Annotated in this window: 51 protein-coding genes (1 of these 51 only partly in view); 25 read left to right on the top strand and 26 right to left on the bottom strand. The window is 37.4% G+C overall.

What is annotated here, in order from left to right; genetic code table 11:
• On the top strand, window positions 1-231 hold the 3' end of the coding sequence (locus tag DKG77_RS15835) for a M14 family metallopeptidase (protein ID WP_109665170.1). It extends 1,515 nt beyond the left edge of the window; only the last 231 of its 1,746 coding nucleotides appear in the window; its start codon lies beyond the left edge, outside the window; it ends in the stop codon at window positions 229-231.
• Here the strand turns inward: DKG77_RS15835 and DKG77_RS15840 are convergent.
• Window positions 212-820 (bottom strand): NUDIX hydrolase, encoded by a 609-nt coding sequence (locus tag DKG77_RS15840; protein WP_109665445.1) that lies wholly within the window; start codon window positions 818-820, stop codon window positions 212-214. The two genes, DKG77_RS15835 and DKG77_RS15840, sit on opposite strands and share 20 nt — an antisense overlap.
• Before the next feature lie 7 nt (window positions 821-827).
• Here DKG77_RS15840 and pyrE point away from each other — a divergent pair, with 7 nt between their 5' ends.
• Both pyrE and DKG77_RS15850 read left to right on the top strand, forming a co-directional pair.
• Entirely contained in the window at window positions 828-1,466 is a 639-nt protein-coding gene (gene pyrE, locus DKG77_RS15845; protein ID WP_109665173.1) for an orotate phosphoribosyltransferase, read from the top strand.
• A 9-nt stretch (window positions 1,467-1,475) separates the two neighbouring features.
• On the top strand, window positions 1,476-1,871 hold the full coding sequence (locus tag DKG77_RS15850) for an orotate phosphoribosyltransferase (protein ID WP_109665176.1): 396 nt from the start codon (window positions 1,476-1,478) through the stop codon (window positions 1,869-1,871).
• Here DKG77_RS15850 and DKG77_RS15855 read toward each other — a convergent pair.
• A complete protein-coding gene (locus tag DKG77_RS15855) occupies window positions 1,868-2,611 on the bottom strand; it encodes a biotin--[acetyl-CoA-carboxylase] ligase (protein WP_109665178.1) in 744 nt (247 codons plus the stop codon). The genes DKG77_RS15850 and DKG77_RS15855 overlap by 4 nt on opposite strands.
• 81 nt (window positions 2,612-2,692) lie before the next feature.
• On the opposite strand from DKG77_RS15855, the gene rsfS reads away from it, so the two are divergent.
• The 6 genes from rsfS to DKG77_RS15885 are packed head-to-tail and all read left to right on the top strand — an operon-like array spanning window position 2,693 to window position 7,401.
• Complete coding sequence (gene rsfS / locus DKG77_RS15860; protein ID WP_109665181.1) at window positions 2,693-3,070, top strand: ribosome silencing factor; 378 nt, start codon at window positions 2,693-2,695, stop codon at window positions 3,068-3,070.
• Between the two features lie 5 nt (window positions 3,071-3,075).
• Window positions 3,076-5,019, top strand: coding sequence for an ATP-dependent zinc metalloprotease FtsH (gene ftsH, locus DKG77_RS15865; RefSeq protein WP_109665184.1), 1,944 nt, complete (start codon window positions 3,076-3,078; stop codon window positions 5,017-5,019).
• Window positions 5,020-5,070: 51 nt separating this feature from the next.
• On the top strand, window positions 5,071-5,679 hold the full coding sequence (locus DKG77_RS15870; RefSeq protein WP_109665185.1) for an LUD domain-containing protein: 609 nt from the start codon (window positions 5,071-5,073) through the stop codon (window positions 5,677-5,679).
• Window positions 5,680-5,683: 4 nt separating this feature from the next.
• Window positions 5,684-6,487 (top strand): phosphatidate cytidylyltransferase, encoded by an 804-nt coding sequence (locus DKG77_RS15875; protein WP_109665188.1) that lies wholly within the window; start codon window positions 5,684-5,686, stop codon window positions 6,485-6,487.
• The gene (locus DKG77_RS15880) at window positions 6,477-7,142 is read left to right on the top strand and encodes a phosphatidylserine decarboxylase family protein (protein ID WP_109665190.1); all 666 of its coding nucleotides are present in this window, start codon (window positions 6,477-6,479) and stop codon (window positions 7,140-7,142) included. The genes DKG77_RS15875 and DKG77_RS15880 overlap by 11 nt, the downstream gene beginning before the upstream one ends.
• On the top strand, window positions 7,135-7,401 hold the full coding sequence (locus tag DKG77_RS15885) for an acyl-CoA-binding protein (RefSeq protein WP_109665193.1): 267 nt from the start codon (window positions 7,135-7,137) through the stop codon (window positions 7,399-7,401). The genes DKG77_RS15880 and DKG77_RS15885 overlap by 8 nt, the downstream gene beginning before the upstream one ends.
• On the opposite strand, the gene DKG77_RS15890 is transcribed toward DKG77_RS15885, so the two are convergent.
• The 8 genes from DKG77_RS15890 to DKG77_RS15925 form a co-directional block, all read right to left on the bottom strand.
• On the bottom strand, window positions 7,398-8,666 hold the full coding sequence (locus DKG77_RS15890) for a sterol desaturase family protein (RefSeq protein WP_109665195.1): 1,269 nt from the start codon (window positions 8,664-8,666) through the stop codon (window positions 7,398-7,400). The genes DKG77_RS15885 and DKG77_RS15890 overlap by 4 nt on opposite strands.
• A gap of 234 nt (window positions 8,667-8,900) precedes the next feature.
• Window positions 8,901-11,186, bottom strand: a complete 2,286-nt coding sequence (locus tag DKG77_RS15895) for an FdhF/YdeP family oxidoreductase (protein ID WP_109665198.1) — start codon at window positions 11,184-11,186, stop codon at window positions 8,901-8,903.
• A gap of 112 nt (window positions 11,187-11,298) precedes the next feature.
• Entirely contained in the window at window positions 11,299-12,165 is an 867-nt protein-coding gene (locus DKG77_RS15900; protein ID WP_109665201.1) for an RNA polymerase sigma factor, read from the bottom strand.
• 3 nt (window positions 12,166-12,168) lie between these two features.
• Window positions 12,169-12,579 (bottom strand): YybH family protein, encoded by a 411-nt coding sequence (locus DKG77_RS15905; protein ID WP_165819409.1) that lies wholly within the window; start codon window positions 12,577-12,579, stop codon window positions 12,169-12,171.
• A gap of 152 nt (window positions 12,580-12,731) precedes the next feature.
• Window positions 12,732-13,574: a sugar phosphate nucleotidyltransferase gene (locus DKG77_RS15910; protein WP_109665207.1), complete on the bottom strand. Its 843-nt coding sequence runs from the start codon at window positions 13,572-13,574 to the stop codon at window positions 12,732-12,734.
• Window positions 13,574-14,629, bottom strand: a complete 1,056-nt coding sequence (locus DKG77_RS15915; protein WP_109665209.1) for a GHMP family kinase ATP-binding protein — start codon at window positions 14,627-14,629, stop codon at window positions 13,574-13,576. The genes DKG77_RS15910 and DKG77_RS15915 overlap by 1 nt, the downstream gene beginning before the upstream one ends.
• A gap of 9 nt (window positions 14,630-14,638) precedes the next feature.
• A complete protein-coding gene (locus DKG77_RS15920) occupies window positions 14,639-16,030 on the bottom strand; it encodes a Gfo/Idh/MocA family protein (RefSeq protein ID WP_109665212.1) in 1,392 nt (463 codons plus the stop codon).
• A 152-nt stretch (window positions 16,031-16,182) separates the two neighbouring features.
• Window positions 16,183-18,825, bottom strand: a complete 2,643-nt coding sequence (locus DKG77_RS15925; RefSeq protein WP_109665216.1) for a valine--tRNA ligase — start codon at window positions 18,823-18,825, stop codon at window positions 16,183-16,185.
• A gap of 196 nt (window positions 18,826-19,021) precedes the next feature.
• Here DKG77_RS15925 and DKG77_RS15930 point away from each other — a divergent pair, with 196 nt between their 5' ends.
• Window positions 19,022-19,411, top strand: a complete 390-nt coding sequence (locus tag DKG77_RS15930; protein ID WP_109665447.1) for a DUF1573 domain-containing protein — start codon at window positions 19,022-19,024, stop codon at window positions 19,409-19,411.
• A gap of 58 nt (window positions 19,412-19,469) precedes the next feature.
• On the opposite strand, the gene DKG77_RS15935 is transcribed toward DKG77_RS15930, so the two are convergent.
• Window positions 19,470-20,765 carry an aspartyl protease family protein gene (locus tag DKG77_RS15935; RefSeq protein ID WP_243414946.1) on the bottom strand — a complete coding sequence of 432 codons (1,296 nt, stop codon included), beginning with the start codon at window positions 20,763-20,765 and terminating at the stop codon, window positions 19,470-19,472.
• 185 nt (window positions 20,766-20,950) lie between these two features.
• On the opposite strand from DKG77_RS15935, the gene DKG77_RS15940 reads away from it, so the two are divergent.
• The 9 genes from DKG77_RS15940 (at window position 20,951) to DKG77_RS15980 (ending at window position 29,757) form a co-directional block, all read left to right on the top strand.
• A complete protein-coding gene (locus DKG77_RS15940) occupies window positions 20,951-22,144 on the top strand; it encodes a pyridoxal phosphate-dependent aminotransferase (protein ID WP_109665218.1) in 1,194 nt (397 codons plus the stop codon).
• The gene (gene murB, locus DKG77_RS15945) at window positions 22,141-23,157 is read left to right on the top strand and encodes a UDP-N-acetylmuramate dehydrogenase (protein WP_109665220.1); all 1,017 of its coding nucleotides are present in this window, start codon (window positions 22,141-22,143) and stop codon (window positions 23,155-23,157) included. The genes DKG77_RS15940 and murB overlap by 4 nt, the downstream gene beginning before the upstream one ends.
• Window positions 23,158-23,355: 198 nt before the next feature.
• Window positions 23,356-23,922 carry an RNA polymerase sigma factor gene (locus tag DKG77_RS15950; RefSeq protein WP_109665223.1) on the top strand — a complete coding sequence of 189 codons (567 nt, stop codon included), beginning with the start codon at window positions 23,356-23,358 and terminating at the stop codon, window positions 23,920-23,922.
• Window positions 23,919-24,677 carry an anti-sigma factor domain-containing protein gene (locus DKG77_RS15955; RefSeq protein WP_109665224.1) on the top strand — a complete coding sequence of 253 codons (759 nt, stop codon included), beginning with the start codon at window positions 23,919-23,921 and terminating at the stop codon, window positions 24,675-24,677. Before DKG77_RS15950 ends, DKG77_RS15955 begins: the two co-directional genes overlap by 4 nt.
• 75 nt (window positions 24,678-24,752) lie before the next feature.
• Entirely contained in the window at window positions 24,753-24,962 is a 210-nt protein-coding gene (locus tag DKG77_RS15960) for a membrane or secreted protein (RefSeq protein WP_109665227.1), read from the top strand.
• A 35-nt stretch (window positions 24,963-24,997) separates the two neighbouring features.
• Window positions 24,998-25,558 carry an RNA polymerase sigma factor gene (locus tag DKG77_RS15965; RefSeq protein ID WP_109665228.1) on the top strand — a complete coding sequence of 187 codons (561 nt, stop codon included), beginning with the start codon at window positions 24,998-25,000 and terminating at the stop codon, window positions 25,556-25,558.
• A gap of 60 nt (window positions 25,559-25,618) precedes the next feature.
• Window positions 25,619-26,494 (top strand): lipoyl synthase, encoded by an 876-nt coding sequence (lipA, locus tag DKG77_RS15970; protein WP_109665231.1) that lies wholly within the window; start codon window positions 25,619-25,621, stop codon window positions 26,492-26,494.
• Window positions 26,495-26,527: 33 nt separating this feature from the next.
• Window positions 26,528-27,538: a type I glyceraldehyde-3-phosphate dehydrogenase gene (gene gap, locus DKG77_RS15975; RefSeq protein WP_109665233.1), complete on the top strand. Its 1,011-nt coding sequence runs from the start codon at window positions 26,528-26,530 to the stop codon at window positions 27,536-27,538.
• Window positions 27,539-27,582: 44 nt separating this feature from the next.
• Window positions 27,583-29,757: a response regulator gene (locus tag DKG77_RS15980; RefSeq protein ID WP_109665236.1), complete on the top strand. Its 2,175-nt coding sequence runs from the start codon at window positions 27,583-27,585 to the stop codon at window positions 29,755-29,757.
• Here the strand turns inward: DKG77_RS15980 and lpxK are convergent.
• Window positions 29,754-30,749 (bottom strand): tetraacyldisaccharide 4'-kinase, encoded by a 996-nt coding sequence (gene lpxK / locus DKG77_RS15985; RefSeq protein ID WP_109665454.1) that lies wholly within the window; start codon window positions 30,747-30,749, stop codon window positions 29,754-29,756. The two genes, DKG77_RS15980 and lpxK, sit on opposite strands and share 4 nt — an antisense overlap.
• A 48-nt stretch (window positions 30,750-30,797) precedes the next feature.
• Between lpxK and DKG77_RS15990 the strand changes: the two genes are divergently transcribed.
• Window positions 30,798-31,892 carry a Nif3-like dinuclear metal center hexameric protein gene (locus DKG77_RS15990; protein ID WP_109665238.1) on the top strand — a complete coding sequence of 365 codons (1,095 nt, stop codon included), beginning with the start codon at window positions 30,798-30,800 and terminating at the stop codon, window positions 31,890-31,892.
• A 3-nt stretch (window positions 31,893-31,895) separates the two neighbouring features.
• Complete coding sequence (locus tag DKG77_RS15995) at window positions 31,896-32,675, top strand: zinc ribbon domain-containing protein (protein ID WP_109665240.1); 780 nt, start codon at window positions 31,896-31,898, stop codon at window positions 32,673-32,675.
• 71 nt (window positions 32,676-32,746) lie between these two features.
• On the opposite strand, the gene DKG77_RS16000 is transcribed toward DKG77_RS15995, so the two are convergent.
• The 5 genes from DKG77_RS16000 to DKG77_RS16020 all read right to left on the bottom strand — a co-directional run bounded on the left by DKG77_RS16000 (window position 32,747) and on the right by DKG77_RS16020 (window position 36,690).
• Window positions 32,747-34,093, bottom strand: a complete 1,347-nt coding sequence (locus DKG77_RS16000) for an FAD-dependent oxidoreductase (protein WP_109665242.1) — start codon at window positions 34,091-34,093, stop codon at window positions 32,747-32,749.
• 294 nt (window positions 34,094-34,387) lie between these two features.
• Window positions 34,388-34,936, bottom strand: a complete 549-nt coding sequence (locus tag DKG77_RS16005; RefSeq protein WP_109665244.1) for a ClpP family protease — start codon at window positions 34,934-34,936, stop codon at window positions 34,388-34,390.
• A gap of 80 nt (window positions 34,937-35,016) precedes the next feature.
• A complete protein-coding gene (locus DKG77_RS16010) occupies window positions 35,017-35,847 on the bottom strand; it encodes a mechanosensitive ion channel family protein (protein ID WP_109665246.1) in 831 nt (276 codons plus the stop codon).
• Between the two features lie 24 nt (window positions 35,848-35,871).
• Complete coding sequence (locus tag DKG77_RS16015) at window positions 35,872-36,060, bottom strand: hypothetical protein (protein WP_109665249.1); 189 nt, start codon at window positions 36,058-36,060, stop codon at window positions 35,872-35,874.
• A 3-nt stretch (window positions 36,061-36,063) separates the two neighbouring features.
• The gene (locus DKG77_RS16020; RefSeq protein ID WP_109665251.1) at window positions 36,064-36,690 is read right to left on the bottom strand and encodes an RNA polymerase sigma factor; all 627 of its coding nucleotides are present in this window, start codon (window positions 36,688-36,690) and stop codon (window positions 36,064-36,066) included.
• 162 nt (window positions 36,691-36,852) lie between these two features.
• On the opposite strand from DKG77_RS16020, the gene DKG77_RS16025 reads away from it, so the two are divergent.
• A complete protein-coding gene (locus DKG77_RS16025) occupies window positions 36,853-37,458 on the top strand; it encodes a hypothetical protein (protein ID WP_243414947.1) in 606 nt (201 codons plus the stop codon).
• Between the two features lie 4 nt (window positions 37,459-37,462).
• Here DKG77_RS16025 and DKG77_RS16030 read toward each other — a convergent pair whose 3' ends face one another.
• Window positions 37,463-38,611, bottom strand: coding sequence for an MFS transporter (locus DKG77_RS16030; RefSeq protein WP_109665255.1), 1,149 nt, complete (start codon window positions 38,609-38,611; stop codon window positions 37,463-37,465).
• A 133-nt stretch (window positions 38,612-38,744) separates the two neighbouring features.
• On the opposite strand from DKG77_RS16030, the gene DKG77_RS16035 reads away from it, so the two are divergent.
• A complete protein-coding gene (locus DKG77_RS16035; protein ID WP_165819410.1) occupies window positions 38,745-39,617 on the top strand; it encodes an AraC family transcriptional regulator in 873 nt (290 codons plus the stop codon).
• On the opposite strand, the gene kynU is transcribed toward DKG77_RS16035, so the two are convergent.
• On the bottom strand, window positions 39,591-40,859 hold the full coding sequence (gene kynU / locus DKG77_RS16040; RefSeq protein WP_109665416.1) for a kynureninase: 1,269 nt from the start codon (window positions 40,857-40,859) through the stop codon (window positions 39,591-39,593). The two genes, DKG77_RS16035 and kynU, sit on opposite strands and share 27 nt — an antisense overlap.
• A 53-nt stretch (window positions 40,860-40,912) precedes the next feature.
• Window positions 40,913-41,377, bottom strand: a complete 465-nt coding sequence (locus tag DKG77_RS16045; protein WP_109665456.1) for a GNAT family N-acetyltransferase — start codon at window positions 41,375-41,377, stop codon at window positions 40,913-40,915.
• A gap of 69 nt (window positions 41,378-41,446) precedes the next feature.
• On the opposite strand from DKG77_RS16045, the gene DKG77_RS16050 reads away from it, so the two are divergent.
• A complete protein-coding gene (locus DKG77_RS16050; RefSeq protein ID WP_109665419.1) occupies window positions 41,447-42,088 on the top strand; it encodes an O-methyltransferase in 642 nt (213 codons plus the stop codon).
• On the opposite strand, the gene DKG77_RS16055 is transcribed toward DKG77_RS16050, so the two are convergent.
• From DKG77_RS16055 to DKG77_RS16080, 6 genes are all read right to left on the bottom strand, one after another.
• Entirely contained in the window at window positions 42,042-42,626 is a 585-nt protein-coding gene (locus DKG77_RS16055) for a phosphatase PAP2 family protein (RefSeq protein ID WP_109665421.1), read from the bottom strand. The genes DKG77_RS16050 and DKG77_RS16055 overlap by 47 nt on opposite strands.
• Before the next feature lie 5 nt (window positions 42,627-42,631).
• Entirely contained in the window at window positions 42,632-42,910 is a 279-nt protein-coding gene (locus DKG77_RS16060) for a Sec-independent protein translocase subunit TatA/TatB (RefSeq protein ID WP_109665424.1), read from the bottom strand.
• Between the two features lie 85 nt (window positions 42,911-42,995).
• Window positions 42,996-45,308: a M1 family metallopeptidase gene (locus DKG77_RS16065; RefSeq protein WP_109665427.1), complete on the bottom strand. Its 2,313-nt coding sequence runs from the start codon at window positions 45,306-45,308 to the stop codon at window positions 42,996-42,998.
• A gap of 61 nt (window positions 45,309-45,369) precedes the next feature.
• Complete coding sequence (locus DKG77_RS16070) at window positions 45,370-45,888, bottom strand: DUF6702 family protein (protein ID WP_109665429.1); 519 nt, start codon at window positions 45,886-45,888, stop codon at window positions 45,370-45,372.
• Window positions 45,889-45,988: 100 nt separating this feature from the next.
• Window positions 45,989-46,777, bottom strand: coding sequence for a carboxypeptidase-like regulatory domain-containing protein (locus DKG77_RS16075; protein ID WP_109665432.1), 789 nt, complete (start codon window positions 46,775-46,777; stop codon window positions 45,989-45,991).
• Complete coding sequence (locus tag DKG77_RS16080; protein ID WP_109665434.1) at window positions 46,767-47,507, bottom strand: carboxypeptidase-like regulatory domain-containing protein; 741 nt, start codon at window positions 47,505-47,507, stop codon at window positions 46,767-46,769. Before DKG77_RS16080 ends, DKG77_RS16075 begins: the two co-directional genes overlap by 11 nt.
• 216 nt (window positions 47,508-47,723) lie before the next feature.
• Here DKG77_RS16080 and DKG77_RS16085 point away from each other — a divergent pair.
• On the top strand, window positions 47,724-48,968 hold a 1,245-nt coding region (locus tag DKG77_RS16085; protein WP_207785473.1), incomplete at its 3' end, for a hypothetical protein.

Here is a 48,968-nt window from a genome sequence, read left to right on the forward strand (position 1 = left end):
TCTCCGTATGTTTTTGAAGACGTAGCTTTGGATATTCTTAAAAAAGATTCCGTACTACGTGGTAATTTTCTGCTCAAAAAAGAAGTTGACCCAGATTTTTCTCAAGACTGGTACGCTCAATTAGATTGGATTTATCAGCGCTCAAAGCATAAAGAAGAGCCCTATTTAAGATATCCTATCTATCGTATTGTAAAAGGTAGTGGTGCATCCTCTATTCTTGATCGGGAATAGACCAGCCCTCAAATAAAATTTTAATGTTAAAATAGGAGTTTTCCAATGCCTTTTTAACTTTCTTGGGGCCTTTCCATTTCACTTTCATGATTCCTTCATCTTTCTGACCAACCAATTTGCCATCGTATTTGGTATACATGGCAAACCAATGTACTTGCTTTAGGCGGTATTCTCCATTTCTCCTAAAAATATGGTAGGTGGTCCGCAAAAATTTATCAATAACCAAATCTCTTACTCCTGTTTCCTCCTCCACTTCTCTAATAGCAGCTTTTTCAATGGATTCCCCTTTATCGACCTTACCTTTAGGCAAATCCCATTTATCATTTCTATAAATGAATAAAATCTTGCCTTTCGGATTTGTTACAAACCCTCCCCCAGCTACCACGACTGGAATCTTATGCATAAAAACATCAAGGATCTTTTCTTCATCCGGATGATATATGTAAGCTTCCTTCAATCTACCCTTGGACAAAGATTCAATAGCCATTAATATAGAATCACCATCTAAAGAAAAGAGGTTTCCATTAGAATTCTCTTGACGCTCATTTGTTAAAATCAGTGGGGACTCATTAACAAAAACTTTATACATTTGCGCAATGGTTTTAAACAAGGACACTGCAAAAAAAACAGCCGAACTTCTATTACAAATTAATGCAATTAAGTTGGAACCAGAAAATCCATTTACATGGGCTTCTGGGTGGAAATCTCCCATTTATTGTGATAATAGAATAATGCTTTCATATCCCAAAATAAGAAATTATGTTGGCGAAGAGATGGCAAAACAGGTGGAAACATTATATGGAAAACCAGATGTTATTGCAGGAGTTGCAACTGGTGCCATTGGTATAGGAATTTTGGTTGCAGAAGCAATGGGACTTCCTTTTATCTATGTTCGTCCAGAACCAAAATCCCATGGAAGACAAAACCAAATAGAGGGGTATTTGGAACCAGGGCAAAATGTGGTAGTTATTGAGGACTTAATAAGTACGGGCAAAAGCAGTTTAAATGCCGTGAGAGCTTTAAAAGCAAAGCAAGCAAAGGTAAAGGGCATGGTTGCTATATTTACCTATGGCTTTGCTACCGCTACCGACAATTTTTCCAATGAAGATGTGGAGCTTCACACCTTATCTGATTATGACCATTTGATTGAACAAGCCTCAGAAACAAATTATATAAAAGAATCTCATCTACAAACCTTATTGCAGTGGAAAACAAATCCACAGCAATGGAAATAACCTTTAATTATGCATATTGAAGTCTCTAAAAAGAAAGTGGCAAAAAGTGATAAAGAAGTTTTTGATTTTTTAAGTGACATTAAAAACTTTAAGACCTTAATGCCCGATAACATTGATAAATTTGAGGTTTTAGATGAAAAAACCTTCAAATTTGCTTTAAAGGGCATGCCAGAAATAATTCTAAGGCTAAAAGAACAGTTCCCCAATGAAAAGGTTGTCCTTGGAGCTGCCAGTGATAAGCTGCCGTTTACACTAACTGGAAACATTAAGGCTTTAAGCGAAAATGAAAGTGAAGTAGGCCTTAGTTTTGAAGGAGAATTTAATGCCATGATGGCCATGATGATTAAAACTCCAATCACCAATTTCATGGAGACGCTTTCATCAAATTTGGATAAGATAGGTTAGTACAAAAGGGATACTTCCTTTAATCCGTATTCTTTAAATACCTTGTCCTCCAATTCTAAAATCAGTTTTCCTTCTGGTGATATATTACGGATAAATCCCATGAACAACTGCCCCTCGGTATTTCTAAATGTTGAAGGTTTATCCTTTCTAAAAAGTAGCTCTAGGTAATCCGGTAATAATTGTACAACTGATTTTTCCTCAATTTCGATAAAATAGAATTTTAACCGTTCTAAAATTTTATTTAGCAGTTCTTCAAGCTCAAAATGCATTCCAGTTAATGACTTTAGTGATGCAACTTTTTCTAAGTTTCCATAATTAGTTTGGTTCACATTTAGGCCTATACCAATAATAGAATTTTGAACCAACTGCCCTTTAAGAACATTTTCAATCAAAATGCCACAAATTTTAGAAGAACCTGACATAATGTCGTTGGGCCATTTTACCTTTAAATCTGGTATGGATAATTCCTTTAGAACATCACAAATTGCCAGTGAAATACAGATGTTCAAATTGAATTGGCGAACTACTTGAAAGGACATGAATTTTTTTAAAACACTAAATGTCAAGTTTTTACCTTTTTCAGACTGCCAAGTTGTTCCCATTTGACCTCTTCCTTTTAATTGGTTTTTGGCAACAATTACTGTAAAATCCCCTAAGGTATTGGATTGCATCAAATCTTTTAAATAGAGATTTGTAGAGTCCGTGGCATCAAGTTTGATTATCTGTGATAGTTCTCCCAAAGCGGTGCGTCCAATGTTATGTTAAAAACTAGGGCTAAGAAAACAAAAAAAATATAACTTTGTAGAAACTAAAATTTTTGAATGCAGAAAACGAAAGCTAGCGCAGATGAATTGATTGCCTTAATATTACATGGAATAGAAGAAGTTAAAGGAGTAGATATAAATCTACTTGATCTTAGGGAAATTGAAAATACAGTTTGTGACTACTTTATTATCTGCAATGGTACTTCCAACACGCATGTAAACGCAATTGTTTCATCCATCCAAAAAACTGTCAGCAAAGCAATACAAGATAAACCTTGGCACGTTGAAGGTTCTGAAAACGCAGAATGGATTTTGATGGACTATGTAAATGTTGTTGTTCATGTATTTCAAAAACACATTAGGGAATTCTACGACATAGAAGGGCTTTGGGGTGACGCTAAAGTAACAATGGTGGAGAGCAGCTACAATTCTTAAAAAAAATGGCAAAAGACAACAACAATTCCAATACTCCTAAGAAACCTCGTTTTAGTTCATGGTGGATCTACGGGGTGGTAATCGCATTAATTATTGGTTTTCAATTCTTTGGAGGAAATAGTTTTTCCAGTACAGAGAAAACCACAACCTCAGAGCTACAGGAGTACTTGAGAAACGGAGATATTTCAGAAATTCTCATTATCACCAATGCAAGGCAAGCAAAGGTTTTCTTGACTGAAGAAGCACTTCAAAAAGATGTGCACAAAAATGTAGCGGAGAAACCTTTTAATTTTTCTGCAGGAAAAATTCCACAGTATATTTTGGACTATGGAGATCTTCAGAATTTTGAGGACGAAATAAAAAGCATCAAAAAAGAAAACAATCTTGATACGATTGTTGACTTTGATACCGAATCCAATGTTTTAGGGGAATTATTGCTTTCACTACTCCCATTTGCATTGATAATTGGTATTTGGATTTATTTGATGCGAAGAATGTCTGGGGGTGCCGGTGGTGGCGCTGGAGGTCAGATTTTCAATATTGGAAAATCAAAAGCAAAACTTTTTGACGAAAAGACCGATACTAGAACTTCATTCAAAGATGTTGCAGGATTGGAAGGCGCAAAAGAAGAAGTGCAAGAAATTGTAGAATTCCTTAAACACCCAGATAAGTATACATCTTTGGGAGGAAAAATACCCAAAGGAGCTCTATTGGTAGGACCTCCAGGAACAGGTAAAACGCTTCTTGCCAAAGCAGTTGCTGGTGAAGCAAAGGTTCCTTTCTTCTCATTATCCGGTTCGGATTTTGTAGAAATGTTTGTGGGTGTTGGAGCTTCAAGAGTACGTGACCTTTTTAAGCAAGCCAAGGATAAATCACCGGCAATCATTTTTATTGATGAAATTGATGCTATTGGTCGTGCTAGAGGAAAAAATAACTTTACAGGCTCAAATGATGAGCGCGAAAACACACTGAACCAATTATTAACCGAAATGGATGGTTTTGGTACCAACACCAATGTAATTGTGTTAGCGGCAACCAACCGTGCAGATGTTTTGGACAAGGCATTAATGCGTGCCGGTCGTTTTGACCGTCAAATTTATGTAGACCTACCAGACATTAGAGAACGAAAAGAAATTTTTGAAGTTCATTTACGCCCCATTAAAACTGCCGAAACGCTTGATTTGGATTTTCTAGCCAAACAGACACCTGGCTTCTCTGGAGCTGATATTGCAAACGTTTGTAATGAAGCTGCATTGATTGCTGCAAGAAAAGAGAAGAAAGCGGTAAACAAGCAAGATTTCTTAGACGCCGTAGATAGAATTGTTGGTGGTCTTGAGAAGAAAAACAAAATCATAACTGTTGAAGAGAAAAAGACCATTGCGTACCATGAAGCAGGCCATGCAACAGTTAGTTGGATGTTAGAACATGCCGCACCTTTGGTAAAAGTTACCATTGTTCCTAGAGGACAATCTCTTGGAGCTGCATGGTATCTGCCAGAAGAGCGCTTGATTGTTAGACCAGAGCAGATGTTGGACGAGATGTGCGCAACCATGGGAGGAAGAGCCGCCGAACGGGTTATTTTCGATAAAATATCTACTGGTGCACTTAGCGATCTGGAAAAAGTAACCAAACAAGCAAGAGCCATGGTTACCATATACGGTCTTAACGAGCAATTGGGCAATATAACTTACTATGATTCTTCAGGAAACAATGAATATGGTTTTACAAAACCATATAGTGAAGAAACAGCCCAGAAAATTGATGAGGAAATTTCAAAAATCATAGAGGAGCAATACCAAAGGGCCATAAAATTGTTAGCTGATAATAAGGATAAACTTACAGAGTTAGCAGATAGGCTTTTGGAAAAAGAAGTTATCTTTAAAGATGATTTGGAAAAGATTTTTGGAAAAAGGCCATTTGAAAAAGAAGAATTGGAACCTGCAGACTAAATTGAAAATCCAAAAGTTATTTCAAGTAAATAAATGTTATTGATACCATAAATGGGGATTTTTGACAAGCTTTTTGGAGGTGGCAAAAAGGTTTCCAAAGAAACCGTGGAGACCCGTGGGGATCATATGCCCGATCTAAAAATTCCTGTCGATGAAAAGTTTACCATATATTTTAAAAAAAATGGTGGCAAATTTATCTATTGCGAAGATGACTCTGAAATTACGGAAGCATTAACCAACATCATCTCAGAGAACAATTGGCAAAGTCATTTGTTTTATTCCCTTGATAAGCGTTTGCAAAGTCGTTTTTCTTCTGAGAAGATAGGCTTTACCGAAAACCGAAAGGAGAGTGATATTTTCTTTACCACCTGCGAACATCTAATTGCACACAATGGTTCCATTTTAGTTTGCTCCAATCAGATCAAAGAAAAAAAACTGGATGAACTCCCTTCCAATTTAATTGTTTTTGCCACTACAAGCCAATTAGTGGATTCCATCAGCGAAGCATTAAAGGTCATCAAAGAAAAATATCAAAAAAATATTCCCAACAACATCACAACCTTAAAACACTTCCAACCTACCCCAGAAAACAAAAATGACTTCTTATCCTACGGAAGTGCCTCAAAAAATGTATATCTTTTACTCCTAGAAGATTACTAACTTTATGAAAGAAATTCTAAGGCGCTCTATTACAGGGGTCATCTATGTGGTGCTCCTAATGGGGGCTGTATTTTTGAGTTCAGATGCTTTCGATTTTCTTTTCATGACATTTGGTTTGGCCTGTCTATATGAATTTAAAAAAATTGTTCGCCTAAAAGGATACTACATTTTCATTGCCTATTTGGCACTTTGGTGGGCCTTTATTTACTTAGTGCATAATACGGTCATTATTACCGCACTCATGTTACTTACAATTACGGTAGATTTGGCACTTTTAGCATTTTTATTCCATAAAAAAGCAAAACATTTTAGTGAATTTCAAAAGTTTATAATTGCAGTTTTTTATGTAGGTGGAGGCTGTATATTTTTAACCATGATTCCATATAAGCAAAATGATTTTGCCAAATTTCTTATTATGGGCATTTTTATTTTAATTTGGGTTAATGATACTTTTGCCTATTTGGTGGGGCGATCCATTGGGCGAACAAAACTTTATCCTTCAGTTTCTCCAAAAAAAACCATTGAAGGTTCTATAGGAGGTCTTATTTTTGCACTAGTGGCAGCATATTTTCTAGCATGGTACGAAACCAGTTTAACATTGATGCAATGGATGATTCTTGCAACGGTAATAGTAATTGCCGGTAGTTTGGGTGATTTACTGCAGTCTAAGTTTAAAAGAATTGCCGGTGTAAAGGACAGTGGTGCCATATTGCCAGGACATGGCGGTATTTGGGATAGATTGGACAGCTTGGTATTCGCAGCCCCATTTGCATATTTTGTACTTAATATATTTTCGCATGTTTCATAAAGAGGGTCAAAAAATTATAATTACAGCCTTTTTCATAGTGGTTGCCATTATCCTTTCTGCACATTTTTATATTGATGTTCCTTGGATCAAGTTAATCATTCAAATAGCCTCACTTGTTATATTGGTTTTAATATTGCAATTCTTCAGAAACCCTAAAAGACCGGTGACCCCAACTTTTGATGAAATACTTGCACCCGTTGATGGTAAAGTTGTGGTAATCGAAGAGGTTGAAGAAACTGAATATTTTAAAGACAGACGTAAGCAGGTCTCTATTTTTATGTCTCCGCTGAATGTCCATGTCACACGCTACGCAGCCAGCGGCACGGTCACCTATTCTAAATACCACCCGGGAAAGTATTTAGTTGCATGGCACCCAAAATCCAGTACTGAAAACGAACGTACCACGGTAATACTACATACCCCAAAATTTGGTGAAATTGGATATAGACAAATTGCAGGGGCCGTTGCGCGACGAATTGTTAACTATGCTGAGGAAGGAGAACAAGTTGCTCAGGGTCAAGATGCAGGTTTCATCAAATTTGGTTCTAGAGTTGACCTATTATTACCTCTGGATTGTGATATTGCGGTAAAACTAAATCAAAAAGTGGTTGGCGCAAGAACATGTATAGCTTCCATTCGAAAAAAAGATGACTGATAGGGCCAAACTACATAAACAGTTTGAGGAAGCGGTGGCCTTCGTAAATGGCTATACAAAGCCTTTACCAGCAGATCTTCTGCTAAAGCTATATGCATACTTTAAAGTTGCTAACAAAAATTTTGGAAATCCCGGTAGTAAAACTCCACTTATCAATGCATTTAAGGCCAATGCTATGATTCAAGCCCAAAACATAAGTATTGAAGAGGCCATGCAAGGTTATATTGATCTGGTCAATAAGGAAATCAAGAAGTCTTAAGCTACCGTATTTGCAGGTATATGTTTCTTTTCATAGTAAGAGAAATATATTCCCCCAAAAATTGTAATTAGAAAATAGAGACCTACCAAGTAACTACCCGCGGGAAAATAGGTGTTCAAACCAAACCAATCATCAGTAAGATATATTAGAATTAGTCCTGCAACACTTCTAAAAACCTCAATCCATATGGCATAGGCATCTTTATCCATCAAAGTGGAGTAACCATAAATGCCAACGAATATAAAAGCGCCGAACAAAAGAAGGCCGTTAAACCCTATTTCAGAATAATTATAAAACATAAACAACATTAGCAAGGTGTTCGTTACCAGTTGAAAAATTGAGTAGCCCTTTAAACGTATGGAAGCCTCAGGCTTATATTTTTTGAAGTTATAAACATCTTGAATAATCTGGATGGGGTATTTTTCCTTAACATCCTTGGGCCTCCACCCAGTTGGCATAAACCAGATTCTAAGTTTATCCCAATAATTCTTTGTATACCAGGCATCCTTGGACAATCGCCATATATGTTGAAAATTTATGAGTATGGGGTTCCATGTGCTAGCAGGTTTTAAAACACCATATTGTGGCGGAACTTCCGGTAATTCCTCTTGAAAGGTGCCAAACATTCTATCCCAAAAGCTAAAGATCTGTCCTAAATTCTTATCTATATACTCTGGGTTAATAGCATGATGCACTCTATGTTGGGAAGGTGTAATAATTATGTATTCTAGCCATCCCATCTTGCCTACATGCCGTGTATGATACCAAAACTGCGCGAACAAATGAATTGGGGCCAAAACCGCAATCACCTTATGGGGTACGCCCAACAAAGCCGCAGGAATCAATAATAATGGAAAGTAGCCCAACAAATTGGAAATAGACTGACGTAGCGCACAGGCCAAGTTAAATTCTTCACTACTATGGTGTATTACATGTTGGTTCCAAAAAAAATTGATGCTATGACTTAAGCGGTGATTCCAATAACCCGCAAAATCAAGAGCTACAAAACCAATAACCCAGACCAACCAGGTTGCTTTTATTTCGGTTAAAGCCAAATACTGCAACAGAAAAGGATAGGTGACAAGGATAATTCCAAGACCCAAAGAATCTTTAACAACATTGGTAAGGCCAGAACTTAGACTACTTATGGTGTCCATTACATTGTGCATCTGTTTTTTTACAAAATGCCCATAAAGCACCTCAAAAAGTACAAGTCCTATAAAAAATGGAGTGGCATACAATAAAGCCGTGGCGTAAGTTTCCATACTACAAACATAAAAAATAAGAGGTTTTATCGATGTTTATCAAGAAAATGAGGTATGAACAATGAGCTTCTTGAGCAGCGATATGACTCTAAAAATAGTAAAAACTACCATAAACCTCACAGATTATCCAAAAAATAGAAGTCTTGTGTTGTTTTAAAACGAGGGGAAGTTAAAAATCCAATTTTATTTTTACTGTTTGGTTTTAAGGCTATTACCTAGTTTTTATAACCAAAATTATCTGATCTGTATTTTAACAATAACAGATTTACTAACCGGTGTATGACTTTTATCTGCGTACAAATCTATGGGAACAAGAACATTGGTTTCTGGAAAATATGCGCACAGATTTCCAGAAGGAATATTATAAGGAATCAGTTTGAATTTTTCCGCTCTACGCTCTGTACCATCATAGCTGCTTACTAAATCCACAATTTGTTGTGGCATTAATTGTCCTTTTCTCATATCATCGATATTCATAAAAACGACCCGTCGTTCTCCAAATATACCTCTGTATCTATCATTCATCCCATAAATGGTAGTGTTGAATTGGTCATGGCTGCGCACCGTCATCAATATGAATTCATCTTCTTTTAAGTCATGTTTAGGTGTTGCGCAGATTGAAAATTGTGCTTTTCCGCCAGGTAACTTGGAAAAATCAGCTTCTCTTGAATTATTGGGAAGGTAAAACCCCGAACCCTTAGACCTTTTTGAATATTCCCGGTATCCATCTAAAACTTGAGAAATTTTTTCTCTTACCAAATCATAGTTGGTCCCCAATGACGTCCAATCAACCACGGAATCTTTTCCGAAATAGGTTTGTGCCATGTTCGCAACAATCTCTGGTTCACTCTTTAAATGCGAACTAGCGGGTGCTAACCTACCTTTACTTTGATGCACCTTTCCCATGCTGTTTTCAACGGTCACAAAACGTTCCTTATCCATTTCCGTTCTTCCCAAAGTAGGTAAAATCAAAGCCGTTTTACCAGCTGTTAGATGAGTACGATTCAATTTTGTGCTTACAGAAACTGTTAAATCACAAGCCTGGAGTGCTCCGGAGGTATATATGGTATCTGAGGCCGCAGAAACAAAATTCCCGCCTAATGCAACAAAAACCTTGGCTTTTCCTTTGTGCATTGCCTTTATGGCATTCACCGTATCCAATCCTTCTTTATTTGGTGGTTGAAAACCGAAAACGTTCTTAATGGATTTGTTCAACGATTCCGAAACATAGTGCATAATACCCACACTTCTATCTCCTTGTACATTACTATGCCCACGCACAGGACAAGTACCTGCTCCTTTTTTACCTATGCTTCCTTTGAGCAACAAAAGATTTACGCATTCCTTTATGTTTTCAACTCCATTTTTATGCTGCGTAAGTCCCATGGCCCAACATATAATTATTTTGGATTTTTTTGCCAATACATCAACCGCCAAGTCTATTTTTGACGAATCTACACCACACAATTGAAGTAATTCTTGTTCACTATAGTTCTTCAGATCATCCAATAGTTCTTGAAATCCAATCGTTTTTTCCGAAATAAAATCATTGTCAAATACGTGTTCTCCCTCTTGGTGACGATTTGCCAACCGTTTCATAATCAGTTTTAGCAAAGAAACATCCTGGTTTATTTTAACCTGAAGAAAGATATCCGTCAGCTGAGTGCCAGTTCCCAATATTCCACTTAGTTGCTGTGGGTTTTTAAATCTGTTCAGTCCACTCTCAGAAAGTGGGTTAATGGTAATGATCTTACCGCCATTGTCCTTACATTTTTGCAAAGCAGTCAACATTCTGGGGTGATTGGTTCCTGGGTTTTGCCCAACAACAATTACCACCTCAGCCTCTGGAAAATCCTCCAGAACCACAGAGCCTTTGCCAATACCTAAAGTTTCTGAAAGGGCCACTCCACTAGATTCATGACACATATTGGAGCAATCTGGCATATTATTAGTGCCAAAAGCGCGCACAAAAAGACCATATAAAAATGCGGCCTCATTGCTAGAACGTCCAGATGTGTAAAAAATAGCTTCATCTGGAGAATCTAGAGCATGTAGATTTTCTGCTATTATTTGGAAAGATTCCTCCCAGGAAATGGGTTCATAATGAATTGAGCCTGGCCTTAAAATGAAGGGCTCGGTAATTCTACCACTTTTTCCTATTCGATAATCTGTCCATCTAGAAATTTCCTCAACGGAATACTTCTCAAAAAAAACTTTATCCACGCGTTCCAATGTAGCTTCCTCTGCAATTGCTTTAGCTCCATTTTCACAGTACTCCCCTAATTTGGAAGGCTTTTCTGGGTCTGGCCAAGCGCAGCCGGGACAATCAAACCCTTCCTTTTGATTCATATGGGAAAGCGTTCTTAAAGACCTGAACAAACCGGATTCTTTACTTACATGCTCCAAAGCAGCCTTTATCCCCGGAATTCCGGCGGCATAATCTGAAGGTTCTCTAACATTCAAAGAAGAAAACTCTATAGTTCCTGTAGCAGAAATGTTCCGTTTTAGCGTGTTGGCCATAAATCAAAATTATCTTTAAAGATACAGATTGCAATAAACATTGACTAGGCATGCCTTCTCCTCTAAAAAATAGAGAAGAAGTCATAACCTAGCTGTTTGCCTATAAGGCTAGCTATAGATTAAAAGTTTCCTTAATGCTTTTAGTAGAAAGTAACTTCTTAATAGACGCCAGCTTATCCGGGCTTTTTAAAAAAGGATGCTCTTGATATATTTTTTGATAATCTGATAACACCTCATTGGAATATGTCTCTATCTTTTTATCAACCATCTCACTGACTCTTCCAATTACGTCTTTTTGAAAGTTTAGTCCAACAGGGTCAACATATCCCATTTTAATAAAGCCCGCCGTTTTTCGATGACACCTGCAAGGGTTGGCAGTATTTATGAGTCCACACTTGTGGTCCATGAAATTATATAACTGTTTTTTGGCCCGGTGCAGCTTCACTCTAAAGTTCTGCCTACTGATCTCCATAACCTCGCTCCCCATAGTATCAGGAAACTCAAAAAGTTCTCCAATAATGTATATGAGGCGTTGCTCTCTATCCAAACATAATAACATCCCTTTCATACAACTGATCTTTGCCTCTTGAACCAACATTTTTTCTTCAACCTCAAATGAATAATTCGAAAGTGATTCGTCCGGTAATTGGTCCAAGCCTTGCCCAAATTGGTCAAAAGTAAGCGGGTCCAGCTCATGCTTTCCTCTCTTCATATTAAGAAAGTGGTTCTTAATAATACGGTACATCCAGGTTTTAAAACTGCTTTTTTGCTTAAAAGCAGCAAGCTTTGTAATTACCTTAATTAATACCTCCTGTGTAAGATCTGCTGCTTCACTGCTATCGCCAATAAAAGAAACAGCAACATTGTAAATCCAATCTTGATGTTTTTTGATCAAGAGCTCCAAGGCCTTTTTATTGCCAGAAAGTGCCTTTTCAATAAGAACTTCATCAGCTGTATTCAGATTTAATTTCAAGGACATACCTTATTTATTCATTAGAAAGTTCCCATGCGGGTTATCAAACGTAAGCAACCATTTACCATCTACTTGTTTTTTAAGATTGGCAATAGAAAGCCCACTTTGTTGGATTTTGGTGCCATCTGGTGCGGTCCCATTCATTACCCATGGTGCAATATGAGTTGCGGTATCTCCATTCACAAAAACTTCGTGCCCTTTGGGATACTCAAATATTGGGTCAATGGAAAATGCGCCCAAAAACATGTCCCGCAATTGCTCAGTATCTGTAACGGGAGACTCTGGTTCAAAGATAACCAATGCTCCAGATTGATAACTGGACATTACTCCTTCGATATCTTTTCCATTAAAGGACTTGGTCATGGACTCCACGGCGTTGAGCACATCTTGTTGATCTTTTGAAACTTCTGTTGTTTGCATAATTTTTGGTGTTTGGGAATTAATACTTGTGGTCATACCTAAGCACATGACCAATGTTAGATAAATGCATCTTTTGTAAATCATATTGTTTGCTTTATGATTTAGACACATCTCACAACACGACTGTTACAGTAACTTTTGAAGATTCTTGATTATTTAAAAAAAATATTGATGTCCTCCGCGTTGGTCAAATCAGGAATATGTTCTGAACGGGGATAGCAAATCATACTATTGGGATTATCTGTCACCAGGTTTCTGACAGCTTCTGGCAACTCCTTCTCTCCCCTAATAGAATGTATGGGGCATTTTACCAAATAGGGATAAATACTTTTTCCAAAAAAACTAAAAATGTTCATGCTTACCCTTAATTCTCCTTCTGAATCTCTAAACATATCCAAATCCTCCAACTCTGGTTTTTCAATAATGCCTTTTAAAAAGCCCTTATCGGAAATATCCATTAGTGCAAATTTTGAAATGCGATCATCAGAAAACCTTAATCCTGTGCTTCCGTAACTTATTAAGGCATTAGGAGCTTCCCTTTCTTCTCGCAAATCTTGCAGTGCTTCTTTTGAATATAGATTGTCCCCATTACAAACCGTAAATATCCTATTCTTTAACTCAGGATATTGATCTAAACATTGTTGCAAGGCATCAGCGGTACCCATTGGCCTTTGTCTACCTTCGGGTATGGTTTGAACTGCAAAATGTACTGAAAGATTTAGATATGTGTTATCATAATCCTTTTTGCCAACCAAATCCTTGAATCCCATATTTGTATATCCAGTAACAAGATAAACTTCCATATATCCTGCATTTGCAGCATTTTGAATTAGATAATGCAATAAGGGTTTCCCTGCTTTTCCTAATGGAATTAAACTTTTATGCTGCTCTTTTGCTATGGTTTTTACGGATTCTTCCAAATCTGCAGTTTCCAAGCTTTTCTTCATTCGCGAGGATGCTCCACCAACCATGATGATCAAACTTTCGTTCTGCATTAGACAATAGTTGTTAATTCAACTTCATATGCAGCTTTTGCGCCGTGCGTCATGAACGCCTCCATAATCTCTTTTTGGTTTTCCTTTGCCAAGGCTACCATGCAGCCTCCACCACCAGAGCCAATTATTTTTGTACCCAAAGCTCCGGCCTTTAACGCGGCTTTCATCATTTTCGTCATTTCAACTGGTGTATTTTGAATATTTTCCTGAAGTATGGCCTGATGTTGGTTCATTAATTCTCCCAAAATTTCTACATCTGGGATGGGCTTCTGTAATTCTTTTTTGGCTTTCAAAGTTATGTTGTAATTAAAAATAGTGGCATACCAATGGGATTGAAACTCCTCTGGGACTATATTTAAATACTTTTCATAATCTTCAGGGCTCGCCTTATGCAAATTAAACAAAGGGGTTGCTCTCTTTACAGCCTCTATCCCCTTTTGAGCATATACCCTAGCATTTTTCAACACATCGAGTGTTCTTTTTGGCAATCCAGATTCGGCAACAACCAGTTTTCTCAAACTTGATTTTAACGGGGTGCTTTCACTTGTTTTGGTGTTTATGTACAACAATCCTCCTTGAGCAATCGTATACTGATCCATTAGCCCCCCTGGTTGATTAAAATAAACGACCTCAGCTTCGTAAGCCCATTGTCCAATAGTTGCATTGTTCACCTGTTTTGGTTCCTCTTGAATAGCAATCAGAAATCTTATCCAAGCAACCATAAGGGCTGATGAACTTGACAATCCTGCGTTTAAAGGAATGGTTCCATGTATTTCAATCGTATAGCCACGCTTAAACTTAAATCCATACGTTTTAAGCACCGATATTCCTGAACGAAAATAATCTCCATTGGAAATATTCTTAAGAGCATCATGAATTGAAATAACCTTTTCTTCTCCTAAATCTGCAAGTAAAATTCTAAATTCGGACTGTTCATTTGGAATTGCTTTTATATGGATAAATCTATTGATGGCTCCAGCAATTACAGGAAGGTCCAAATAATCCTGATGATCTCCATAAAAACAGATTCTTGCAGGGGCCGAAACTTCAATCATACCTAAAATCTAAGTAATAATATTTAGCGGTTGGGTGGTTTTCCAGTTTCCCCTAGTGAAATCTGGAAAATGTTGAGGAGACCCTCCACTAGCAACAGAACGCTCACTTAAAGGTGCAACAGCGCTCCAAAAACAGCCTTCATATACGTTCTGATCTAAAGGAAGCCCTTTTTGTAGACATTCCACAATGCGATAAACCATAATACCATCCATGCCTCCATGACCACTTCCTTTAGCCGCTTCATTCAATCTTTTGTAAAGAGGGTGATCATATTTTTGGTAAATAGCTTCCATTTGCTCTCCTTGGACCCAATCGTGATGATTCTTGGTTATGCCTTCAACACCCCCTTCCAAGGCTATGCGTGTAGGAAATCCAGCTAGGGCACCCTTGGTCCCCTGTATTAGATTTAACCTTGTATAGGGTCTAGGGCTAGTTTCGTCCCATTGTACCATAATGGTCTTGCCCATGGCTGTTTTTAGAATCGAGGTATTTAAATCTCCCCCTTTAAAATCCAAGGCATTCCATTTATGGTCAGCTGGGTAGTTCTTTTCTGCATATGCTTTCCTTCCTAATGCCGGAGTAGAAAATGAGACCAGACTATGCAGATTATCCTCGCTTCTGGCCAAGTTCATGTATTGTGCCACCGGGCCCAATCCATGGGTAGGGTACAAATTTCCATTTCTATGGGCATAATGGTGTGTGCGCCAAGAACCGGTGCCCCGTTTCTGCTCTTCCATTTGCCAGCGTAATTCATGAATGTAAGATGCCTCACCATGCAACAGCTCACCTATCAGCCCTAGTCTGCAAATATTCAGGAAAAGCAACTCATCCCTACCATAATTAACATTCTCCATCATCATACAATGCCTCTGAGTACGCTCAGAAGTGTCAACAATATCCCACATTTCATTCAGGGTAACAGCAATGGGAACCTCAACAAATGCGTGTGCTCCTTGGTTCATGGCTTCTATGGCCATTGGAGCATGATTCAACCAATTGGTCGCAATAAACACAAGATCTGGCTTTACCTCTTGGAGCATTAATTTCCATTTATTTTCATCACCCCAATAATGCGCTATTTTCGTATGCCCATTTTCTCCCGAAACTTCTTTGACCCATTGTGTTTTTTCCTTCACCAAATCTTCATACAAATCGCAAATGGCCACTACTTCAGTGTTTGGCAATGTGGCGAAGAATTTTAGGTGTGTTCCTCCTCTGGCGCCAACACCAATAAATGCCGCTCTTATCTTTTCCAGTTTAGGAGCCGCATAGTCTCCCATATATGTGGATAGTCGTGGTCTTCCTGAAATGGCCTTTAAACTATTTGGGAGCAAGGAAACTGCAGCTGCGGATAATGAGGTCTTCTTGAGAAAGTTTCTTCTGTTTAGTTTTTTTTTCATTGAAGGATATTGAACAATTTAGTCAATCAATAGTAATTACATTCCAGTGTTGAATGTAATGAATATTGGGATACTAGTCCATAATCTATTCCTAAGTGATAGATATTGCTATTAAAGCACTATCTGGTAAACAGTAAGAAAATTTAAGGCGCTTATCCTAAACTTGCCAAACTTTTCTCTAAAGTCTCAATTTTGGCCTCTGCATCAGATGCTTTCTTTTTTTCAATAGCAACCACTTTTTCAGGGGCATTGCTAACAAAACGTTCATTGCTGAGCTTCTTTTTAACAGATTGCAAAAAACCTTTGGTGTAATTGAGTTCATCGGTAATCTTCTTGATCTCTGCCTCAACATCTATAGCACCGCCAATAGGAATAAAGTACTCGTTACTTTTTACCCTGAAACTCAAAGCGCCTTCCAATGCTTCTTTTACAGTTTCCATTTGAGATAAATTGCACAATTTGGATATGACTGGATCCATTTTATTGCTTACCTCCCCGCTATTTAAGACAGAAAGTTCCAATGCTTCTTTTTGAGGTATGTTTTTTTCCTTTCTTATTGTCCTGATTCCAGAAATTACTTCAGCGGCAAAGTCAAACCCTGAGATTAGGTCTGTATCAACATTAACTCTTTTGGGCCAATTTGAAACAATAAGGGCCTCTTCTGGAGAACGTTCAGTGATATGCTGCCAGACTTCTTCTGATAAAAATGGCATAAAGGGATGTAACAATTTCAAATTCTCTTCAAACAAATTAATTATGGCATCAAAGGTGGTTTGATCTATGGGTTGTTGATATGCCGGCTTAACAATTTCCAAAAGCCATGAACAGAAATCGTCCCAAACCAGCTTGTAAATTGCCATTAACGCATCTGAAATTCTGTATTTTGAAAAATGATCTTCAATTTCTGCGAGTGTCTGATTGAATTTAGCCGTATACCAATCAACTCCAATTTTTGCAGCTTCTGGTTGCGGTAAATCTTCTACTTCCCAACCTTTTATCAATCGGAAGGCATTCCAAATCTTATTGGCAAAGTTTTTTCCTTGCTGACATAATGCTTCATCGAACATAAGATCGTTACCTGCTGCAGAACTCAACAAAAGTCCGACCCTTACTCCGTCTGCTCCAAAATCTTTTATAAGCTTGAGAGCATCCGGAGAATTACCCAGTTGTTTGGACATTTTTCGGCGTTGTTTGTCGCGCACCAACCCAGTCAGATACACATTTTCAAAAGGCCGTTTTCCCTGGTATTCATAACCGGCAACAATCATCCTTGCCACCCAGAAGAACAAGATATCTGGTCCAGTGACCAAATCACTCGTAGGGTAGTAATAATTTATCTCTTCGTTATCAGGGTCTAAAATTCCATTAAAAACGCTAATAGGCCATAACCATGAGGAAAACCATGTATCCAGCGCATCTGGATCTTGAGTTAGGTCATCTACGGTTAAAGACTTCTCAACTCCATTGGAAATGATAGCTTCCTGTGCTTTTTTAAGGGCTTCTTCTTTGTTTTCGGCAACAACAAAGTCGTTTTTACCATCGCCGTAGTAATAGGCAGGAATCTGCTGCCCCCACCATAATTGACGAGAAATATTCCAATCCCTTATGTTTTCCATCCAGTGGCGGTATGTATTTTCAAACTTTTTAGGGTATAATTTAACATCTCCGTTTTTCAACACTGCATCTAGAGCGGGCTTGGCCAGGCCTTCCATTTTTAGGAACCATTGGTCTGAAAGTCTTGGCTCAATAACTGCTTTGGTGCGCTCAGAAGTGCCCACTTTGTTAATATGTTGTTCTGTTTTTACCAAAAAACCCTTTTCTTCAAGCTCTTTTGAGATTTCTTTTCGGACCACAAAACGGTCTTTTCCCTTGTAGTGGAGACCATACGAGTTAAGTGTGGCATCCTCATTAAAGATATCTATGACCTCCAAATCATGCTTATCTCCTAAATTCTTATCATTTTCGTCATGAGCTGGTGTCACTTTTAAGCATCCTGTACCAAATTCAATATCCACGTATTCGTCCTCAATTATGGGAATAACCCTGTTGCAGATAGGAACAATGGCCTTTTTTCCTTTTAAATGGTGGTATCTCTCATCATTAGGATTAATACAAATAGCGGTATCTCCTAAAATAGTCTCGGGACGCGTGGTCGCAATGGTAACTTTCTCATCTGAGCCTTCAATTGGGTAAGCAAAATAATATAAGGTGCCCTGACGTTCTTCATGCACTACTTCTTCATCAGATAAGGTAGTTTTAGCCTCTGGATCCCAGTTTACCATCCGATACCCCCTGTAAATCAGGCCTTTTTCATATAAATCCACAAAAACTTTGATAACAGATGCTGACATATCGTCATCCATTGTGAATTTTTTTCGTTTCCAGTCCAAGGAACACCCAAGTTTTTCTAGCTGTTTAAAAATAACACCTCCGTACTCATGGGTCCATTCCCAAACATGCTTTAAAAACTCTTCTCTAGTCAAATCGGATTTTTCAATCCCCTCAGCCTTCAATTTAGCAACCACTTTTGCTTCAGTGGCAATGGCTGCATGATCTGAACCCGGTACCCAACAAGCATTCTTACCCATTAGCCGCGCTCTTCTTATTAGCACATCTTGAATGGTATTGTTAAGCATATGGCCCATATGCAACACTCCGGTAACATTAGGTGGGGGTATTACGATTGTATAAGGTTCTCTATCATCAGGTTTTGAACTGAAAAAATCGTGCTTCATCCAGTAATCGTACCAGTGCTCTTCTACCCTATTTGGGTCATATTTTGATGGAATTTCCATTTTTCGGTATAGTTTTTGTCTTTTTGGACTCAGATTGGTTTTTTGAAGGGAACACGCTATGTTAATTTATCGCTATTCTTCCTCTGAGAGCCAATCTCGAAATACGAAACAAAAATAAGTAACGTTATTACATAACAAAAGAATTTTGGATGCAGGTGTGAAAACATTTAAATTTGAAGTTCACCCAAAACTAGAAATGATGAAAAAAACTGTACTCATGTTGTTTGTTGGACTTTTGTCTTTAGGCGTTTATGCCCAAGAGTCAACAGCAAAGATTGAATTTAAAAGTGAGACCATTGACTACGGTGAAATTGAAAAAGGTAGCGATGGAGTTCGAGTTTTCGAATTTACCAATACAGGAAGTGTTCCGCTGGTAATCAGTAATGTTAAATCCAGTTGTGGATGTACCATACCAAAAAAGCCGGAAGACCCAATTTTACCAGGTAAAACTGGCCAGATTCAGGTTAAATATGACACAAAAAGGGTTGGCCCTATCAGAAAGGCCATCACCGTAACTTCCAATGCGGATACTCCTACCAAGGTTCTTAAAATAAAAGGGAACGTTAAGGCTGAAGGAGCCAAATAGAAGAAAATAATTCAGAAACTAAAGTCCTGTGAATATTCATTCATGGGACTTTTTTTATTTAGAACACCTTTTTAAGCACAAAAGAGAACAACAAATCTTTGTTATACCGCTCTATTAAAACGCGTACACGCTTTCCTTCTTTTTCATTAAGCATTTTTAGGACTTCTTGCAGTTTATAACGGTGTATTCTTTTACCGTTGACCGCTAATATCACATCTCCAGCCTGTAATCCAGCCTCTGCAGCTGGGCTTCCTGCTCTAATTCCAGAAACTATAATTTCCGGCACTAGGCTCAGTCTGGTCTTATTTTCCAGGAGAATCTGGACATTACCAAAGGAGCCTTCTTCGCTTTTCACCACTCCATTAAAACCCGCTATACTCTCCGCTATATACCTGAGCCCATTATGCTGTAATTCTATACCTGCCATGTTATATTGGAATGGGGCCCTAAAATTTCCATTCTTTTTAAAAGTGACCTGTCCTCTGGCGTAATCAAAAATGATATTAAACCGTTTTAAAATTTCACCACCCACGCTCCCATTGCGATCTCCCAAGTTTTTAATAAATCCAAAAGATTCTCGATATGGAAAAGCTGCTTTTGCGTCTTTTAACTCAAAATCTCCAATTTTAATTCCACTGACCTTCGTGCGCTTGCCAAAAATATCTCCGCTTAATCCACGTCCTAAATAGTCTTCATAGTTTTTCTCAGGTATCTCCAACCCTTTTTCTGGTTCTCTAAAAAGCCAAAGTGCATCACTACTTCCCGTATCCACTAGTAATTTAACAGGGATATCTTCATCATTCTCCATTAAAACAGTACCCTCAACATAGGCTTTCCTTCGTTCTATGGATAAACGGAGGGTTTGGGATTTACTATGGGGGTCATGTTTGTATAAATCAGGATTATGTAGTTTAATGTTTCGAGCAGCATAGTTAATTTCTACTTTAAAGTCCCTGAACAGGTCATATCCCAAAATACCATGCACAGGTATTCCTAAGGATGTCGAGAAATTAATTTCCTTGTCTAAAACCACATATAAATCTTGGTTGTAATTCTTGACTTTTCCAAGCTTAAACACATTACCCTTGGAACTTAACGCTTTCATTGGTTCACCATCCCCTAGCCCTCTAATTGTGACCTCCGAAACATTGTTAATTTGTAACGAATCTCTATCCGAAAGATTAAAAAGTATAGGTTTACTTACTCCTGAATCTAATACAAAAGTGAGTTCTTCACCATTAATTTCGATAGGAATTATGATAAGGTTGTTAATTAGATCAAAATTGATTTTTTGGAATTTTTGGTCTTTGGGCAACTTAAAGCCTTGTGCCGAAATCAAAAAAGGAAGTGACACAAAAAGAAGTGTAAAAAGATGTAGGTTTTTTTTCAAATTGCTTACTTCTAAAAGGTTATGTTATTCAATATACAAAATAATAACCGACTCTAACTTTAATTTAACATTCCTATAACCACTCAAATAAAATGCTAATGTGTTGTTTCCAAGAGTTGGTTTTACCATTTTTGCTTAAAATTTAAAGCATGCCAGGTATATCTAAAAAAGGGCTACAAATGCCCGCCTCACCCATACGTAAATTGGTTCCTTATGCAGAGGAAGCAAAAAAAAGAGGTACCCATGTAATTCATTTAAATATTGGGCAACCAGACATTAAAACGCCAAAAATAGCGTTGGAAGCCGTAAGAAACCATACCATTGAAGTACTTGCGTACAGTATGACAGAAGGTTCTGAGCAGTACAGGGAAAAAATTGCTGCTTATTATTCCAAAAACAGCATAAATGTCTCATCCAAGGATATCATTGTAACCACAGGCGGATCAGAAGCCCTTTCTTTTGTAATGGGAACAATAATGGACAGCGAAGACGAAATTATCATTCCTGAGCCTTTTTATGCCAACTATAATGGATTTGCAACTGCTTCTGGAGTAAATGTAGTGCCAATCGCATCTTCAATTGAGAGTAACTTTGCTTTGCCTCCAATCGCGGATTTTGAAAAATTAATAACTACAAAGACAAAGGCAATTCTTATCTGTAACCCAGGAAATCCGACCGGATATCTTTACAGCAAGGAGGAAATTAAACAACTGGCAAATCTGGTCAAAAAACATAATTTGTTCTTAGTTGCGGATGAAGTGTACAGAGAATTTACTTATGAAGGACGTGAGCATTACTCTATTTTACAAGAACCCGGGCTTGAAGAGCATGCCATTGTTGTAGATTCTGTTTCTAAAAGATATAGTATGTGCGGGGCGCGCATTGGCTGCTTGGTTTCTAAAAATAGAGACGTTATACAAACCGCCATGAAATTTGCACAAGCCAGATTGTCTCCACCAACTTTTGCTCAAATTGCAAGTGAGGCCGCTTTGGAAACTCCACAGAGGTATTTTGATGATGTTATCAAGGAATATGTAGAGCGTAGAAATATTCTTGTTTCGGAATTACAAAAATTGGAAGGTGTTAAAATTGCGATACCTCAAGGAGCCTTTTATTGCGTTGTTGAGCTACCTGTTTCTAATTCCGATGATTTTGCACAATGGCTTTTAGAAAAATTTGAAGTGAATGGGAATACAGTTATGGTTGCTCCTGCCGCAGGGTTTTATGCCACTAAAGGGTTAGGGGAAAACCAAATAAGAATTGCTTATGTTCTTGAAAAAGAGCAACTTGTGAAAGCCGTGCAAATATTAGGTGAAGCTTTGAAAAAATATAGGGACAAGTGAATATTCAAGAAAACATATCGCTAAAAAGCTATAATACTTTTGGAATTGATGTAAAGGCCCGGTTTTTCATTGAAATAAATGGCCTAGTACAGCTTCAAAAGGTACTTGAACTTGAAGCCTATCCAAAAAAGTTCATTATTAGTGGTGGAAGCAATATGTTGCTTACCAAAGATATTGATGCCCTGGTAATGCATATTAATTTAAAAGGTATTACAGTCATAGAGGAAACCGAAGAAGAGGTTGTTATTAAGGCAATGGCGGGAGAGAACTGGCATGACCTAGTGCTTTGGAGCTTGGCCAAGGGTTATGGCGGATTAGAAAACCTATCGCTCATTCCAGGGAATACCGGCACAGCACCAATACAGAACATAGGCGCATATGGTGTGGAGCTCAAAGATGTTTTTACAAGTTGTTCCGCAATGGAAATAGAGACAGGCGAATTAATAGCTTTTGATAAAAAAGCTTGTGAATTTGGCTATAGAGATTCTATTTTTAAAAATGCCGCTAAGAACAAATACATCATCACCTCGGTAAGCTTAAAACTGACCAAGGAAAACCATGATCTAAACACGGGTTATGGAGCAATTGAAGCTGAGCTCAAAAAAAATGGTATTGTTTACCCTACTATTCAAGATGTATCCAACGCGGTAATAGCAATAAGAAAAAGTAAGCTGCCCGACCCAAAAGAGATTGGTAACAGTGGTAGTTTTTTTAAAAACCCTGTGATTACAAAAAAAAGCTTTGAGAAACTTAAAAAACTGTACCCTGACATTCCCTCCTTTGAAATGGGCAAGGATCAATTCAAGATTCCAGCAGGTTGGTTAATTGAGCAATGCGGATTTAAGGGAAAGCGATATGGAGATGCCGGCGTACATGAAAAACAAGCCTTGGTTCTTGTAAACTATGGGAATGCCACTGGGGGAGAAATAGTTGAGTTGGCGCAATTGATTCATCAAGAAGTGGATAGAAAATTCAATATTCGTATTCATCCAGAGGTAAATATCATAAAATAACCCCTGTATTGAATCAATAACAGGGGTTATACCAAACCAAACTAACCAAAATTGTATAAACTTAACTATGTATTCTTTCTTTATCTTGCATTTAAACGCTTACAAATAATCCTTTTTCTAATTTAGCGTTGTTTTATATACGATATAAACGTTATTTTAGATTTTAGCCCCCTAAAATTTTACCTTAACGCCCCATAAATGAGTACACTAATTGAGAAACATATTGTTTCATTACTTGCTGAAAAAGACGATAAGGCAATATCATTGTTATACGACAACTATGGTGACACACTTTTTGGTGTGGCATATAAAGTTGTAAGAGATGAAGATTTGGCACAAGATGTTCTTCAGGAAAGTTTTATAAAAATTTGGAAAAAAGCAGATTCTTATGACGCATCTAAGGCAAAGCTTTTTACCTGGCTGTTTCGTATAACAAGAAACACAGCTATAGATAAGTTAAGAAGTGTCAACAATAAATCAGACAAAGAAGTCCAAATAGACGTTTCAGACGTATATAATCTAGGAGTGAACGGCATAATGCCAGATTTTATAGATGTCCAAGACAACTTGGAGAAAATAGAACCCAAATATCAAATTGTTTTGGAAGCTCTTTTTTTTCAAGGAATGACGCAACAGGAAGCAAGTGAAGAGTTGGATATTCCACTGGGAACGGTTAAATCAAGATTAAAGATTGGTTTAAGGGAACTCGGAAAAATTTACGGCACCACAATGACCATACTCTTATTGATAATTTTATTACCATGAAAGAAAAAGTAAAAATATTCTTGGATTCCGATATTTTGGAAAAACATCTTTTAGGAGATACCTCTAAAGAGGAAAATCTAAAAGCCGAAAGATACATCACCATGTATCCTGAAGTAAGGGAAACCTACAATGAACTTCAAGATAATTTGGAAGCTTTCGCAAAAATATATGCCAGAAAAACACCTGAAGGACTTAAAGAAATTATTCTTCATAGTGCTAGAAAAGAACAAGTTGCAAGTAAAAAATTCTTCCGCTATGCGATTGCTGCCAGTGTAGCCATAATGATATTTGCTGGCTCCTCGTACTTTTTCTGGAATCAAAACAAAAGCCTTCAAGAAGAAAACACATTGGTTACCAACCAAATGAAATATTTGGAAGAAAACATGAAAAATCAACTGGAAGATGTTAGAAACCAGTTTATCGTCCTTAATAATCCTGATACCAAAAGATATAACGTAAGAGGTAAGATGGAAGCGAAAGAGCTTAAAGCCGTGGCATACATAAATCCAGTAAAAAAACTATCCTACATCAATGTTAGCAATGTGCCTAACCTTCCAGAAAACAAATGTTTCCAAATGTGGGCAGAAGTTAATGGAGAGCTCGTAAACTTGGGCGTGATCAAGCAATTTGATGACAAGAACAAGCTTTTAGCACTTCCGTATGCAAAAAATGCAATAGGGTATATAACTATAGAACCAGAAGGAGGCAACACCTCCCCTACAGTACAAAATATCGTTGCCAATATCACCTATTAAATACTATCACTAAAGTATCCTTAAACTTCGGTTGCTTTAGATAGGTATTTTGTAACTTTGTACAAAAGTTGGAAAATGAAGTTAGCATTATTGACCATAGGGCTTTTAGGACTTGCATTTGCAGGTATTGCCATTAAAATTTGGTCTAAAAAAGACGGTGAATTTGCAGGTACCTGCGCAAGTCAGAATCCTTACCTAAACAAAGATGGAGAAGCCTGTGGCTTTTGTGGAAAACTTCCATCTGAACAAGACTGCAAAAAAGATACCGTACCCGAATTACAATAGCTTACTTTAGAATCCACCCTGCAAAATATCGTTTTTTGAACAAAATTGAGCAGTCCATTCAGGAGAACATAAAAAAGGCAATAGATGGTAATCAAATCGCCTTCAGTATACTTTTGGATACTTTTTGGAACGATGTTTACGGATTTCAGCTCACAAGGACAAAAAACGAAAATGATGCAGAGGATATTACCATAAGAACATTCTCCAAAGCATTTGATAAGATAAATTCCTATGACGATGCCTATGAGTTTAAAACATGGCTCATCACAATTTCTAAAAATCTTCACGTAGATCTCATCAGAAAAAGAAAAAGAAGTCTTTTGGATGAAATGGACAATCATGGCGATGCCGTAAAAAAGGTTTTGGATGAAACGCCTTCCGTCGAGGATCAGTTAATTATTGAACAAAATCTTGCCAATCTTTTACAGGACATAAAAAAATTAAAACCACACTATCAAAAAGTCATTAACCTAAGGTATTTCAATGAATTGAGCTATGCAGAAATAGCAAAAGAGCTCAATGAACCAGTTAACAATATCAAGGTAAAACTGCTACGGGCAAAAAAACTTTTAGCCGAGATCATCAAAAAAAAGTAAGGACATCACAAGAAGTTCTTTCCTTACTAGTTTCGTATCTTTGTGAATCAAATTTCTTTTATGAGCACAGCTGTTACGGACAACGTTCTACCGCCAAAAGGGAAACCAAAATGGCTTAGGGTAAAGCTCCCAACCGGTAAAAAATATACGCAGTTAAGAGGCCTTGTGGACAAATATGACCTACATACTATTTGCACATCCGGAAGTTGCCCAAATATGGGTGAATGCTGGGGTGAAGGTACAGCCACCTTTATGATCCTTGGAAATGTTTGTACTCGCTCCTGCGGATTTTGCGGGGTTAAAACCGGAAGACCAGAAAGTGTTGATTGGGCAGAGCCAGAAAAAGTGGCAAGATCCATAAAAATTATGGGAATAAAACATGCTGTTGTCACTTCTGTTGACAGGGACGATCTAAAAGATATGGGCTCCATTATATGGGCAGAAACGGTCAAGTCCATTAGAAGAATGAACGCGGAGACCACACTGGAAACACTTATCCCTGATTTTCAAGGAATTGAAACCCATCTAGATAGAATCCTAGAAGTTGCACCAGAGGTAATCTCTCATAATATGGAAACCGTAAAACGACTCACTAGAGAAGTGCGAATTCAAGCTAAGTACGAAAGAAGTTTGGGTGTGCTGGATTATCTTAAGAAAAATGGGGCCAACAGAACCAAATCGGGCATTATGCTAGGGCTTGGAGAATTGGAAGAAGAGGTAATCAATACAATGAAGGACCTAAGAAAGGTCGATGTTGATGTAGTTACAATTGGACAATACCTTCAACCATCAAAAAAACACTTGCCCGTAAAAGAATTTATACTTCCTGAGCAGTTTAAAAAATATGAGGAAATAGGCTTGGAAATGGGCTTTAGGCATGTTGAAAGTGGCGCTTTGGTGCGCTCCTCCTACAAGGCTCATAAACATATTCACTAGTACCAATACAACGGTTCACCTATTCTTTATTGCATGAAACAAGTTAACATTGGCATAAACGGCTTTGGACGTATTGGAAGAACCTTGTTCAGGTTGCTTCAAAGTCATTCCAATATAAATGTTGTAGCCATTAATGATCTTAGTGATGCCAGAACATTGGCGCATCTATTAAAATATGATAGCATTCATGGCACCTTTAATGCCCAAATAGGATCTGATGGGAATGACATCATCGTTGAAGAAAAAAAGGTCAAGGTATTAAACCACGATAACCCGCAACAGATCAATTGGAAAGCCCACAATGTTGACATTGTGGTTGAAGCATCTGGAAAGTTTAAAAAAAGAGAAGATTTAGCACAGCATCTGAAAAATGGTGCCAAAAAGGTGATTTTGTCTGTTCCACCTGAAGATGAAGACATCAAAATGGTTGTTATTGGAGTAAATGAAACACAAATTGGACCAGATGACCATATCATCTCCAATGCATCATGTACAACCAACAATGCAGCCCCAATGATAAAGGTAATTGATGAGCTCTGTGGCATTGAACAAGCCTACATTACCACGGTTCATTCCTATACTTCTGATCAAAGCCTACATGACAGGCCCCACAGGGATTTAAGAAGGTCCAGAGCAGCTAGCCAGTCCATAATACCAACAACAACAGGCGCAGCCAAAGCATTAACACGGATTTTTCCACACCTATCGGAAGTCATTGGAGGGTGCGGCATTCGTGTTCCTGTGCCAAATGGTTCATTGACAGACATCACCTTCAATGTTAAAAAAGAGACCTCAATTGAGGAAATAAACCATACTTTTGAGTATTATGCCAACAATCAACTGAATAATATACTACAATACACCGAAGACCCCATTGTTTCCATAGATATAAACAATAGTTGTTATTCTTGTACGTTTGATTCATTAATGACATCCGTTATTGGAAAAATGGTGAAAATCATTGGATGGTATGATAATGAAACTGGATATTGCTCTAGAATTGTTGATTTAATAGCTTTGTTTATAAAGAAAAACTACGTTTGACGTCAAATACAATATATAAATGTGTTTGTAGCATAAAGCTGATTATGCTGTGCATTTTCCTTTGCACCCAAGTTTCTTATGGACAAAAAGATATTAGTTCTACCACAAAAGTGCAGTCTATTTTTGACCAATTTATGGTCTACAGGCATCAAAACAAGGTGGACAAAGCCTTGGAAACTTTGGACGAAGCGGCAAAAATTGCCGAGAACAATGAAGATGCAAAGCTTCTTCTAGATACGTACCATCAATACGCAAGGCTATTTTTGGAAGAAGGAGACAGAGAAACCACAATCTTCTATTGGGATAGAGCAAGCATACTTTTAAAAGACCTCTCCTATTCATTTGGACAAGCTTTTCATAATTATTTGGAAGCAGCAGTTCGTTTTGATGAAGGAAACAATTTTCAATCCTTGAAGCTTTTAGAAGAATCAAGAAAGTTGAGCAACAACAGGAATTTAAGCAACAACATCCTCTTGCTTGAAGCGTACATATATACCAATATTGAAAAATACGAGGATGCCATTAAGAATTTACATGCACTTATAGTCAATTCAGACGATAAGGAAAGGCCGTACCTAGCCACCAAAGCAAACCTGCAACTTGCAAAAATAAGCCTTCAACTTAACGACTTGGAAGAGGGAATCATTCATTCCAAGGCAGCTCTTGAGCTTGCAGAAAAGCACGATTACTCCAAAGAAATAAGAATAGCTAACGAAAGACTTTCCATTATTTATGAGAGGATTGGCAGTTATGATGAATCTCTGCGTTATAAAAAGAGCTTAGAGCAGATCAAGGATTCTATTTTTAACATAGAAAAGGTGAAATTAGAGTCCAAGACGGCAGATAGAATTAGGTTTGAGCATCAAATGACAGAAATAAACAAGCTCACCGCTAAAAATGAGGAGCTAAGTGAATCTAAAAATAGATCTGAGATTACCGCGATACTTACCTCGGCTTTTTTAACCATTATCTCGTTATTGGCAGTATCCCTTTTTAGAAATAATCAAATCAAACTTAAAACGAACGATTTATTATATACAAAAAATAAAGAGTTGGAGTTGGCAAGAGACTCGGCGGTTTCTGCCATGGAGGCCAAGACCAACTTTTTATCTACGGTGACCCACGAGCTGCGTACTCCACTGTACGCCGTTACGGGATTAACACATTTGTTATTGGATGAAAATCCGGCAGAACATCAAAAAGAACACTTAAGATCTTTAAAGTTTTCAGGAGATTACCTTTTAAACTTCATTAACGATATACTACAAATCAACAAAATAGATGCTGATAAGCTAGAACCCCTAAATATTGAATTCAAACTCCATAAAGTATTGGCAGATGTAGTGGATTCATTGCAGCAAAACGCCAGTGAAAACAATACCACTTTGGTTCTGGACTATGACCCAAAAATTCCACAACATCTTCTGGGAGATCCCATAAAATTATCCCAAATATTCATGAATCTTATGGGCAATGCCTTAAAGTTCACCAAAGATGGTAAGGTAGAAGTCATTGCTAAATTATTGAACAAGGACGAAGAGAACGTAAAGCTGTACTTTGAGGTTAAAGATAATGGCATTGGAATTTCAGAAGATCAGCAGAAAAACATTTTTGACAGTTTTGAACAAGGTTCGGTTCAAATAAATAGGGAATATGGAGGAACAGGATTAGGATTAACAATTGTAAAAAGCCTGTTAGGCCTTTTCAACAGCAAAATAAACTTAGAAAGTGAACTGGGGCATGGAAGCTCCTTCTTCTTTGAAATGGACATTAAATGTGATGCCAATGCCCTAAATGAAGTTTCTTTTGAATTAAACCCTGAAGAATTTGAATTTAAGGGATTACATATTTTAATTGTCGAGGACAACAAAATAAACCAGGTAATCACCAAAAAAATGCTCACCAAAAAGGAAATTACCTGTGATATTGCCAATAACGGTAACGAAGCTATTGATATGGCCAAGGCAAATACCTATGATGCCATTCTAATGGATATTCACATGCCGGGAATAAGCGGAGAAGAAGCAACACGCCAGATAAGAAAGTTTGATCAGGAAATTCCTATTATCGCTTTAACTGCCATTTCTTTGGATGATAGTTTGGACAGCTTTTACGAAGCTGGCTGTAATGATGTGGTAACCAAACCATTTAAACCTGAGGTTTTCTACCAGAAAATTGGTGAGAATATCTTTAGAAAAAAAATGGAGGGGCAGGTTTAAATCAAGTCCATTACGGACCGCTCCAATACGCTATGGTCTTCATCTGAAAAATGATGGGCAACTTCTAAATAATAAACGTTCTCCACCCTACCTTCTAACCTTACATAGTCCTTTTCTGTGGTCAATATTATATTGAAATCTCTAAATTGATCTATTTCTTTATTAGAAAAATAGTGATGATCGCTAAACTCAAAATGCTTGAATTCCACATCAAGGCCCTTAAGATGGGAAACCAAAGGTTTTGGAGAAGCTATCCCTGTCACCAATGCAATTTTTTCGCTCTTTAACACAGAAAGTTCAATAGTCCCTTTTGCATTTTTAAAGACGTTGGCATATTTTAAACTACAAAAAAGTACTTTCTGATTCTTGGTAGGTTTCAACCTTTTATAAATAGACGTTCTTTCATCTTTTAATAAAGATTCAGGACATTTGGTGACAATAATGATGTCTGCTCGCTTTTTTTCCAATTTGCTGTCCCTAAGATTACCAGTTGGCAAATACCAATCATTGAAAAACAAATTGTCATATGCCGTTAGCAAAATGGAAAAGCTTGGTTTTACCCTTCTGTGTTGAAAAGCATCATCCAAAAGAATAACCTCTGGCTTTATACCATTTTGAAGCTGTTCAATTCCATTTCTTCTATCCGAATCAACGGCAATTGTGATCTGTGGAAATTTTTTGTACAGTTGAAAGGGTTCATCACCTAAATCCTCCACCGAACAATTTTGCGTTGCAACCAAAAAACCTTTGGACCTTCTTTTATAACCCCTACTTAAAACCGCTACCTCTTTTTCACCCATTAATCGAATTAGGTATTCAATCATTGGGGTTTTTCCTGTACCGCCAACACTAAGGTTGCCAACACACACGGTTGGCGTTTTATAGGTTATCGATTTAAAGAATCCAATATCATAAAGAAGGTTCCTTACATATACGACCAATGCATAAATCAAAGAAAATGGAAATGCTATTTTCCTAAGCAGTTGCTGCATACAGCGAAAATATAATATTTTATCTTTAACCACATTAAGAAACATCAAATGACCGTAAAGGATATTACAAAAATACTGGAAGAACTTGCGCCACTGTCTTATGCGGAAGAATTTGACAATGTGGGGCTGCTCGTTGGTGATCACAACATGAATGTAACGGGTGTCCTGGTTACTTTGGACACTCTAGAAAATGTTGTGGACGAAGCAATTAAGAAGGATTACAATATGATTGTGAGTTTTCATCCCATCATATTTACTGGGCTTAAAAAATTAACAGGGGCAAATTACGTGGAAAGGGTAGTTTTAAAAGCGATTGCCAATGATATAGCCATTTATAGCATGCACACTGCCTTGGACAATTCCAATATGGGCGTAAACGCCAAAATATGCGAAGTTTTAGGTATCCAAAACGCAAAAATCCTTATACCAAAAAGAGGAACCATCAAAAAATTGACAACCTATGCCCCAATGCCCAATGCCGATGAAATTAAATCCGCTCTTTTTAAGGCCGGTGCCGGAGAAATGGGAAAATACAGTAATTGCAGTTTTAGCACAGATGGTGATGGTAGTTTTAAGGCCGGAAACGATGCCAAACCAACAATTGGTAAGATTGGAGAAACCCATATTGAAAAAGAAGTACAAATCAATATGGTTTTTTCATTTGAAAAAGAGAAATCCATTCTCTCCGCACTTTTTAAAAACCATCCATACGAAGAAATAGCTTATGAAATAACCACATTGGAAAATACCAACCAAAATATTGGAATGGGAATGTTTGGGGTTCTGGACACTGAAATGGATGAGGAGGCCTTTCTACAAATGGTAAAGAAAAGAATGAACGCTGCTGTCATTAGGCACTCCAAATTACTTGATAAAAAAGTAAAAAAGGTAGCTGTATTAGGTGGTAGCGGTGCCTTCGCAATTTCTGCGGCTAAAAAAGCAGATGTTGATGTTTTTATCACTTCGGACCTAAAATATCATCAGTTTTACGAAGCAGAGGGTCAATTAGTACTGGCAGATATTGGGCACTTTGAAACTGAGCAGTTTACAAAAGACCTATTAGTTGATTATCTTATCAAAAAAATTCCTAATTTTGCAATCTCGTTATCGGAAAGTATAACAAATCCCATCAAGTATTTATAATTTATGGCGAAAAAAAAGGAAAACACCGTAGAGGAAAAATTAAGAGCGCTGTATGATCTACAGTTAATTGATTCTCGTGTTGATGAAATACGCAATGTAAGAGGTGAACTGCCTCTAGAGGTGCAAGATTTAGAAGATGAGGTACTAGGTCTTAAAACCCGTATGGACAAATTAAAAACGGATGTAGAAACTGTGAACTTTGAGATTGCAGCTAAAAAAAATCTTATAGAAGAGTCCAAAACACTCATCAAAAAATATGCTGAACAGCAAAAAAATGTTAGAAACAGCCGTGAATTTAATTCCTTAAGCAAAGAAGTTGAATTCCAAGAATTGGAAATTCAATTGGCTGAAAAAAACATAAAAGAGTTCAAAGCTCAGATAGATCAGAAAAAAGAGGTCATAGCAGACACCAAAGAAAAACTATCAGAAAGAGAAGGTCACCTTAAACATAAAAAAGGGGAACTGGATGCTATTCTTGCCGAGACTGAAAAAGAAGAAAAAGCACTCTTGAAAAAGTCTGAAGAGTTTGAAGAAAAAATTGAAGAGCGCTTAATACAGGCATACAAACGAATCCGCCATAATGTTAAAAATGGTCTGGCAGTTGTTGCTGTAGAAAGAGGTGCATCTGGTGGTTCTTTCTTTACAATACCACCTCAGGTACAAGTTGAGATTGCCTCAAGAAAGAAAATTATCACTGACGAACATAGTGGCAGAATCTTGGTTGACCCTCAACTTGCTGAAGAAGAGCAGGAAAGAATGCAAGGAATGTTTGCTAAAATATAGTCAGACGCTCTTTCCAAAAACATAAGCCACCTTTTAGGTGGCTTTTTTTATTCTCGCTATACAGAAACGTTTCACTCTGCAAGTAGGTTGAGGATTTCGTTTTCAACTGCATCAGAATCCCATTTCTCCTCAATATCTGGATATTGCATTATCTTTTGCATAATTTTTTCTTGCCGGTCCCCTATTCCCAAAGCTTCCGCATAAGGCCTTTCAGAAAATGTGACCCTGCTATAGACCGGTATCCATTTTTCTGGATATTTTGCAGCAAACCTCTTCTCTATTTTCTTCTGCAACAAAAACTTTGGATTGGCCGTTTTACTGCTCATTTCTACAAAATTTCGATAGCTAAGTTCCGCAATGGCATCTGCATTGGGTTTGCGTATTCTTTGGTATTCGCTAAAAATAGTTTCCCAATCATCCCCATGGCTGTTCATTAGTTCATCTAGCACAGAAATATCTTCAAAACCAGCATTCATCCCCTGTCCATAAAAAGGAACGATCGCATGGGCAGAATCACCCACTAAAGCTACTTTGTCCCAATAACTCCATGGGTAGCACTTCATAGTTACCATGGCACTGGTTGGGTTACTAAAAAAATCCTTGGATAAATTTTCAATCTCCTTTCTTACATTGGGAAAATAGGTTTTGAAAAAATCTTTGGCTTCGTTTTCATTCTTGATGTTCTCAAATGAAACTTCTCCTTCAAAAGGTAAAAACAGTGTACAGGTAAAACTCCCATCAATATTGGGCATTGCAATCAGCATGAATTTTCCACGAGGCCATATATGAAATGAATTTTTATCCAGTTTATGCGTCCCATCCTCATTTGGAGGGATTGTAAGCTCTTTATAGCCAACATCGATAAAGTCTTGGGAATAATCAAATCTACTGCGGCGCTGCATCTTATGCCTTACCCTGGAAAAAGCCCCATCACATCCAAAAACTAAGTCATAACGGTATTCTTTCCATTCGCTTTTTTCAGATTCACCTGTAAATATTTTAGCCTCTGGCAGATCAATATCCCACACTTTTTCATTAAAACGAAAAATGGTTCCCGCCTCTTCCGCCAAATCAATCATCCTCCTATTCAATATTCCTCGGGAAATGGACCATATAGCTTCCCCCTCTTTACCATATTTTTGAAAATAAACGGGCTTTTCATTTACATGCATAGCGCGTTTATCCAAAGGAATTGCTATTTCTTTAATACTGTCTTCTAAACCTAATTTACGAAGTGCTTTCCAACCTCTATTGCTCATGGCCAAATTAATGGAGCGGCCAGAAAAATCTATTGTCCTTATATCCGGTCTTCTATCGAAAACCGTTACCGCATGTCCTTTTCTCTTTAAATATATAGCTAAAAGTGAACCCACCAATCCAGAACCGATGATGGCAATATTTTTTGAAGTTTGTATCATATGCGCCCGTGGGCCAGTTCCCATTAAACTATAAAAATAAGGAATTTACAGCGTTCTAATCGTCTTTGACAATGCTTAAAAATTGAAGTTTATCTGCATACGCAAAACTCTAAATCCAACTTTATGAAGAACTTCAATCTGATTTTAGAATTTTTTAACACAAGCTTGTAAGCTTTTGGTATTATAGTTGACGTATATATTATAAAATATTCCGCTCCGGCGTCCATATATATAAAAAGTCCTTCACAATAAATTGCGAAGGACTTTTTCCTTTTTAAATCGAATCAATAACAATTATTCCATAATGCCGTCTACTATACCATAGGCAATGCACTCTTCTGCTCCCATCCAGTAGTCACGATCAAAATCTTTCATAACCTTATCATAGTCCTGACCACAATTATCCGCCAATATTTTAGCCCCCAGCTCTTTAGTTTTAATGATCTCTTTGGCCTGTATCTCTATATTGGAAGCCTGCCCCTGAGCACCACCACTTGGTTGGTGAATCATCACACGGGCGTGGGGTTGAATAAACCTTCTGCCTTTTTCACCAACAGATAGCAAAATAGAGCCCATTGAAGCTGCTAAACCGTAACAAATTGTGGATACCGGACTCTTGATCTGTTTTATAGTATCATAAATAGCAAAACCAGAGGTAACGTACCCTCCTGGACTATTGATGATTAATTGAATTTCTTTGTTATTTAGTAAATCCAAGTACATTAAACGATCAATAACATGTTTTGCAGAATCATCATCCACCATTCCCCATAAAAACACTTTACGTTCTTCTAATAATTTTTCTTGCACTAACTCTTGAACCTTGCCTTTTTTTGAACTCATTTTTTATTTGTTGAAAGTGTCAAAATTAATCAAATTCTAAGGAAGTTATAGTCTTCATGAATCTACTTGTTCAAATAAAATTATTTTGTTTTTATCTCTACCTTTTTAGAAACCACATCTTTTATGGGTATCACAAATTTCCCAGTTTTGGTCACCAGGGTCAAAGTATTGTTTTCTATTGCCTCTATGGTACCTTCATTTTTCCCAATTACGACCTTATCTCCCACTGCATAGGTTCTTCTGGTATAAAAAGACCGCAGAAGGTCTGTTATTATATCTCTGGAACCTAATCCTAATCCTATGGCAAATGCTAACAGGAATGAACCTAAAATTAAGGTGATGTTATTGGTTATAATGGTAGTATCAATACCGGCCTGATTTAAAGCAGTTATTGAAATAAAGATTACAATGATATAGAACAACATGTTACTTACTAGGTTAGATCCTCCAAATTCCAAGGAGTCGAAAAGCTTTTTTACAGTTGTTTTTATAAAATTACCTATGTAAAGACCTATCATCATCAAAGCTAAAGCACTAAATAATCTGGGGAGGTAACGCAAAAGGTTTCCTATCTCGGTCGAAATAATTTCCCAGCTCAAAATATCTGCAGCTACGATCAAGAATACAAGAAGTAATAACCACTTTACAAAACCCAGGATTACTTTTATAATGTCAATTTTAAAGTCTCCTTTTCCAAAAAGGTCCATTTCATTGATCTTATCGCTCAATGTATCCATTTTGGCAAGCTTTAAAACCTTGCCTAAAACAAAAAGTACAATTTTGGTGACCAACCATCCTATTAAAAGAATTATCAAAGCCCCTATAATCTTTGGCAAAGCCAATGCTACATCTCTGCCCATGGCAGCCAAGGAATCAAAGGTCAAGTTCTTCCATTCGTTAATTGTTTCCATATCTATAGTTTTATAGTGTTGTTATTAATTGTTTCCAGGTGTTCTAAAAAGTTTTCGTAAAGCTGAACCAATATTAAAAGAGAACAGTGAAGCCAAGTCCATAATCAACTTTGCCGCCGCAATATCGTTCATGACTTTTTTCTTCATACCGGGGGGCACCTCTCTTAATGAGGCTTCCAATTCCCTAAATGGATTTCTTCTTTTCTTTGCCATCTATTATAAGGTATTATAGATTTCCAATAGTTTCTCTTTTGCTCTTTTAAGCCGCATCTTAACCGCACTTTCCCCCAAATCCATCAGGGTGACCAAATCTTTGATAGATGCTCCGTCTTGATATTTTAGCAATAAAATGGATTTATCTTCTGCTGAGACCAACTCTAAAGCTTCCTTTAACTTGGTAGCCTTCATTTCATAAAGACTTTCATCTGGCACTTCTTCTCTGATCTTATATTCTGAATCTTCTACCGGGACGGATTTATCGCTCATTTTCCGCTGCTTGTTTCTATTTACATAGTTCACACAAAAGTTATATGTAAAGGAATACAGCCACGTAGAAAATTTGGATTTTCCTTTGAACATCTTCAATTTTATGAACAATTGCAGAAAAACATCCTGTGTTAAATCTTCCGCTTCGTCTTGCGATCGTGCAAATCCATAGCATTTGTTATAGACCATTTTTGCATACCGATCGTAGAGCTTGCCAAATAACATGGGGTTATTATTTGCAACAATTCGTTCTACCAATTCCTCATCGGATAAATGAGTATAAGGGTCGTCTGCTTCCAAAGATTTCTTATCTAGGTTATTTATAAGAATTAGAAACAGCCTTTTTAGAAAAGTCACTTAGCGAGGTTTTTGATTCTATTGAAATTCTTTATGGAAACGTTGAACAAGATAATTTAAAATGCCTTTATATTTGAAGTAAAATTTATTATGAAAGTCAATTCCCTTTTTACAATCTTATCTTTCATCATCTTTTTATCATGCAAAAGTGATCCAAAAAAAATGATACCTGAAGAAAAGCCCAAGCAGACAGTTCTTGAGAAGATTGCATATGCACATGGTTACGAAAATTGGAAATCGGTAAAAGAGTTTAGGTTCACCTTTAATGTGGACAGGGATAGTTCTCATTTTGAGCGTACTTGGATATGGAAACCCAAGTCAAACGACATTACCGCCATTTCTGAAAACGATACTCTGGTCTATAACAGAAAATCTATGGACAGCATTGCCACTAAAAGAAATGGGGGATTTATTAACGATAGATATTGGGTTTTAGCACCGTTCAACCTTATATGGGATTCTAAAAATTTTACCTATGAGCATACTCAAGAGGAAAAATCTCCCATCAGTGGTGATGCCATGCAAAAACTTACTGTAGTTTATTCCAGTGAGGGAGGATACACCCCAGGTGACGCCTATGATTTTTACTTTGGTGATGATTTTATATTACGTGAGTGGGTTTTTAGAGAAGCAAACCAAGCAGAACCATCAATGATAACAACTTGGGAAAATTACATTGATGTTGGTGGTCTAATACTGGCACAAGATCATAAAAAAGCCAAGGAAGGTTTTAATCTAAATTTTACCAATTTAGCAGTTGTAAAATAATAATCTAGGACTTACTTTTTTTCAATAACAACGTGACCGCTAAAACAAGCAAAATACAGCCCAAAAGGGCAAAAAAACTATGTTTTAGAGAGGCACTCTCTGCTAAAAACCCCAAAATAACAGGGCCCAACAAAAAGCCGGAATAGCCCGTACCGGCAATAAAAGAAACCCCTTGGGCAGAGTCTACACCTTTAACATTTCCGCCGATTCTAAATAATTCAGGAACAATGACAGAGAAACCAAGACCATTGAGAGCAAAGCCAGTTATGGCCAAAACTGTATGTCCCGAAAGCACAAGTAGATAACCAAAAACTGCAATTAAAGAACCTAGGGCCACAATTTTCATCGAGCCTATTTTGGCACTTATACCATCTCCTAAAAACCTACCTAAGGTCATTGCTGCCGAAAAAGCCAAGAAACCTGACCCTATAAGCGCTTCTGGTGCAAGTGTTATCTCCTTAAGATAAAGCCCACTCCAATCTATAATTGCACCTTCGCTCCCCATTGCCACAAAACCTATTATCCCCAATAAGAACAAAGGTTTAAACAATTTCAGACTAAAGGGTTCTTTTTGAACAGGAGCTGCTACTATATGTTTATAGTTCTTATAAATAAGAAGGTTGATTACAAAAACAAAGGCAACAGTGATACCCATATGCAAGGCAGGATTTCCAATAATCGGAATCAAAAAACTGCCTATACCAACAATTACACCTCCCAGACTAAAAAAACCATGAGCGGCCGACATGAAGTTTTGCTTGTCTTCCTTTTCAATTTCTGTCACCAAAGTGTTCATGGAGATGTCCAAAAGTCCATTGGAAGCACCAAAAAAGAAAAGGGAAATCATTAACAAGTAATAGTTAGGCACCAAAAGTGGAAATAGCGCAGCAATACTACTTAAAACAACACCTGCCCATGTAGCCTTTCCCACTCCAAGTTTATCAATGATTTTGGAAGCTATGGGGAATATGGTAAAAACACCTAGAGAGAGACAAAAGATAGCAATACCCAAGTCCGCCTTATCAATCCCCAATTTATCCTTGATGGTAGGAATATAAATTGCCCAAGTTCCAAACCAAATATTAAGACTGGCAAACACCCATGCAGGTGCAAAGTACCTTGGATTGGAAAAAATAAGACGAAGTGATTTCATATTGGCTAATGTCCACACAAATTAACTAAGGTTCCATCTCAATTTTTAGCATAAAACATTCGGAAAATAAGACATTTTATTCTTTAAGATGTTTCTTGTGTCATTATTTAGGTAATTTTACTTTATGAAACCAATGCTAGAAGCAATCAATGTAGCAACGAACACCTCTTTTAAGATAGAGGCATACAACAGTTCAAGTAACTGCGAATCCACAGGTTGGCATATTCATCCAGAGTTTGAGTTGGTCTATGTAAAAAATGGTTCTGGCATTCTAAACATTGGTTCCCAAAAGAAAAATTATGATGATGGTGTGCTTGTCTTCTTAGGCGGTAATATTCCTCACGCTGATTTCGGAAATAAGGATTATGAAGATGGTCTTGAGATTGTAATTCAATTTAAAAAAGAGTTTTTGGAAGAAAAATTAAAAGTCTTCCCCGAACTTTCAAAAATCAAAGAATTGGTTGAAAAATCCAAACAGGTTTTAATTTTTGACCATCAGACCAAAGAAATCCTCTGGCCTTTTTTTAAAAGGTTTGAAAAATTGGACAATCAAGGGAAATTGATAAACCTGCTATCTGTTCTAGATTATCTTTCTGAAAGCGCGGTTTATGAAAAGTTATTCGATGCTATTTCGTTGAGCAACTACAAAAAAGATGAAATCAGAAGGTTAGAAGAAACTTTTGAGTATGTCAACAACAACTATCATAAAAACATTTCGGTAACAGAAATATCACAGAAACTGGGTTTTACCCCTAATTCTTTTTGTCGTTTTTTTAAAAAAATGACCAATCAAAAGTTTATAACTTTCGTTAATGAGTTTCGGATTGGCAAGGCGCTTGAATTCTTCAGCGAAAATAATACCGTAATAGCTGATGTAATGTACAGGTCGGGTTTCAATGACCCTTCTTATTTTACAAGACAGTTCAAGAAATATCAAGGAACTACACCTTCTGCCTACTTAAAATCCAGATATAGTGAATCACCTTTGCAGGATTCCTTGCTTTAAAATCTGTCCGAAATTGTACATATCTGAATAAGAGGAATAGAACGGCACTGGTGCCAATCGGATGACGTTGGGCTCCCTCCAATCTGTAATAACCCCATTCTTCATAAGATAATCGAACAAAGCCCTGCCTTCTCCATGCAAAAGAACAGAAAGTTGGCAACCTCTTTCACTGGGAGTAATGATTTCAAAAGAGCTTTCTACTTCTTTGTCAATCTCTTTTAAAATAAACTCAAGGTAGGCAACTATTTTTCTCTGCTTTTCAATAAGTGCATTCATTCCCACCTCATCAAAAAGCTCTAAAGAGGCCAGGTATGGGGCAACAGACAATATGGGTGGGTTGCTTAATTGCCATGCATCTGCAGTTTCAATTGGGTCAAACTCGGGTTGCATTAAAAAACGGGTTTCTTTTTTTGTTCCCCACCAGCCTTCAAAGCGTGGAATATCTTTCTTGTTCAAATGCCTTTCGTTTACGAAAATTCCCGAGGCATTTCCTGGTCCGCTGTTCATATATTTATAGCTGCACCAAGCTGCAAAATCGGCCCCCCAATCATGAAGTTTTAATTCCACATTGCCAACGGCATGTGCCAAATCCCATCCTACAAAAGCGCCAACAGATTTTCCGGCACTTGTTATGGTTTTCATATCCAGCACCTGCCCATTGTAATAATTAACACCGCCTAAAAGCACCAAGGCCAGCTCATCCCCCACTTCCTTTATTTTGTCAACAATATCTTCTGTTCTCCAGTAATGTTCTCCTTCTCTTTTCTTTACCTCAACAATTGTCTCATTCGGGTCAAGACCATGAAATCTCACTTGGCTTTGTAACATATATTGGTCAGAGGGAAACGCTTTTTCTTCACAAAGGATTTTAAAGCGTTTGTTGTTTGGTCTATAAAAAGAGACCATCAATAAATGAAGATTAACGGTAAGCGTATTCATTACAGATATTTCCATGGCGCTTGCACCTACTACTCTTCCTAAACCGGTCGCCAAACGCTCGTGATAATCCCACCATGGTTTGTCTGCATAAAAATGCCCTTCCACGGCTAGCTCTCGCCAATCTTTCATTACATCATCTACAAACTTCTTCGTTCTTTTTGGCTGTAATCCAAGGGAATTACCGGTAAAATAGATGACGTCCTTTCCATTTACTTGTGGATAGTGAAATTCTTGCCTGTATTTGGAAAGTTTATCTTCTGCATCCAACTGTTTTGCAAACTCAAGGGAATTCTGGAAAGTCATAGTTCTGGTTTGTTTCAAAAATACGATATGTAGACCTATTTAATTTGCGTAATTCACGCTAACCGCATTTCTATGAGATGTTTTTCAAAGCCTACTTTTTCATAAGCTTTTATCGCTGGAATATTATCTTCATAAACCGTTAATCTAACCTCTTTATATCCATTCGATTTTGACCAATCTTTCAACTCTTCCACAATTCTTGCATTAAGACCTTTTCCCCTAAAATCTACATGTGTAAACATAAAGCCCAAGTAGGCATAATATTCATGGTCAAGATAGTGTCTGGCCTTTTTGGGAATAGCATACCCAGATGCGATCACTTGTCCCTTTGTCTCAACTACCAAAACGCAGGAATTCTCATCTTGGATTATCTGTTTTAAGTCATAATAGCTGATTGGGTCTTCTTTTAAAGTAACATCAAAAGGACGTTCTGCCTTAATAAGTTCTTGTTCAAAGTCCAAAAGAATTGGCAAATCTTCTAAGCTTGCTTTTCTTAACTTAAAATCTGGTGATACCATAATCATCCATTTAATTAAAAACTGAAATCCTAATGTAGTTCTTTTCTATATTTTTACGAAAATTTAAGCATGCATTTCCTATCCCCTTTATTGGAAAATTATATAACAGAAAATTCTGAGTCAGAACCTAAAATTCTCACAGAACTAACGAGGGAGACACATTTAAAAGTAGTGCAACCCAGAATGATTACAGGGCACTTTCAAGGGAGGGTGTTAAGCTTACTTTCAAAAATTATTTCTCCAGAAAACATCCTTGAAATTGGCACTTATACCGGCTATTCTGCTATTTGCTTGGCCGAAGGGCTGTTAAAAACAGGAAAATTGCACACAATTGAGATAAATGAAGAGCTACATGACCTACAGCGCAGGTATTTTGACAAAAGTGGTTATGGAAATCAAATTGTACAGCACACGGGAGATGCTTTGGATATTATCCCTAAGCTAGACATCTGTTTTGACCTTATCTTTATTGATGCTCAAAAGGTAAACTATAATGCCTATTTTGAAACTGTCATTAAAAAAACAAGACCTGGAAGTATCATCCTTTCTGATAATGTTTTGTGGTCCGGAAAGGTTATTGAGCCAGTGGCTAAATCTGATAAGGCCACTGCTGTTTTGATTGACTACAACCAAAAACTGAAAAATGACCCCAGAGTGGATACCGTTATTCTTCCTGTGAGGGATGGATTGACTCTGAATAGGGTGAAATAAAACGGCCGTACAACTTGTAAAAAAGCATTGCGGTTAAAACACCAACAAAAGCTCCTACTATTATATCCACAGGAAAGTGAACTCCTACATATATCCTGCTTATTGAGAATAGCAGTGGCCATATGAAAAACAAAACCAACCACTTGCTTTTTTTTCTAAGAAAAAGAAAAACCAAAACAGTTATTGAAAAAGAACTTGCTGCGTGTCCTGAAAAAAAGCTGTAATCTGTTGGGTTCTTTAAAATACGAATCAAAGTGTTGATTTCTTCTACATTGTTTGGTCTAAGGCGTGCTACCCAAGTTTTTGTAAAATGGGTAACTGAAATGATGAAAAACACCAATGCAAAAACCGTGATTAGTTTAAAAAAAGCTTCTTTTCTTGGGAATTTCAATACAAAAAAAATAATGAAGAATAGAAATAAGGGAATCCATGTGGAAATACTGGTAATGGCCGACCAGAAAAAATCATATTCCTCAACGCCTAAACCATTTAAGTAAATAAAGATGTCCCTGTCCCACTTAAGAAGCTTCTCTAACATGGGTGTTATTTAGTGCTTCTTTTAACGGCACCTGTAACCTCATCTACATTTTTCTTGACCTCATTAATTTCTTTCCTGATATCTTTTGTGAAATCCGTATCAATACCCTGTTTTTCTGCACTTTTTTGAATTTCACGCTTAATATCATCTGTGGCATCACGCAATTGACGCATTCCTTTACCTAGCCCTTTGGCGATTCCCGGGATTTTATCCGCACCAAATACCATTACCACTATAAAGAGGATAAAAAAGATTTCTCCGCCGCTAATAAATAGAAAATGCATACAACAAATATAATGAGAACTTGGGTGTAAAATAAAAAAAGCCCTATGAAATCATAGGGCTTTTAGTACTTGTTTTGGGTAATGACTACCCTTTTATATTTTCTTTGAACTTATCAAAGTCAGATTTCTCCTCTTTAATTGGCCAAGAATTATTGGCTGTATCAATGTCCGCAGTCTCCAACTTTGGATCCACCACAATACCGACCAATTCTTTTTGGGAGGAAACAACTCGTTTTACTTCAGCATCATTCTTTCTCCAAATTTCTGCGGGGTATGTAATATTTTCCTTGCTACCATCTGCATAAGTATATTCAACAATCAATGGCATTGGAATACCACCTGGCTTATCAAAAGTTATCTCATAGAAATACTTGGGCTCTTTAACTTTGGCTCTTTCTGCCTCTGTCATATTGTCCATCATAAATTCCCTCAAGTTTTGAGAAGTCTCCGTTGGCGACTTTCCTTTTAGCTCTGGAGAAAAATCTTCACTGTCCTCTTCTGCCAAATATACCAAGGGTGGCAAATCAGCTTCTGTTAAGTTCCTATCAGCCATATATTTTTCCATTTCTTTGGTAGGCTTATTGGTAACATAGTATTTCTTAACACCTTTGACTCCAATATCTACGTAATCTGTTGTGTAAAACCAACCTCTCCAATACCAATCTAAATCTACAGCAGATGCATCTTCCATTGTACGGAAGAAATCCTCTGGAGTGGGATGTTTGAATTTCCATCGTTGCGCATAGGTTTTGAACGCGTGATCAAACAATTCTTTACCCATAACCGTCTCTCTTAAAATATTCAGGGCGGTAGCTGGCTTGCCATAGGCATTTGGGCCAAGTTGGTAAACATTCTCTGGGTTAGACATAATAGGTGAGATATGGCTTTGATCGCCGCTCATATAAGGTACCATTTTAGAAGGAGCTCCTCTACGGGAAGGATAGGCATCATTAGGAGCTATAACCGTTGGATACTTTTTGCCAAACTCTTGTTCTGTTAAATACTGCATAAAGGTATCCAAACCTTCGTCCATCCATCCCCATTGGCGTTCATCTGAATTAACAATCATTGGAAAGAAGTTGTGTCCCACTTCATGAATAATAACACTGATCATTCCATATTTTGTTCTATCGCTGTAAGTACCATCTTCATTGGGACGGCCGTAATTCCAACAAATCATTGGATATTCCATACCTTGATTTTTTGCATGTACGGAAATAGCTTTGTGATACGGATAGTCAAACGTATGCTTGGAATATGTTTCTAAAGTCTGCGCAACGGCTTTTGTGGATTGTTCTTCCCAAAGTGGGTTTCCTTCTTTTGGATAAAGTGAAACTGCCATTACGTCTTTGTTCCCTATCTTAACAGCTTGCATGTCCCAAATAAATTTTCGGGAAGTGGCAAAACCATAATCACGCACGTTTGTAGCTTTAAATTTCCAGGTTTTTTTCTTTTCTGAAAAACCTTTTTCTGCTGCTTCTGCTTCTTGTTGCGTTACTATGATCACCGGCTTATCATAAGTCTTCTTAGCAGTTTCGTAACGCTTCATCATTTCCTTGGAGAAAACTTCCTTTCTGTTCTGTAATACTCCTGTTGCATCCAAAATATGATCCGCAGGAACTGTAATGCTCACATTGTAGTTACCAAATGGAAGTGCAAATTCTCCGCTGCCCCAAAACTGATGGTTTTGCCATCCTTCCACATCGCTATATACTGCCATTCGAGGGAAAAATTGTGCAATAACATAGGCACGGTTTCCATCTTTTGGAAAATATTCATAACCTGACCGTCCTCGACCATTAACATGATCGTTGATATTGTACCACCATTTTATGGAAAAAGAAATTTGCTCTCCACTTTTTAAAGGCTGAGGAATGTTCAAACGCATCATGGTTTGGTTTATGGTATATGATAATGGCCTACCATTGGCATCTTTAACATATTCTATGTTAAAGCCACCATCGAAGGGCTCTGTAACATAAGTATTTGCAAAGTTCCCTGTTGTGTAAGCAATATTTACACCATTTCCATTTCGCAATGGAGATTTAGAATCCTTGGAGCGAACGTTTTGGTCCAATTGCACCCACAGAAACTCTAGGTTATCTGGAGAATTGTTAAAATATGTAATTGTTTCTTCTCCGTATATTTTGGCATTTTTGTCATCCAATTCAATATTCATATCATAATCCGCCCGTTGCTGATAATAATCAGGGCCCGGAGCTCCAGAAGCCGACCTGTAGGTATTTGGGGTAGCAAATTCCTCATACATTTGTTTAAACCTACTTTGATTGTAATGGCCTGGCTCTCTCTCTTCTTTGCTTTCCTCTTCTTCCTGCGCTATGGCCATAGCTCCAAAAAGGAACAACATTGAAGCAAAATAATACTTGATTTTGTTCATTTTATTTTTGATTTTAAAACGTTGAAAAATAACTTTTTTTTAACCAATTATTAAGGATTAGTTACAAGTTTAACATTCCTTTATTATTCTCTTTGATCAACACAAAACTCTTCTTCTGCCCATTGCATTTTATATGGACAATATTTTGTTGTTCTTCGAACAAATCGGTTAAGATTTCATTTTGGATGGAAATTGATTTTAGTTCAGAAAAGTTCACATCTGTTAACTCCATATAGCAAAGAATAACATCATTGTCATACTCTTTACCTAAAAAGGTATACTGAGCTATTTCTCCATTAAGTTCTATGGAAAATTTTGCCCTAAAGTACTTTTCAATGTATGCGTTGGAAACTTTGGCTTCATCGGTAGTTGCCAACTTAGCATCAATACCATACCGCTCCTTCAAGAGCTCTTCCAAATCATCAATAAAAATACGGCTTGTAACCTGGAATGAGTTATTTTTTTCAGAGTAAACCACATTGGTTACACTAACATAAAACTTATGCGCTGTGGTAAAAGACAAAAGTAGTATTACCGTCGCAGGCAACACGATGGACCTTATTGCTTTCAAATTCATCATATTCTAATAGACTTGGTAACATCAAGGATGTTACACCATTTTTGTTAAACTTCTTTACACTTGTAACATTTTTGAAACAAACTATATGCCAAGTTTTGGATTAGTCCAATTCATTATTTTCCCTGTAAGCTCGGCTCTTTAAAACCAGAAAATCCCAAATTTTCAGCTTATCCTTTGAATCCACAATTCTTTGAAATGATTCATCAACCTCGCAGAAATACATGAAATCTTCAATTTTTTCAATAGGTATCTTTAAGGTCATTATGAACAGGGAATCAACGTAGAAGTCTTGAACTCTTTGGGTTCTTGCATAGGCTTTATCAACTTTCACCCTATTCTTTAACATCTTTGTACGCCCTGTAATGGCATTGATAATGGGATCTAGAGGAGGTGATAGAATCATACCGGCATTGAATTTCCCAAAACTGGCCTGTTGCAATTTGCGTTGACTTTGTGTTGGTATTTTCTGATGGGCGTTTGGTAACCCCAAGGCCTCTGCACTAACATCTTTTTCCAACTGTAACCCTCCTAAATCTTGGCCCAAATCTCCAGAAAGGTCGTAAGGCTTTACAACCACCTCCTGCAACTCGTTCACAAATTCTTCCAAAGGAACTGTTATAAAATTTGTATTGAAAAGTACTTCATTTACCGGTAAAACTTTTCTTTTAAACTGAACTGCAGAAAATACAAGGGTGTCATTAAGTTTTATTGAAATAGAAAAATTTCCATCAATATCAGTAATTACAGCACGTTCCGTTGTAACATTTTGTACAACTACGCCAACAACATCTTTGTCTTTACTGTAAACTTTTCCTTGTAGCTCCTTTTGTTGAGCACTAACCAAAAAAGTCACTAAAAAAAATAATGAAAAAAGGAGCCTAATCCTCATCCAACTCAGCTAAGTATGTTTTACTGTGGGTCACCAAGAAATCAATCAACTGAAACTCATTTTCCTTGCGTAGGAGCGTTTGGGAAGGTACTTTGTCGTCACAGTAAATTAAAAAGGCATCTATTTTATCTTGAGGTAACTTTAAATCGACAACAAAAAACTCGTCTTCATATACTTGCCGTAATACTTCGCTAACCTTTAACGGTGTTTTATCCGAACCATCTTCTTTTTTAGACTTAAACATTGCCTTAAAAATGTTCACAAAATTAATTCCATCTCGCATTCCGCGCACACTACGCGATTCTGCAATGTTCTCTACTTCTGTTGTACGATCAATTTCATATTCAAAACCTTTAAAATCTTCATTTTTTACTTCTAGAAATTTTTTCTGATTTTCTGGAGATACAATCACTTCATCAAGCTGTGTCACTTTTTCCGTTACTTCTACGACCAATCTGTTGTTGTTCAATATTTCCGGGGTAATGGTAACCACTTCCAATTGATAGTTCACAGCAGTAAAAACGAGCTGATCGCCTTCTTTAACCAAAATGACAAATTGCCCATCTTCATTGGTGATTGTAGCAGTTTCAGTAGTTGAATTAATGACATTTTCATTGGGTACGTTACTGCCTCTGTACAGCACCTTTCCTCGCAGCACCTGTCTGTTATCTTGTGCCAGGGATGCAATTGAGAAAATGAGAGAAAATAAAAGTAGGATAGTGTTTTTCATAAAAAGGCCATTTAGCTCAAGTTAAAGAAAACCCTTGAAAGGCAGATAAAAAAATAAACGTATTCTAAACTTTTGTTAATTCTATGAAATGAGCTGATCCATTGGGTTGTCCGTTCACCATAGAACTAAGCATTTTGACGGTAATAATTAGAATAATCCGATCATAAAGTTAGTTTTGTCAATTACATTTTGAAAATCCTCAAATACTCAAACACTGTGAATGCACGTATTACAAATTTGGTCATTTGCCTACTGATGACTGCTTCGCTAAAAGCTCAGATTAAAATTGGTGATAATCCACAGAATTTAGATCCCTCTTCTGTTCTAGAGCTAGAAAGTAACTCTCGGGTATTGGTCATTACCAGAATGACCACAATACAAATGGAAAACACAGCTCCCTTACGAGGAGCCGTAGTCTACAATACAGATACGCAGTGTGTTCATTTTTATGATGGTGCCCTTTGGATCAATCTTTGTGATAGGCCAGATGAACAGACATTCTCTGCAGATGCCATTGTAAACTTTAGTCCTACAATGATTATAACCCCAGATGCGAATGGAACCAACTTCAACTTTGAAGTTGGTGAAATAAGGGGTGAAAATATTGTGGATACATCAATTAATGGCTCAGTGGATATACAGGAAGGATCCATTACTGGGCTTCAATTGCAAGATGCCACCATATCTTTTGATAAGTTGGCAGATGGAATCAACACAGGTGAACTTCTACAATGGAATGGCGCCGAATGGATATTGATAGATGAGACCGGCTTAACGGTTACCGAAATTGATGGTGTGGTTGGAAATGAAATTTTGAATGCAGCTGACGGAACGCTTATACGCACCGGAGCAGGAAGCGACATTGACCCTTTTGTATTGGATGTTAGCGTTGGTGGAATAACAAACGTGGAGATAGGAGCTGATGCAGTTACTTCGGATAAAATTCTCGATGGGGAAGTCAATACGAACGATATTGCCAATGATGCTATCAATAACGCAAAAATGGATGATGATGCAATAGGTACCAATGAGATAATCGACGATGCCGTGACCAGAGACCAAATAAACGCTAACGTTGCAGGAATTGGATTAGTCCAAGCGGTTGATGGATCTCTAGAAGTAGATGTGACCGCAATTACCGGGGACGGAGATATCACATCAACCGATGGAACCATAGCATTTGTGGGAACGACCACAGATGCCCTCTTCGAGGATGTATCCTTTGATGTAGCTGACAATGCCATAACAAATCTAAAGATGGCGGATAATGCCATAGGTACTAACGAGATAATCGATGATGCCGTGACAACGACAAAAATATTGGATGCCAACGTCACAAATGCAAAACTTGACAAAGCAAACATCCCATTAAGTGGGTTTGGGGCAGCTACCGCAAATGTGACCATGGGAAGCTTCCAAATAAACAACCTGTTGGACCCTACACTTGCGCAGGACGCCGCA

The organism is Flagellimonas aquimarina, assembly GCF_003149745.1.
Classification (GTDB): Bacteria; Bacteroidota; Bacteroidia; order Flavobacteriales; family Flavobacteriaceae; genus Flagellimonas; species Flagellimonas aquimarina.

Bases quoted from the DNA above. Each gene is read 5' to 3' on its own strand.
- DKG77_RS15840 (WP_109665445.1), bottom strand. From the start codon at position 820: ATGTATAAAGTTTTTGTTAATGAGTCCCCACTGATTTTAACAAATGAG.
- pyrE (WP_109665173.1), top strand. From the start codon at position 828: ATGGTTTTAAACAAGGACACTGCAAAAAAAACAGCCGAACTTCTATTA.
- DKG77_RS15850 (WP_109665176.1), top strand. From the start codon at position 1,476: ATGCATATTGAAGTCTCTAAAAAGAAAGTGGCAAAAAGTGATAAAGAA.
- rsfS (WP_109665181.1), top strand. From the start codon at position 2,693: ATGCAGAAAACGAAAGCTAGCGCAGATGAATTGATTGCCTTAATATTA.
- ftsH (WP_109665184.1), top strand. From the start codon at position 3,076: ATGGCAAAAGACAACAACAATTCCAATACTCCTAAGAAACCTCGTTTT.
- DKG77_RS15870 (WP_109665185.1), top strand. From the start codon at position 5,071: ATGGGGATTTTTGACAAGCTTTTTGGAGGTGGCAAAAAGGTTTCCAAA.
- DKG77_RS15875 (WP_109665188.1), top strand. From the start codon at position 5,684: ATGAAAGAAATTCTAAGGCGCTCTATTACAGGGGTCATCTATGTGGTG.
- DKG77_RS15880 (WP_109665190.1), top strand. From the start codon at position 6,477: ATGTTTCATAAAGAGGGTCAAAAAATTATAATTACAGCCTTTTTCATA.
- DKG77_RS15885 (WP_109665193.1), top strand. From the start codon at position 7,135: ATGACTGATAGGGCCAAACTACATAAACAGTTTGAGGAAGCGGTGGCC.
- DKG77_RS15890 (WP_109665195.1), bottom strand. From the start codon at position 8,666: ATGGAAACTTACGCCACGGCTTTATTGTATGCCACTCCATTTTTTATA.
- DKG77_RS15895 (WP_109665198.1), bottom strand. From the start codon at position 11,186: ATGGCCAACACGCTAAAACGGAACATTTCTGCTACAGGAACTATAGAG.
- DKG77_RS15900 (WP_109665201.1), bottom strand. From the start codon at position 12,165: ATGTCCTTGAAATTAAATCTGAATACAGCTGATGAAGTTCTTATTGAA.
- DKG77_RS15905 (WP_165819409.1), bottom strand. From the start codon at position 12,579: ATGCAAACAACAGAAGTTTCAAAAGATCAACAAGATGTGCTCAACGCC.
- DKG77_RS15910 (WP_109665207.1), bottom strand. From the start codon at position 13,574: ATGCAGAACGAAAGTTTGATCATCATGGTTGGTGGAGCATCCTCGCGA.
- DKG77_RS15915 (WP_109665209.1), bottom strand. From the start codon at position 14,629: ATGATTGAAGTTTCGGCCCCTGCAAGAATCTGTTTTTATGGAGATCAT.
- DKG77_RS15920 (WP_109665212.1), bottom strand. From the start codon at position 16,030: ATGAAAAAAAAACTAAACAGAAGAAACTTTCTCAAGAAGACCTCATTA.
- DKG77_RS15925 (WP_109665216.1), bottom strand. From the start codon at position 18,825: ATGGAAATTCCATCAAAATATGACCCAAATAGGGTAGAAGAGCACTGG.
- DKG77_RS15930 (WP_109665447.1), top strand. From the start codon at position 19,022: ATGATGAAAAAAACTGTACTCATGTTGTTTGTTGGACTTTTGTCTTTA.
- DKG77_RS15940 (WP_109665218.1), top strand. From the start codon at position 20,951: ATGCCAGGTATATCTAAAAAAGGGCTACAAATGCCCGCCTCACCCATA.
- DKG77_RS15950 (WP_109665223.1), top strand. From the start codon at position 23,356: ATGAGTACACTAATTGAGAAACATATTGTTTCATTACTTGCTGAAAAA.
- DKG77_RS15955 (WP_109665224.1), top strand. From the start codon at position 23,919: ATGAAAGAAAAAGTAAAAATATTCTTGGATTCCGATATTTTGGAAAAA.
- DKG77_RS15960 (WP_109665227.1), top strand. From the start codon at position 24,753: ATGAAGTTAGCATTATTGACCATAGGGCTTTTAGGACTTGCATTTGCA.
- lipA (WP_109665231.1), top strand. From the start codon at position 25,619: ATGAGCACAGCTGTTACGGACAACGTTCTACCGCCAAAAGGGAAACCA.
- gap (WP_109665233.1), top strand. From the start codon at position 26,528: ATGAAACAAGTTAACATTGGCATAAACGGCTTTGGACGTATTGGAAGA.
- DKG77_RS15980 (WP_109665236.1), top strand. From the start codon at position 27,583: ATGCTGTGCATTTTCCTTTGCACCCAAGTTTCTTATGGACAAAAAGAT.
- lpxK (WP_109665454.1), bottom strand. From the start codon at position 30,749: ATGCAGCAACTGCTTAGGAAAATAGCATTTCCATTTTCTTTGATTTAT.
- DKG77_RS15990 (WP_109665238.1), top strand. From the start codon at position 30,798: ATGACCGTAAAGGATATTACAAAAATACTGGAAGAACTTGCGCCACTG.
- DKG77_RS15995 (WP_109665240.1), top strand. From the start codon at position 31,896: ATGGCGAAAAAAAAGGAAAACACCGTAGAGGAAAAATTAAGAGCGCTG.
- DKG77_RS16000 (WP_109665242.1), bottom strand. From the start codon at position 34,093: ATGATACAAACTTCAAAAAATATTGCCATCATCGGTTCTGGATTGGTG.
- DKG77_RS16005 (WP_109665244.1), bottom strand. From the start codon at position 34,936: ATGAGTTCAAAAAAAGGCAAGGTTCAAGAGTTAGTGCAAGAAAAATTA.
- DKG77_RS16010 (WP_109665246.1), bottom strand. From the start codon at position 35,847: ATGGAAACAATTAACGAATGGAAGAACTTGACCTTTGATTCCTTGGCT.
- DKG77_RS16015 (WP_109665249.1), bottom strand. From the start codon at position 36,060: ATGGCAAAGAAAAGAAGAAATCCATTTAGGGAATTGGAAGCCTCATTA.
- DKG77_RS16025 (WP_243414947.1), top strand. From the start codon at position 36,853: ATGATACCTGAAGAAAAGCCCAAGCAGACAGTTCTTGAGAAGATTGCA.
- DKG77_RS16030 (WP_109665255.1), bottom strand. From the start codon at position 38,611: ATGAAATCACTTCGTCTTATTTTTTCCAATCCAAGGTACTTTGCACCT.
- DKG77_RS16035 (WP_165819410.1), top strand. From the start codon at position 38,745: ATGCTAGAAGCAATCAATGTAGCAACGAACACCTCTTTTAAGATAGAG.
- kynU (WP_109665416.1), bottom strand. From the start codon at position 40,859: ATGACTTTCCAGAATTCCCTTGAGTTTGCAAAACAGTTGGATGCAGAA.
- DKG77_RS16045 (WP_109665456.1), bottom strand. From the start codon at position 41,377: ATGGTATCACCAGATTTTAAGTTAAGAAAAGCAAGCTTAGAAGATTTG.
- DKG77_RS16050 (WP_109665419.1), top strand. From the start codon at position 41,447: ATGCATTTCCTATCCCCTTTATTGGAAAATTATATAACAGAAAATTCT.
- DKG77_RS16055 (WP_109665421.1), bottom strand. From the start codon at position 42,626: ATGTTAGAGAAGCTTCTTAAGTGGGACAGGGACATCTTTATTTACTTA.
- DKG77_RS16060 (WP_109665424.1), bottom strand. From the start codon at position 42,910: ATGCATTTTCTATTTATTAGCGGCGGAGAAATCTTTTTTATCCTCTTT.
- DKG77_RS16065 (WP_109665427.1), bottom strand. From the start codon at position 45,308: ATGAACAAAATCAAGTATTATTTTGCTTCAATGTTGTTCCTTTTTGGA.
- DKG77_RS16070 (WP_109665429.1), bottom strand. From the start codon at position 45,888: ATGATGAATTTGAAAGCAATAAGGTCCATCGTGTTGCCTGCGACGGTA.
- DKG77_RS16075 (WP_109665432.1), bottom strand. From the start codon at position 46,777: ATGAGGATTAGGCTCCTTTTTTCATTATTTTTTTTAGTGACTTTTTTG.
- DKG77_RS16080 (WP_109665434.1), bottom strand. From the start codon at position 47,507: ATGAAAAACACTATCCTACTTTTATTTTCTCTCATTTTCTCAATTGCA.